Annotated in this window: 49 protein-coding genes (1 of these 49 cut by a window edge); 20 read left to right on the top strand and 29 right to left on the bottom strand. The window is 72.7% G+C overall.

What is annotated here, in order from left to right; genetic code table 11:
* Positions 1–506 precede the first annotated feature (506 nt).
* Positions 507–1,508 (top strand): tryptophan--tRNA ligase, encoded by a 1,002-nt coding sequence (gene trpS / locus ACLJWH_RS34420; RefSeq protein ID WP_411145726.1) that lies wholly within the window; start codon positions 507–509, stop codon positions 1,506–1,508.
* 154 nt (positions 1,509–1,662) lie between these two features.
* Here the strand turns inward: trpS and proC are convergent, their stop codons facing one another.
* A complete protein-coding gene (gene proC / locus ACLJWH_RS34425; RefSeq protein ID WP_411145727.1) occupies positions 1,663–2,472 on the bottom strand; it encodes a pyrroline-5-carboxylate reductase in 810 nt (269 codons plus the stop codon).
* Between the two features lie 517 nt (positions 2,473–2,989).
* Here proC and ACLJWH_RS34430 point away from each other — a divergent pair.
* From ACLJWH_RS34430 to ACLJWH_RS34440, 3 genes are all read left to right on the top strand, one after another.
* Positions 2,990–3,394 (top strand): hypothetical protein, encoded by a 405-nt coding sequence (locus tag ACLJWH_RS34430; protein WP_411145728.1) that lies wholly within the window; start codon positions 2,990–2,992, stop codon positions 3,392–3,394.
* A gap of 353 nt (positions 3,395–3,747) precedes the next feature.
* Positions 3,748–5,424, top strand: coding sequence for a SulP family inorganic anion transporter (locus tag ACLJWH_RS34435; RefSeq protein ID WP_411145729.1), 1,677 nt, complete (start codon positions 3,748–3,750; stop codon positions 5,422–5,424).
* A 621-nt stretch (positions 5,425–6,045) separates the two neighbouring features.
* Positions 6,046–7,452, top strand: a complete 1,407-nt coding sequence (locus ACLJWH_RS34440) for a M1 family metallopeptidase (RefSeq protein WP_411145730.1) — start codon at positions 6,046–6,048, stop codon at positions 7,450–7,452.
* A 399-nt stretch (positions 7,453–7,851) separates the two neighbouring features.
* Here the strand turns inward: ACLJWH_RS34440 and ACLJWH_RS34445 are convergent, their stop codons facing one another.
* Together ACLJWH_RS34445 and ACLJWH_RS34450 are read right to left on the bottom strand one after the other, a co-directional pair.
* Positions 7,852–8,397 (bottom strand): hypothetical protein, encoded by a 546-nt coding sequence (locus ACLJWH_RS34445; protein WP_411145731.1) that lies wholly within the window; start codon positions 8,395–8,397, stop codon positions 7,852–7,854.
* 53 nt (positions 8,398–8,450) lie between these two features.
* Positions 8,451–8,813, bottom strand: coding sequence for a peptidase (locus tag ACLJWH_RS34450; protein ID WP_411145732.1), 363 nt, complete (start codon positions 8,811–8,813; stop codon positions 8,451–8,453).
* Between the two features lie 200 nt (positions 8,814–9,013).
* On the opposite strand from ACLJWH_RS34450, the gene ACLJWH_RS34455 reads away from it, so the two are divergent.
* Positions 9,014–11,635: a serine/threonine-protein kinase gene (locus ACLJWH_RS34455; protein ID WP_411145733.1), complete on the top strand. Its 2,622-nt coding sequence runs from the start codon at positions 9,014–9,016 to the stop codon at positions 11,633–11,635.
* A 142-nt stretch (positions 11,636–11,777) separates the two neighbouring features.
* On the opposite strand, the gene ilvD is transcribed toward ACLJWH_RS34455, so the two are convergent.
* From ilvD to ACLJWH_RS34470, 3 genes are all read right to left on the bottom strand, one after another.
* Complete coding sequence (ilvD, locus tag ACLJWH_RS34460; protein ID WP_411145734.1) at positions 11,778–13,628, bottom strand: dihydroxy-acid dehydratase; 1,851 nt, start codon at positions 13,626–13,628, stop codon at positions 11,778–11,780.
* Positions 13,629–13,922: 294 nt separating this feature from the next.
* Complete coding sequence (locus ACLJWH_RS34465) at positions 13,923–14,747, bottom strand: sugar phosphate isomerase/epimerase family protein (RefSeq protein ID WP_172451020.1); 825 nt, start codon at positions 14,745–14,747, stop codon at positions 13,923–13,925.
* A 131-nt stretch (positions 14,748–14,878) separates the two neighbouring features.
* Complete coding sequence (locus ACLJWH_RS34470) at positions 14,879–15,811, bottom strand: Ppx/GppA family phosphatase (protein ID WP_411145735.1); 933 nt, start codon at positions 15,809–15,811, stop codon at positions 14,879–14,881.
* A gap of 58 nt (positions 15,812–15,869) precedes the next feature.
* On the opposite strand from ACLJWH_RS34470, the gene ACLJWH_RS34475 reads away from it, so the two are divergent.
* Positions 15,870–16,718: a hypothetical protein gene (locus ACLJWH_RS34475; RefSeq protein ID WP_411145736.1), complete on the top strand. Its 849-nt coding sequence runs from the start codon at positions 15,870–15,872 to the stop codon at positions 16,716–16,718.
* 60 nt (positions 16,719–16,778) lie between these two features.
* Here the strand turns inward: ACLJWH_RS34475 and ACLJWH_RS34480 are convergent, their stop codons facing one another.
* Positions 16,779–18,569, bottom strand: a complete 1,791-nt coding sequence (locus ACLJWH_RS34480; RefSeq protein ID WP_411145737.1) for a BACON domain-containing protein — start codon at positions 18,567–18,569, stop codon at positions 16,779–16,781.
* Between the two features lie 247 nt (positions 18,570–18,816).
* Here ACLJWH_RS34480 and radA point away from each other — a divergent pair, with 247 nt between their 5' ends.
* Together radA and disA are read left to right on the top strand one after the other, a co-directional pair.
* The gene (radA, locus tag ACLJWH_RS34485; RefSeq protein ID WP_411145738.1) at positions 18,817–20,229 is read left to right on the top strand and encodes a DNA repair protein RadA; all 1,413 of its coding nucleotides are present in this window, start codon (positions 18,817–18,819) and stop codon (positions 20,227–20,229) included.
* 120 nt (positions 20,230–20,349) lie between these two features.
* The gene (disA, locus tag ACLJWH_RS34490) at positions 20,350–21,474 is read left to right on the top strand and encodes a DNA integrity scanning diadenylate cyclase DisA (RefSeq protein WP_411145739.1); all 1,125 of its coding nucleotides are present in this window, start codon (positions 20,350–20,352) and stop codon (positions 21,472–21,474) included.
* A gap of 183 nt (positions 21,475–21,657) precedes the next feature.
* On the opposite strand, the gene ACLJWH_RS34495 is transcribed toward disA, so the two are convergent.
* Both ACLJWH_RS34495 and ACLJWH_RS34500 read right to left on the bottom strand, forming a co-directional pair.
* Positions 21,658–22,644, bottom strand: a complete 987-nt coding sequence (locus ACLJWH_RS34495) for an NAD-dependent epimerase/dehydratase family protein (protein WP_411145740.1) — start codon at positions 22,642–22,644, stop codon at positions 21,658–21,660.
* Positions 22,645–22,717: 73 nt separating this feature from the next.
* Positions 22,718–23,527 (bottom strand): hypothetical protein, encoded by an 810-nt coding sequence (locus ACLJWH_RS34500; RefSeq protein ID WP_411145741.1) that lies wholly within the window; start codon positions 23,525–23,527, stop codon positions 22,718–22,720.
* A gap of 257 nt (positions 23,528–23,784) precedes the next feature.
* Here ACLJWH_RS34500 and ACLJWH_RS34505 point away from each other — a divergent pair, with 257 nt between their 5' ends.
* Positions 23,785–24,369 (top strand): phosphatase PAP2 family protein, encoded by a 585-nt coding sequence (locus tag ACLJWH_RS34505; protein ID WP_411145742.1) that lies wholly within the window; start codon positions 23,785–23,787, stop codon positions 24,367–24,369.
* 78 nt (positions 24,370–24,447) lie between these two features.
* Here ACLJWH_RS34505 and ACLJWH_RS34510 read toward each other — a convergent pair whose 3' ends face one another.
* The 3 genes from ACLJWH_RS34510 to ACLJWH_RS34520 form a co-directional block, all read right to left on the bottom strand.
* Complete coding sequence (locus ACLJWH_RS34510) at positions 24,448–24,960, bottom strand: pyridoxamine 5'-phosphate oxidase (RefSeq protein ID WP_411145743.1); 513 nt, start codon at positions 24,958–24,960, stop codon at positions 24,448–24,450.
* 93 nt (positions 24,961–25,053) lie between these two features.
* Positions 25,054–25,284 carry a hypothetical protein gene (locus ACLJWH_RS34515; protein ID WP_411145744.1) on the bottom strand — a complete coding sequence of 77 codons (231 nt, stop codon included), beginning with the start codon at positions 25,282–25,284 and terminating at the stop codon, positions 25,054–25,056.
* A gap of 9 nt (positions 25,285–25,293) precedes the next feature.
* Entirely contained in the window at positions 25,294–25,491 is a 198-nt protein-coding gene (locus ACLJWH_RS34520; protein ID WP_411145745.1) for a hypothetical protein, read from the bottom strand.
* 156 nt (positions 25,492–25,647) lie between these two features.
* On the opposite strand from ACLJWH_RS34520, the gene ACLJWH_RS34525 reads away from it, so the two are divergent.
* The 6 genes from ACLJWH_RS34525 (at position 25,648) to cseC (ending at position 31,387) form a co-directional block, all read left to right on the top strand.
* Positions 25,648–26,379 carry a GntR family transcriptional regulator gene (locus ACLJWH_RS34525; protein ID WP_411145746.1) on the top strand — a complete coding sequence of 244 codons (732 nt, stop codon included), beginning with the start codon at positions 25,648–25,650 and terminating at the stop codon, positions 26,377–26,379.
* A 265-nt stretch (positions 26,380–26,644) separates the two neighbouring features.
* Positions 26,645–27,604, top strand: a complete 960-nt coding sequence (locus ACLJWH_RS34530; RefSeq protein ID WP_411145747.1) for an A/G-specific adenine glycosylase — start codon at positions 26,645–26,647, stop codon at positions 27,602–27,604.
* 412 nt (positions 27,605–28,016) lie between these two features.
* Positions 28,017–28,568, top strand: a complete 552-nt coding sequence (locus tag ACLJWH_RS34535) for a SigE family RNA polymerase sigma factor (protein ID WP_052860859.1) — start codon at positions 28,017–28,019, stop codon at positions 28,566–28,568.
* A 151-nt stretch (positions 28,569–28,719) separates the two neighbouring features.
* Positions 28,720–29,358 carry a hypothetical protein gene (locus ACLJWH_RS34540; RefSeq protein ID WP_411145748.1) on the top strand — a complete coding sequence of 213 codons (639 nt, stop codon included), beginning with the start codon at positions 28,720–28,722 and terminating at the stop codon, positions 29,356–29,358.
* A gap of 8 nt (positions 29,359–29,366) precedes the next feature.
* The gene (gene cseB, locus ACLJWH_RS34545) at positions 29,367–30,077 is read left to right on the top strand and encodes a two-component system response regulator CseB (protein ID WP_411145749.1); all 711 of its coding nucleotides are present in this window, start codon (positions 29,367–29,369) and stop codon (positions 30,075–30,077) included.
* Positions 30,078–30,085: 8 nt separating this feature from the next.
* Positions 30,086–31,387, top strand: a complete 1,302-nt coding sequence (cseC, locus tag ACLJWH_RS34550; protein WP_411145750.1) for a two-component system sensor histidine kinase CseC — start codon at positions 30,086–30,088, stop codon at positions 31,385–31,387.
* Between the two features lie 240 nt (positions 31,388–31,627).
* On the opposite strand, the gene ACLJWH_RS34555 is transcribed toward cseC, so the two are convergent.
* Positions 31,628–33,157 carry an MDR family MFS transporter gene (locus ACLJWH_RS34555; RefSeq protein ID WP_411145846.1) on the bottom strand — a complete coding sequence of 510 codons (1,530 nt, stop codon included), beginning with the start codon at positions 33,155–33,157 and terminating at the stop codon, positions 31,628–31,630.
* A 209-nt stretch (positions 33,158–33,366) separates the two neighbouring features.
* On the opposite strand from ACLJWH_RS34555, the gene ACLJWH_RS34560 reads away from it, so the two are divergent.
* Positions 33,367–33,981, top strand: coding sequence for a TetR/AcrR family transcriptional regulator (locus ACLJWH_RS34560; RefSeq protein WP_411145751.1), 615 nt, complete (start codon positions 33,367–33,369; stop codon positions 33,979–33,981).
* On the opposite strand, the gene ACLJWH_RS34565 is transcribed toward ACLJWH_RS34560, so the two are convergent.
* Together ACLJWH_RS34565 and ACLJWH_RS34570 are read right to left on the bottom strand one after the other, a co-directional pair.
* On the bottom strand, positions 33,963–34,610 hold the full coding sequence (locus ACLJWH_RS34565) for a M23 family metallopeptidase (RefSeq protein ID WP_411145752.1): 648 nt from the start codon (positions 34,608–34,610) through the stop codon (positions 33,963–33,965). The two genes, ACLJWH_RS34560 and ACLJWH_RS34565, sit on opposite strands and share 19 nt — an antisense overlap.
* A gap of 941 nt (positions 34,611–35,551) precedes the next feature.
* A complete protein-coding gene (locus ACLJWH_RS34570) occupies positions 35,552–38,077 on the bottom strand; it encodes an ATP-dependent Clp protease ATP-binding subunit (RefSeq protein ID WP_411145753.1) in 2,526 nt (841 codons plus the stop codon).
* Positions 38,078–38,710: 633 nt separating this feature from the next.
* Here ACLJWH_RS34570 and ACLJWH_RS34575 point away from each other — a divergent pair.
* Entirely contained in the window at positions 38,711–39,331 is a 621-nt protein-coding gene (locus tag ACLJWH_RS34575) for an SCO3374 family protein (protein WP_411145847.1), read from the top strand.
* On the opposite strand, the gene ACLJWH_RS34580 is transcribed toward ACLJWH_RS34575, so the two are convergent.
* From ACLJWH_RS34580 to ACLJWH_RS34625, 10 genes are all read right to left on the bottom strand, one after another.
* Entirely contained in the window at positions 39,262–39,597 is a 336-nt protein-coding gene (locus ACLJWH_RS34580) for a histone-like nucleoid-structuring protein Lsr2 (RefSeq protein ID WP_052860867.1), read from the bottom strand. The genes ACLJWH_RS34575 and ACLJWH_RS34580 overlap by 70 nt on opposite strands.
* Before the next feature lie 157 nt (positions 39,598–39,754).
* The gene (locus ACLJWH_RS34585) at positions 39,755–40,273 is read right to left on the bottom strand and encodes an amino-acid N-acetyltransferase (protein WP_411145754.1); all 519 of its coding nucleotides are present in this window, start codon (positions 40,271–40,273) and stop codon (positions 39,755–39,757) included.
* A 9-nt stretch (positions 40,274–40,282) separates the two neighbouring features.
* Positions 40,283–40,789: a BlaI/MecI/CopY family transcriptional regulator gene (locus tag ACLJWH_RS34590; protein ID WP_411145848.1), complete on the bottom strand. Its 507-nt coding sequence runs from the start codon at positions 40,787–40,789 to the stop codon at positions 40,283–40,285.
* Between the two features lie 172 nt (positions 40,790–40,961).
* Positions 40,962–41,141, bottom strand: a complete 180-nt coding sequence (locus ACLJWH_RS34595) for a hypothetical protein (protein WP_411145755.1) — start codon at positions 41,139–41,141, stop codon at positions 40,962–40,964.
* Between the two features lie 47 nt (positions 41,142–41,188).
* Positions 41,189–41,827 (bottom strand): hypothetical protein, encoded by a 639-nt coding sequence (locus ACLJWH_RS34600; protein ID WP_411145756.1) that lies wholly within the window; start codon positions 41,825–41,827, stop codon positions 41,189–41,191.
* A gap of 126 nt (positions 41,828–41,953) precedes the next feature.
* A complete protein-coding gene (locus ACLJWH_RS34605; protein WP_052860872.1) occupies positions 41,954–42,751 on the bottom strand; it encodes a type III pantothenate kinase in 798 nt (265 codons plus the stop codon).
* 5 nt (positions 42,752–42,756) lie between these two features.
* Positions 42,757–43,821 carry a carboxylating nicotinate-nucleotide diphosphorylase gene (gene nadC / locus ACLJWH_RS34610; protein ID WP_411145757.1) on the bottom strand — a complete coding sequence of 355 codons (1,065 nt, stop codon included), beginning with the start codon at positions 43,819–43,821 and terminating at the stop codon, positions 42,757–42,759.
* Positions 43,818–45,854, bottom strand: a complete 2,037-nt coding sequence (locus tag ACLJWH_RS34615; RefSeq protein ID WP_411145758.1) for an L-aspartate oxidase — start codon at positions 45,852–45,854, stop codon at positions 43,818–43,820. Before ACLJWH_RS34615 ends, nadC begins: the two co-directional genes overlap by 4 nt.
* The gene (panC, locus tag ACLJWH_RS34620; protein WP_411145759.1) at positions 45,851–47,155 is read right to left on the bottom strand and encodes a pantoate--beta-alanine ligase; all 1,305 of its coding nucleotides are present in this window, start codon (positions 47,153–47,155) and stop codon (positions 45,851–45,853) included. The genes ACLJWH_RS34615 and panC overlap by 4 nt, the downstream gene beginning before the upstream one ends.
* A complete protein-coding gene (locus ACLJWH_RS34625; RefSeq protein WP_411145760.1) occupies positions 47,152–48,171 on the bottom strand; it encodes a Rossmann-like and DUF2520 domain-containing protein in 1,020 nt (339 codons plus the stop codon). Before ACLJWH_RS34625 ends, panC begins: the two co-directional genes overlap by 4 nt.
* Positions 48,172–48,603: 432 nt before the next feature.
* Here ACLJWH_RS34625 and ACLJWH_RS34630 point away from each other — a divergent pair, with 432 nt between their 5' ends.
* Both ACLJWH_RS34630 and ACLJWH_RS34635 read left to right on the top strand, forming a co-directional pair.
* Positions 48,604–49,791 carry a threonine aldolase family protein gene (locus tag ACLJWH_RS34630; RefSeq protein ID WP_411145761.1) on the top strand — a complete coding sequence of 396 codons (1,188 nt, stop codon included), beginning with the start codon at positions 48,604–48,606 and terminating at the stop codon, positions 49,789–49,791.
* Positions 49,792–50,509: 718 nt separating this feature from the next.
* The gene (locus ACLJWH_RS34635; protein WP_411145762.1) at positions 50,510–51,616 is read left to right on the top strand and encodes a DUF5937 family protein; all 1,107 of its coding nucleotides are present in this window, start codon (positions 50,510–50,512) and stop codon (positions 51,614–51,616) included.
* A 249-nt stretch (positions 51,617–51,865) separates the two neighbouring features.
* Here the strand turns inward: ACLJWH_RS34635 and ACLJWH_RS34640 are convergent, their stop codons facing one another.
* The 3 genes from ACLJWH_RS34640 to ACLJWH_RS34650 all read right to left on the bottom strand — a co-directional run bounded on the left by ACLJWH_RS34640 (position 51,866) and on the right by ACLJWH_RS34650 (position 54,907).
* On the bottom strand, positions 51,866–52,585 hold the full coding sequence (locus ACLJWH_RS34640; protein WP_411145763.1) for a glycoside hydrolase family 75 protein: 720 nt from the start codon (positions 52,583–52,585) through the stop codon (positions 51,866–51,868).
* Positions 52,586–52,777: 192 nt separating this feature from the next.
* Positions 52,778–53,464 (bottom strand): response regulator, encoded by a 687-nt coding sequence (locus tag ACLJWH_RS34645; RefSeq protein ID WP_411145764.1) that lies wholly within the window; start codon positions 53,462–53,464, stop codon positions 52,778–52,780.
* Between the two features lie 240 nt (positions 53,465–53,704).
* Complete coding sequence (locus ACLJWH_RS34650; RefSeq protein ID WP_411145765.1) at positions 53,705–54,907, bottom strand: sensor histidine kinase; 1,203 nt, start codon at positions 54,905–54,907, stop codon at positions 53,705–53,707.
* Between the two features lie 344 nt (positions 54,908–55,251).
* On the opposite strand from ACLJWH_RS34650, the gene ACLJWH_RS34655 reads away from it, so the two are divergent.
* On the top strand, positions 55,252–56,268 hold the full coding sequence (locus ACLJWH_RS34655) for an SAM-dependent methyltransferase (RefSeq protein ID WP_411145766.1): 1,017 nt from the start codon (positions 55,252–55,254) through the stop codon (positions 56,266–56,268).
* Between the two features lie 64 nt (positions 56,269–56,332).
* On the opposite strand, the gene ACLJWH_RS34660 is transcribed toward ACLJWH_RS34655, so the two are convergent.
* Positions 56,333–56,428: the end of a PH domain-containing protein gene (locus ACLJWH_RS34660; protein ID WP_411145767.1), read on the bottom strand. It continues 1,233 nt past the right edge of the window; 96 of the gene's 1,329 nt are visible here — the last part of the coding sequence; the start codon falls outside the window, past its right edge; its stop codon occupies positions 56,333–56,335.

Below are 56,428 nucleotides of genomic sequence, written 5' to 3' on the forward strand. Positions count from 1 at the left end.
TTCGCTTTCCGGCCTTTCCGACTCTATCAGGCCCGGTCCGTTCCGTTTCCGGTTCGAATTCGGTTCCGATTACCCGTCGGACGGGGTTTCGCCTTTCGGCGTGATCACTACTTTAGCGGAATTCCTCGGCGGCTCATAATCGAGTCCCGGTCCGAATTCCGGCATGCCGGAATTCTTCCCGGTGAGGGACCGTGCAGTAGTGGTGTGCCGCTGAAGCGGCGGGATGGCCACCGTGGACCTGTCGGCTCCGCGGCAACTCGGAGAACACTACACGAGGGGGTCAGGCGCATCAAACCCGTGCCGGACGGGGGTTGGCGGGGTACGTTGAGGCCATGACTACGCATGCGCTCGTACAGCAGTGGTGGCCCGCCTGACGGCGGCCGACCACCAGCGCATGCAGACCACGGCCGCCGCTTCGGCGGCCGTTCGCGTATCTCCATCTCGTAGCCGGCCGGCGAGGACGGCGGTCCCGACAGCGGTACGGGAGAGATGGATTCATGAACGGTATGGCGAAAACGCGCATCTTCAGTGGCGTAAAGCCGACGGGACATCTGACGCTCGGGAACTACCTCGGGGCGATGCGGCGCTGGGCCGACGAGGACCAGCACCGTGCGGACGCCTTGTTCTGTGTGGTGGATCTGCACGCGCTGACCGTGGAGCACGATCCGGCGCGGGTGCGGCGGCTGAGCCGGCAGGCCGCGACGCTGTTGCTGGCCGTGGGGCTGGATCCGGAGCGGTGCACGGTGTTCGTGCAGAGCCATGTGGTCGAGCATGCGCGGCTGTCGTATCTGATGGAGTGCACGGCCACGGACGGCGAGATGCGGCGCATGATCCAGTACAAGGAGAAGGCCGCGGGTGAGCGGGCGCGGGGCGGGAGTGTGCGGCTGTCGCTGCTGACGTATCCGGCGCTGATGGCGGCGGACATCCTGGCGTACGGAACGCACGAGGTGCCGGTCGGCGAGGACCAGGCGCAGCATCTGGAGCTGACCCGGGATCTGGCGGTGCGGTTCAACCAGCGGTACGGGCCGACGTTCGTGGTGCCCAGGGCGACGCATCCGCAGGTGGCTGCGCGGGTGATGGATCTGACGGAGCCCACCTCGAAGATGGGGAAGTCGAACGGTACGACCGCGGGGATCGTCTATCTGCTGGACGAGGCGGACGTGCTGCGCAAGAAGGTGATGCGCGCCGTGACGGATGCGGGCCGGGACGTCGTCTACGACCGGGCGGAGCGGCCGGGGGTGGCGAATCTGCTGGATGTGCTGGCGGCCTGTACGGGTGGTGAGCCGGCGGAGCTGGCCGGGGCGTACACCTCGTACGGGGCGTTGAAGAAGGACACGGCGGATGCGGTGGTGGAGCTGCTGCGGCCGGTGCGGGAGCGGCATGCGGAGCTGGCCGCGGACAGCGAGTACGTCGATTCCGTGCTGCGGGCGGGGGCGGACCGGGCGCGGGAGATGGCGCGGCCGCGGGTGGATGCGGCGTACCGGGCGGTGGGACTGCTGCCCGGGTAAGGCGGAAGGAGAAGTGAGGGGACAGGAAGGGGGTGGGGGGCGTGGTGGCGGCCACCGCTGGAGCCGTGTGAGGTGCGGCGGAGACGTCCACGCGGGGCGGCCGCCCGGTGCGCGGTGGGGGCGGCCGTCCAGTGGTGGGTGTGCGGAGTGTGGGTCAGCTGTTGCCGGAGGCGAGTTCGCGGCTGCGGTCGCGGGCCGCCTCCAGGGCGGAGAGCATGGCGGCGCGTACGCCGTGGTTCTCCAGTTCGCGGATGGCGTTGATGGTGGTGCCGGCCGGGGACGTGACGTTCTCGCGGAGCTTGACCGGGTGTTCGCCGCTGTCGCGGAGCATCACGGCGGCGCCGATGGCGGCCTGCACGATCAGCTCGTGGGCCTTGTCGCGGGGCAGTCCGAGGAGGATGCCGGCGTCGGTCATCGCCTCGACGAGGAAGAAGAAGTACGCCGGACCGGAGCCGGAGAGCGCGGTGGCGGCGTCCTGCTGGGACTCCGGGACGCGCAGGGTCTTGCCGACGCCGGAGAAGATCTCCTCGGCACGGGTGAGGTGGGCTCCGGTGGCGTGGGTGCCGGCGGAGATGACGGACATCGCCTCGTCCACCAGGGCGGGGGTGTTCGTCATGACGCGGACGACGGGGGTGCCGGCGGCCAGCCGCTCCTCGACGAAGGCGGTGGGGATACCGGCCGCACCGCTGATGACCAGCCGGTCGGCGGGGACGTGCGGGGCCAGCTCGTCCAGGAGGGTGCCCATGTCCTGGGGTTTGACGGTGAGGATGAGGGTGTCGGCGGCCTTGGCGGCCTCGGCGTTGCTCACCGCTTCGACGCCGTAACGGGTGCGCAGCTGGTCCGCGCGCTCGGGGCGGCGGGCGGTGACCAGCAGGTCAGCGGGCGCCCAGCCGCCTCGGATCATGCCGCTGAGCAGGGCTTCGCCGATTTTTCCGGTGCCGAGTACGGCGACCTTCTGGGTCATGCTGCGGTTCACCTCGCCGGTGGTGCCTGATCGGTTACGCCGTCATCCTCGCACCCGGGGGCGCGCGGTGCGGGGGCGTTCCGCGGGCCGGGACACCGGTGCGCGCACGGCGGGCCGTACGGCCGGACACCGGTTCTCGGCCGTCGGGCCGCACGGCGGCGGAGGGTGGCGGCAGGTGACGGCGCCGAGGGGCAGTACGGGGAGGGTGGGGACGGGGAGAGTGGGGACGCGCAGGGCGGGGACGGCGAGGGGAGCTGCGGGCCGGCTGCCCCGAGGCCCCGAGGCCCCGGGCACGGGGTGCGGGGTGCGGGGTGCGGGGTATCGGATACGGAGTGCGGGCCGGCGTACCGGCGCGTCGTGGTGTGTGGCGTGCTCCGGCGGCCGCCGGCGCGATCGGAATTGATCGTTCGCTTTTGACAACTCCGCGTTTACATGACGGTTACACATCGAATCACCATCGCCCATATCCCCTTGGACACAATGAGCTGACCGTTCACGCGTGCCGGAAGGGGCGACGATGGCGAAGGTCCGGGCCGGCCGCGTCGGCCGGCTCCTGTTGATCATCGCGGCCGTCGTGCTGGCCCTCTCGTCCGTCGGCGGCGGCGGACGAGAGAGGGCCGCGGCGGCGGCCCTGCTGCCGGAGATCGCCGCCGACGGTCGCGTCACCCCGCGCACCGCCCAGTTCGCGCGGGACTCGGCGGAGCATCCGGAACCCGGCGTCGACCGGTGCCGGGCGCGCCGCGGCGGGCGGTTCACGGCCGCGGCCGGTGCACCGTCGCCACCGGCCGCGCAGCCGGCGACGGCCGGCCCGGCGCGGACGGCGGGCGGGCCGACGGTGACCGGCCCGTTGACCGGCCGCCGGGCCGTACCCCTGTCGAGATCCGGCGAACTGCCCGTCCGGCACGGCGTCGTCCGCTGCTGAGGGTTCGCCCCCTCCTCGGCCCGCCCACCGGCCTCTCCCCGGCTGCCCGGGGGAAGCCGGCGGCCCCTGGCCTACGCCACATCCCCCACCTCTCCCTCAGATTCCACTGATCCCACTGATCCCACAGATTCGGCAGATTCGGCAGAGTCGGCAGATTCCACGGGGCGCCGAAGGCGGTGCGCCCCGGGCGGCAGGGCGTACGCACGGGCCACCGGTGGGCGCGCCCCTGTCCGGATTCGTGCCCGCTCCCTCGTCCGTACCCGTCCGCGCGCCGACGTGTCCCGCACCCGCAGGGGCCCCGCGAAGGGACATCCCGCTCAGGGGCCGCCCCTCATGTACTGGAGGCATCCCGTATGCAAAGGCTCCGTCCCGGCCGCGTTCTTCCGGCCTTATCCCCTCTCCCGTTCTTCTCGTCTCTCCGCTCCCTCCCGCCCCGGCCGCCTCTCGCCGTCTGGCGCGCCGACTTCGCCGCGTCCCTGGTCGTCTTTCTCGTCGCCGTCCCGCTGTGCGTCGGGGTGGCGGTCGCGTCCGGGGTGCCGGCCGAGCTGGGGCTCGTCACCGGCATCGTCGGCGGGCTGGTCACCGGGCTGCTCCCCGGCAGCAGCCTCCAGGTCAGCGGGCCGGCCGCCGGGCTGACCGTGCTGGTCTACGAGGCCGTGCAGGAGTACGGGCTCGGTGCACTGGGCGCGCTGGTGCTGGTGACCGGTGTGCTCCAACTGGCCATGGGGGCGCTGCGGCTCGGCCGGTGGTTCCGGGCGATCTCCGTCGCAGTGGTCCAGGGCATGCTCGCGGGCATCGGTCTCCTGCTGATCGCCGGACAGTTGTACGCGCTCGTGGACACCGCGGCGCCCGGCGGCGGACCGGCGAACCTGGGCGGGCTGCCGGGGCTCGCGGCCACCACCGCCGGGTCCGCCACCGCGCTCGCGGCGCTCGCCGTGGGGGCCGGGACGATCGCGGTGCTGGCGTGGTGGCCGCGCCGGCTGCGGGCGGCTCGGGTGCTGCCCGCCCCGCTGCTGGCGGTGGCACTGGCGACCGTGGCGGTGGCGGTGCTGGACCTGCCGGTGGCGCGGGTCGAGGTGCGGGGCCTGGTGGCTGCCGTACAGCCGCCGGACGGTGCGGACTTCGCGCGGCTGACGGCGGACGGGGCCGTCGTGGGCGTGCTGGGGACCGTGCTCGCCTTCACCCTGATCGCGTCGGCGGAGTCGCTGTTCAGCGCGGCGGCGGTGGACCGGCTGCACGACGGGCCGCGTACCGACTACGACAAAGAGCTGATGGCGCAGGGCGTGGGCAACGCGGTGTGCGGGGCGCTCGGCGCGCTGCCGATGACCGCGGTGATCGTACGCAGTGCGGCCAATGTGCAGGCCGGGGCGCGGACGAAAGCCTCGCGGGTGCTGCACGGCGGGTGGCTGCTGCTCTTCGCGGTGGCGTTCCCGGCGGCCCTGGGGGTCGTCCCCGTCGCGGCACTGGCGGGCGTACTGGTGCACGCGGGCTGGAAGTTGCTCCCGCGGAAGGAGTTCGGGGCGCTGTGGCGCGAGCACCGGGGCGAGGCGGTGGTGCTGGCGGCGACGGCGGTGGCGATCGTTGCCACCAACATGTTCGAGGGGGTGCTGCTGGGGCTGTTGATGGCCATCGCCAAGTCGGCGTGGGAGACCTCGCAGGTGCAGTGGGAGATCGTGGAGCCAGCGGAGCCGGGAGGGCCAGGGGGGCGGCAGGAGCCGGAAGGGCAGGAAGGGGCGGAAGGGCAGGAAGGGGCGGAAGGGGCGGAAGGGCAGCAGGGGCCGTTGCGCGTGCGGGCCGTGGGGCATGCGACGTTCCTGCGGCTGCCGAAGCTGCTGGACCAGTTGGAGGCGCTGCCCAAGGACCGGGAGATCGAGCTGGATCTGTCCGGGCTGCGGCACCTCGACCACGCCTGCGCGGCCGCGCTCGCCGGCTGGGCGGAACGACGCCGCCCGGCCCGGACGGCGGCCGGGAGGGGGACGGCGGCCGGCACCGGAACCGGAGCCGATACGGGAGCCGAGGCCGCGGGCTGAGCCCGAGCCGGCACGGACGCGTGCGCCGGGCCCGGAGCCCGCAACCGGCCCGGAGCCCGCGCCGGGCCGGAACCCGCGCCGGGCCGGATCACACGGACGGCACTCGGCACACGGCATCGGCACACGGGCGGCATACGGAAGACCCCGCCCGGCCCCCACTCGTCCCCCCGTGCAGCCCACTCGTAGTCACGGGCCGGGCCACGAGCGGGCCACGCCCCGGGCCAGGAGTCGTTCACGCGTAGTCCAGAACCAGCCCAGAAGCAGCCCAGAAGCAGTCCGGGAAAAGCCCAGGAACAGCCCAGAAGCAGTCCAGAAGCCGTCCAGAAGTAATCCGCACATAGTCAGCGCCCGGTCGAAGGGCGGCATATCGCGAGCCGTCCCACGGGACACATCACGAGACACATAACGAACACGAGAGACACCGCGAGAGACACAGCGAGAGATGCAGCGAGACACATAGCGGAACGCAATGCCAGCTAATGACCGATAACGCCTCACATGACCACAATCCCCCATCCAACCGGAAGTGACCGGCGTTGAGCCGGAAATGACCGTAGGGTCGGGGAAATCGCGAACGACGAACTCGTGAACTGCGAACTTGTGAACGAATTGAGGAGTTCTGTGAACCGCCGGCCTCTCCGCTCCTGCGGTGCGACTGCTGCCCTGTCCGTCGCCCTGCTGCTGTCCTCCTGCACCAACGGGGCCGTGGACGGTGGCGCGGCGGGCGCGGGCGGGGTCGGCGATCCGCTCTTCCCGGCGCTCGGCAACGGCGGCTACCGGGTCAGCCACTACGGGCTCGATCTCGACTACGACGTGCCGACAAAGCAGCTGGCCGCGACCGCCGAGATCACCGCCGACGCCAAGCAGGACCTGCGCTCCTTCCAGCTCGACCTCCAGGGGCTGACGGTGTCCGGCGTCCGGGTCGACGGCAAGGACGCCTCCTTCACCCGCAAAGGGCACAAACTGACGGTCCGGCCGTCCGGCGAGCTCAAGAAGGGCGCGAAGTTCCGCACCACCGTCACGTACGGCGGGATACCGCAGGAGATGACGGACGCGGACGGCGCCACGGAAGGCTGGGTCAAGACCGCCGACGGCGCGTTCGTGGCCGGTGAGCCCGCCGGTTCCATGACGTGGTTTCCCGGCAACAACCACCCCAGCGACAAGGCCGCGTACGACTTCCGGATCACCGTGCCGCAGGGCTACACCGCCGTCGCCAACGGCGAGCTGCGCTCGAAGGAGACCGCCCGGGGCAGGACGACGTACGTATGGCACAACGGCGAGCCGATGGCCAGCTATCTCGCGACGGCCACGATCGGCGAGTTCGAGGTCCACGAGTCGCGCACGCCCGACGGGCTGCCGCTGTACGTCGCGGTGGAACCGTCGCTGGCCGCGGAGAGCGAGAAGCCGCTGGCGCGGCTGCCGGAGATCCTCAAGTGGGCGAGCGGCCAGTTCGGCGCGTACCCCTTCTCCTCCGCCGGGGCGATCGTCGACCGCACGCCGAAACGGGTCGACTGGGGCGCCCTGGAGACCCAGACCAAGCCGATCTACGCCGGCGCACCGTCGACCAAGACCGTGGTGCACGAGACGGCTCACCAGTGGTTCGGGGATTCGGTGACGCCGGAGACCTGGCAGGACACCTGGCTCAACGAGGGCTTCGCCACCTACGCCGAATGGCTGTGGGAGGAGCACGAGGGCGGCGAGAGCCCGCAGGAGCAGTTCGACGCGCTCTACGACACGGACGAGGACGACAAGGTCTGGCACTTCCCGCCGGGCGACCCGGGCAAGCCGGAGAACGTGACGGGAACGCCCGTCTACGAGCGCGGCGCGATGGTGCTCCAGCAGCTGCGGAACGCCGTCGGCGACAAGACGTTCTTCTCGATCCTGAAGGAGTGGCCCGCCAAGTACCGCCACGCCAACGCGGATTCGGAGGACTTCATCGACTTCTGCCAGGAGCGCACCGACGAGGACCTGACCGATCTCTTCGACGACTGGCTGTACGGGGAAGGGAAGCCGGACTGGGAGTACTGACCGCTCCACAGGCTTACGGACTTACGGGCTGCGGGGCTGCGGGGCTTACGGGGCTGCGGGCTTACGGGTTCGCGCCCCTTCGCCTCGGGGCCGGGCGGGGCCGGACGGGGCTGGGCCGGGCCGGGCCGGAGTGTGACGGTCGGTTCGAGCGCGTACGCCTCCGCCACGATGCCGTCGGGGAAGACGTCCAGCAGCGCGGCCCGTCCGGCTGCCAGGACGGGGCGGCGGCCGCGGGGCCGATCGTGGCGAAGTACGAGCGGCTGCCGAGCATCGCGAGGCGGGTGTCGAGGGGGACCCGCCGGGTCCAGTGCAGCTTCCGGTGGACGGGCCGCAGACCGAGGCCGAGGCCGCGGATCAGGGCGGGGGCGGCGGGCGCGGCACCGAAGCGGTGGTCACCGGTCAGCGGTGCTTCTTCCCCTTCGGGCGGGGCTTCCGCGCCGCCGGGTTGCCGGTGCGGGCGCCGCGGCGGCGCTCGAAGCGCTCACGGGCCGCTTCGTACTCGGTGCGGCGCAGTTTCTCGCCAGGGGCCTCGACGAGACTGCGGCAGAAGTAGGCGAGCAGTGACCCGATGAAACCGATGAGCATCAGGCTCTGCCCGGACTTGTCGGCCGCGCTCCGGGCGGCCGGGTCGGGGCGGCGGACGAAGCCCTCCCAGGTGCGCCGGAAGGCGAGCGCGCTACAGATGCCGAAGCCCGCCACGACCAGGACGCCGACGAACGCACCGACGTCGGCGACCTCCAGCCCCTGGAAGGCGAAGCGCAGCACCAGCGCACCGACCGCGGCGAGCACGAGTGAGCCGGCCGCGACACCGGCGCGGCGCAGGCCGTAGCCGCCGTCGTGATGGACCCAGGTGGTGCCGAAGAACCGGATCTCCTCCGGCTCGGGACCGCCCTGCTCGGGACCGTCCCGCTCCGGGCCGCCGGGCGTCGTCTGCGCATCGCTCATGCCATCGATTATCCCTGGGCGGCCGGGGACGGCGTCGTGGCCGGCCGGGCGGATCAGCCGGTGCAGCGCGGCGCCACCATGCCGTCACTGCCCGTGTGGACGTAGGTGTCGGAGACGTACTGGCCGGGCGCGATGTTGTCCCAGATGTCCGAGGTGCCGTACGGGCCGCTGACCCACTGGCCGCGCCGCTGGCAGCGGACCGCGACCCGCGCGTCGTACGCCAGCTGCCGCACGACCGGGGTGTCGGTGCCCGGCCCCTTGCGGACGTTGACGCGGTAGCCGGGTGCGACGGGGAAGGAGAGGGTGGCGGCGGCCGCCAGGACGGTCGGCTCCGCCGTGTCCCCGGCCGGACCGGCCTCCGGTTCGGCGGTCGCTTCCGCAGCGCCCGGGTAGCCCTGATCGTGCGCTGTGCTCATATCGTGTTCCCCCATTGGCTGATGCCCGCCGCGTGGTGCCGTCGGCCGGGCCGCGCCCCGTGGCCGGGCGCTCCGGTCCTGCGACGCGCACGCTAGCAAGCTTCCGTCATTTCGTACGCACTATCGACTAGGCTCCGCGCGTCGCAGCCGCGACCGAAATGCGCGGGAAACAACGCGGGGAACATCACGGGGGTGGAAGGATGCCGTCGCTGCGTGATTCCGGGGCCGGCCCGGAAGCGGAGCGTCCGGAATACGCCGGGCAGTACCGGCTGGAAGCGCGTCTGGGCGCCGGCGGTATGGGCGTGGTCCATCTGGCGCGCTCGTCCTCCGGACTGCTGCTCGCGGTCAAGGTCATTCACGCGGAATTCGCCCAGGACCCGGAATTCCGGGGGCGGTTCCGGCAGGAGGTGGCGGCCGCGCGGCGGGTCAGCGGGGCCTTCACCGCGCCCGTCGTGGACGCCGATCCGGACGCCGGCCGGCCCTGGATGGCGACCCTCCACATCCCCGGTCCGACCCTCTCCGACCATGTGAAGCGGAACGGCCCGCTGCCGCCCGCCGCGGTGCTGCGGCTGGCGTCGGGACTGGCGGAGGCGCTGCGCGACATCCACCGGGCGGGGGTGGTGCACCGCGACCTCACGCCGGGGAATGTGCTGTTGGCCACTGACGGTCCGAAAGTCATCGATTTCGGCATCTCGCGGCCCTCCGACAGCGAAATGCGCACCGAGACCGGCAAGCTGATCGGGACGCCGCCGTTCATGGCGCCCGAGCAGTTCCAGCGGCCGCGCGAGGTGGGTCCGGCGGCGGATGTCTTCGCGCTGGGTTCCGTCCTGGTGCACGCCGCCACCGGGAGCGGGCCGTTCGACTCGCACAGTCCGTATCTGGTGGCGTATCAGGTCGTGCACGACGAGGCGGATCTGACGGGTGTGCCGCGCGAGCTGGTGCCGCTGGTCGAGAGCTGCCTGGCGAAGGACCCGGCGGACCGGCCCACACCGGACGCCCTGATGGAGCTGCTGCGCACCGACGTCCCCACGCAGCCGCATATCGCGCCGCTGCACGAACTGCTCGCCTGGACGCGGGGCGGACCGGCGGAGGACGGACCGGCGGAGGGCACACCGGCTCAGCGCACACCGGCGGAAGGCGGCCCGGTCGGAAACGGCCCGGTCGGGGACGGTCCGACGGACAGCCGGGGTGCCACGGACCGTACGGGTGCCACGGACCGTACGGGTGCCACGGACCGTACGGGTGCCGCGGACGGCGCGGGTGCCGCTCCCGGCCCGGCCGGAAGTCCGGCGGCCGGGCCGGTGCGGCAGCCGCGGGTGCCGGGCCAGCGGCAGCCGGTGCGCGACCGGACCGCCGCCGCGCGGGCCGAGGACACCCACGTCCGCGCCCGTACGCCGGACTTCCGGCCGGGCCGGGTACGGACCCTCGCGCCGCCCGCGGCCGCGCCCGCCGCGGCCCGTACCGCTGGAGCCCGTACCCCCGCGGCGGACGGCCCCGACCCGGCCGGTCCGGCCGCCCCCGGCTCCCCGCTGACCGCCGGTACGGCGGCCGGCCGCCGCGCCCGGCCGCGCCGCCGCTGGCCGGTCTGGGTCGCGGTGGGCCTGGCCGTCGCCGGGGCGGGGACGTTCGCGGGCGTCCGGGCGGTGTCGGGCGGTGTCCTGGACCACGCCCCGGCGCTGGAGACGCATCCGCCGCGCACCGGCCCCGCCGCCTTCCGCCCCTGGCGGACCCCGCTCCTTCAGCGCCCCACGGGCTACGCCGCGGAGATGCCGTTCTGCACCACCGGTACCGGCGGTGACGCCCCCTCGGCCCATCCCGCCCCCGCCGTCTTCTGTGTCCAGTCCGGAGTGCAGGCCGCCCGGCTCGACCCGGACACCGGCCGCGTGGTCTGGCGGCGTACCGGCGGCCCCGCGGGCAAGGCCGACGCCCCGCCGAGTGCACCGGTGCTGTCCGGCGGACTGCTGTACGTCTTCTCGCCCGACGGCACCCGGCTGGCGGCGCTCGACCCCTCGGCGGACGGGCGGGGCGCGACCCGCTGGACCCAGGACCTCACCGGCTACCCGGGCGGCGCCACCGTCATCGGGGACCGCGTACTGCTGGCCGCCGGGGACGGCACGGTCACCGCGCTCGACAGCGCGACGCACCGGCAGCGGTGGCGCAAGCGCTTCCCCGGGCACGCGCCGGCGGTGTTCACCACCTTCGACGCCGGGCGCACCGCGTACGCCGCCACGCCCGCCGCCGACGGCACCGGCACCCAGGTCACCGCCATCGATCCGCGGGACGGCACAGTGCACTGGGCGCGGCGGCTGGCCGGTTCGCTCACCCCGGCGGGCACCGGCGCCGCCGGCGCGCTCTATCTCACCGCCGCCGATCCGAAGCTGGACTTCCGTACCTCCGCCGTCGTCCGCCACGACCCGCGGACCGGGCGCACCGAGCGGCTCCCGCTGACCGCGCCGCTCGACGGGGTGGCCGCCGTGGTGCGCGGCGAGACGGTGTATCTGCTGGCCGAGGGCGGTGCGTTGCAGGCCGTCGGGGAGCGGACCTGGGATCTGGAGACCTCGGTCAGCCGGGGCTCGGCGCCGGTGGCGGCCGCGGACGGCCGGCTGTACTTCACCGCCGCGGACGGCCGGCTGCTGGCCGTCGACGCCGCGAAGGGGGCGCTGCTCGGGCAGACCCGGCCGCGGCTGGCGGCCGACCGCCACCACGGCTTCCTGGAGTCGCTGCCCGCCCCGCTGGTGGACGCGGCGCGCGGCCGGATCTACGCGGCGGCGCCCGACGGCACGGTCTTCGGCACCGCGACCGAGGACCCGGCCCGGTGGTGACGGCCCCGTAGCACCCGGCCGCCGCCCTTGAAGTGCCGCGCGGTACCGGGCCGATACCGCGCCCTACCGGGCCGCACCACGCACGCGGGCCCCGTCCGCTGCTCTCGGCGGACGGGGCCCGTGTCCTGTACGGGGGCGTCGGTCAGCCCAGCTTGCTCACGTCGCGCACCGCGCCCTTGTCCGCGCTGGTCGCCATGGCCGCGTAGGCGCGCAGCGCCGCGGAGACCTTGCGCTCACGCGTCTTCGGCGCGTACACCCCGCCCAGGGCCTCCCGGCGGGCCGCCAGCTCCGCGGCGGGGACGACGAGTTCGATGGTGCGGTTCGGGATGTCGATCCGGATCCGGTCGCCGTCCTCGACGAGCGCGATGGTGCCGCCGGACGCCGCCTCGGGCGAGGCGTGGCCGATGGACAGGCCGGACGTGCCGCCGGAGAAGCGGCCGTCGGTGACCAGTGCGCATGCCTTGCCCAGGCCGCGGCCCTTGAGGAAGGACGTCGGGTAGAGCATCTCCTGCATACCGGGGCCGCCCTTGGGGCCCTCGTAGCGGATGACGACCACGTCGCCTTCCTTGACCTGCTTGCCGAGGATCTTCTCGACGGCCTCTTCCTGCGATTCGCAGACCACGGCCGGGCCCTCGAAGGTCCAGATGGACTCGTCCACGCCCGCCGTCTTCACGACGCAGCCGTCCTCGGCGAGGTTGCCCTTGAGGACCGCCAGGCCGCCGTCGACGGAGTACGCGTGCGCCAGATCGCGGATGCAGCCGCCGGCCGCGTCGACGTCCAGGGTGTCCCAGCGCTCGGACTGCGAGAAGGCGGTGGCGGAGCGCTTGCAGCCGGGGGCCGCGTGCCACAGCTCGACGGCCTCGGCGGACGGCGAGCCCCCGCGCACGTCCCAGGTCTTGAGCCAGTCGGCGAGCGAGGCGCTGTGCACCGTGTGCACGTCCTCGTTCAGCAGCCCGGCGCGGTAGAGCTCACCGAGGATGGCGGGGATGCCGCCGGCCCGGTGCACGTCCTCCATGTAGTACGTACCGCCCGGTGCGACGTTCGGTGCGACCTTGGCCAGGCAGGGCACCCGGCGCGAGACCTCGTTGATGTCGTCCAGGTCGAAGTCGAGACCGGCTTCCTGGGCCGCGGCGAGCAGGTGCAGGATCGTGTTGGTCGAGCCGCCCATCGCGATGTCCAGGGCCATCGCGTTCTCGAAGGCGGCGCGGGTGCCGACGTTGCGCGGCAGGACGGTGTGGTCGTCCTGGTCGTAGTAGCGCTTGGTGATCTCCACGACCGTCCGGCCGGCGTTCTCGTACAGCGCCCGGCGGGCGGTGTGGGTGGCCAGCACCGAGCCGTTGCCGGGCAGGGACAGGCCGATCGCCTCGGTCAGGCAGTTCATCGAGTTGGCGGTGAACATGCCGGAACAGGAGCCGCAGGTCGGGCAGGCGTTCTCCTCGATGCGGAGGATGTCCTCGTCCGAGACGTTCTCGTCGACCGCGTCCGAGATGGCGTTGATCAGGTCCAGCTTGCGGACCGTGCCGTCGACGAGGGTGGCCCGGCCGGCCTCCATCGGGCCGCCGGAGACGAAGACCGCCGGGATGTTGAGGCGCATCGCGGCCATCAGCATGCCGGGCGTGATCTTGTCGCAGTTGGAGATGCAGATGAGCGCGTCCGCGCAGTGCGCCTCGGCCATGTACTCGACGGAGTCGGCGATCAGGTCGCGGGAGGGGAGGCTGTAGAGCATGCCGCCGTGGCCCATGGCGATGCCGTCGTCGACCGCGATGGTGTTGAACTCGCGCGCGATACCGCCCGCCGCGTGGATCGCCTCGGAGACGATCCGGCCGACCGGCTGGAGGTGGGTGTGGCCCGGCACGAACTCGGTGAAGCTGTTGGCCACGGCGATGATCGGCTTGCCGAAGTCCTCGCGCGCTACGCCCGATGCCTGCATAAGGGCGCGGGCGCCGGCCATGTTGCGGCCATGGGTAACGGTGCGGGACCTCAGATCGGGCACGATGGTCACTCCCTCGGGGTTCGTACGAAGCCGTCCACGACACAGGGCGGGCCACGCGGGGAGCCGCTGCTCCGCGGCAGGTGTCCGCGCCATGTACCGGCCAGGTATCAGCTGACGCCGAGGTTACGCCCCCGATCCAGGATCCGGACAGCGGCTCCGGAATATGAGACGGCTGACCGGACTGCGGACACCGGTCGGGACGCGCTCCTGGGCGGGCGGTACGGGGTCCGGTCGCCGCCGCTCCCCCGGCGCGGCGCCGCGGCCCCGTCCCCGCCGCCGTCCCCGTCTCCGTACCTACGAACCCGGCACCCGGGTGGGCGACGCGAGATGCAGCCTGGTGAAGGCCAGCGCCTCGGCGAGGTCCGTCTCGCGTTCCGCGGCGGACATCGCCCGGCGGGTGTTGACCTCGACCACCACATGGCCGTCGAAGCCCGCGACGGCCAGCCGCTCCAGCAGTTCGGCGCACGGCTGGCTGCCGCGCCCCGGCACCAGGTGCTCGTCCTTGGCGGAGCCGTTGCCGTCGGCGAGATGGACGTGGGCCAGCCGGTCGCCCATCCGGTCCACCATCTCCAGCGCGTCACTGCGCGCGGTCGCGGTGTGCGAGAGATCGACGGTGAAGTGCCGGTAGTCGTCGGTGGTCGGGTCCCAGTCCGGGGCGTACGCCAGCATCTCGCGGTCCCGGTAGCGCCACGGGTACATGTTCTCGACGGCGAACCGCACGTCCGTCTCGTGCTCCATCCGCCACACACCGCGCACGAACTCCCGCGCGTAGCTGCGCTGCCAGCGGAACGGCGGGTGGACGACGACGGTCGTGGCGCCCAGCTTCTCCGCGGCGTTGCGGGCGCGCTGCAACTTGACCCACGGGTCGGTGGACCACACCCGCTGGGTGATCAGCAGACACGGCGCGTGCACGGCCAGCACCGGCACCCCGTGGTAGTCCGAGAGCCGGCGCAGCGCCTCGATGTCCTGGCTGACCGGATCGGTCCACACCATGACCTCGACGCCGTCGTAGCCCAGGCGCGCGGCGATCTCGAAGGCCGTCGCCGTCGACTCCGGATAGACCGAGGCCGTGGACAGGGCGACCTTCGCATCGGGGATGCGCACCACTGGCTCTGTCACGAGGGACAGCGTACGGGCCGCGGCCGCCCGCCGGGCAGGAGGTACGGACGGCCGGGCACCGCCGCCGGGGCGGTGGTGACGCGTGCCACACGAGGCCGGGGGCCCGCCACGGAAGCGGCGGGCGGTCCGGTTCACGGGGCCGGCAGATGGTCCAGCCGGCGCAGGATGACGCCCTCGCGCAGCGCCCACGGGCAGACGTCCAGGGTGTCCACCCCGAACAGGTCCATCGCGGCCTCGGCGACCAGCGCCCCGGCGAGCAGCTGGTGGGAGCGGCCCTCGGACACGCCGGGCAGCGCGGCCCGGTCCCGCCCGGACATCCCGGCCAGCCGCGGCACCCACTCCTCCAGCTTCTTGCGGGACAGTTCCCGCTGGACGTACAGGCCCTCGCCCGACCGTGCCGCGCCCGCGATCCTGGCCAGCTGCTTGAGGGTCTTGGAGGTCCCGACGACGTGGTCGGGGCTGCCGTACCGGGTGAAATAGCTCACCTCCCGGGCGATCTCGGCCCGTACCCGGCGGCGCAGCGCCCGTACGTCGTCGGCGTCCGGCGGGTCGCCCGGCAGCGCGGTGGCGGTCAGCCGGCCGGCGCCGAGCGGCAGCGAGGCCGCCGCGTCCGGCTCCTCGTCCAGGCCGTAGGCGATCTCCAGGGAGCCGCCGCCGATGTCCAGCACCAGCAGCCGGCCCGCGGACCAGCCGAGCCACCGGCGGGCAGCGAGGAAGGTGAGCCGCGCCTCGTCCTCGCCGGACAGCACCCGCAGTTCGACGCCGGTCTCCTGGGCGACCCGGCGCAGCACCTCCTCGGCGTTGGCCGCCTCACGGACCGCGGAGGTGGCGAACGGCAGCACGTCCTCGACGCCCTTGTCCTCGGCCACCTGCATCGCCTCCCGGACGGTCGTCTCCAGCCGCGCCACCCCGGCGTCACTTATGGCGCCGTCCGCGTCGAGGAGTTCCGCCAGGCGCAGCTCCGCCTTGTGGGAGTAGGCGGGCAGCGGGCGCGCGCCGGGGTGCGCGTCCACCACCAGGAGGTGGACCGTGTTCGAACCCACATCGAGGACACCGAGTCTCATACGGGAAACCTAACCGGCGGCGGCGGGGAACAGGTGACGGCCGCCTTAGTCTGGAGTGGTGGCAAAGACGAAAAAGGCGAAGCAGGAAAAGGCCCTGAAGAAGGCGGAAAAGCGGCGCGCCCAGGCAGCGGCGGAAACGCGGCGTCCGCAGGGGGCCCCGGCCGACGAGGTCGGCCTCGACTTCGCCCGCGCCTGGGTCACCTTCCCCGACCCGGCGGACGACGAGCAGCTCTTCCGCTGCGATCTGACCTGGCTGACGTCCCGCTGGACGTGCATCTTCGGCAGCGGCTGCCAGGGCATCCAGGCCGGCCGCGCGGACGACGGCTGCTGCACGCTCGGCGCGCACTTCTCGGACGAGGAGGACGAACAGCGGGTGGCCGGGCACGTGGCCCGGCTGACGCCCGAGGTATGGCAGTTCCACGATGTCGGCACGGACAGCGGCTGGGTCCAGGAGGACGAGGACGGCGAGCGGCAGACCCGGCGCTGGCAGGGCTCGTGCATCTTCCAGAACCGCCCCGGCTTCGCGGCCGGCGCCGGCTGCTCGCTGCACATCCTCGCGCTGCGCGAGGGCCGCGAACCGCTGGAGACCAAGCCGGACGTCTGCTGGCAGCTGCCGGTCCGGCGCACCTACGACTGGATCGACCGGCCGGACGACACCCGCGTCCTCCAGGTGACCATCGGTGAGTACGACCGGCGCGGCTGGGGTTCCGGCGGTCATGACCTGCACTGGTGGTGCACCTCCGCGACCTCCGCGCACGGTGCGGGCGATCCGGTGTACGTCTCGTACGCGCCCGAGCTGACCGAGCTGATGGGCGAGGAGGCGTACGCCGCGCTCGTCCAGCTGTGCGAGGAGCGGCTGGCGGCGGCGCTGCCGATGGCGCCGCACCCCGCGGACCCGCGCCCGTAGCGCGGGCGGTACGCACCCTGTCGGGGGCGCCGGGCGACTCGCCCGGCGCCCCCGGTGCGTTCAGCGGACGGGGCCGGCCGGGAACGGCCGCCACCCCGGCCCCGCCGGGGCGAAGGCCGTCGCCGGACCGGTCGCGGTGGGGGCGGGCACCGGGGACGGCGGCGTGTGCGGGCGCACCGGTACGGGAGCCGCGGCCGCCGGAGCCGCGGGGACCGATGGGGCCGGGGCCGCGGGGACCGATGGGGCCGGGGCCGGGCCGCGGCCCTCCATCAGGACGGCGGCGCTGCCGGGGCCGATGGCGATCCGGGACCGCCAGGGCCCCGCGGGCTCCCGGTCGCGGTCGACCTGGACCCGGACGTCCGAGGACTCACCGGGCCGCAGCTTCCCGGCCGTGTGGCTCAGCCGCAGCCAGACCGCGTCGGCCGACGCGGTCCAGCGCACCGGCGCCCCGCCGGAGGCGCTGAGCGTGATGACCGTCGCCGGGCCGCTCGGCTGCGCCGCGACGGTCAGCCGGCCCGGCCCCCGCCGCGCCCGGCCCGCCGCGAGCGGCCGCACCGGGGTCCCGGCCGCGCCGCTCACCCGGGCCGGGGCGGCGGGCGTCCCGGCGGCGTCCGGCGGACCGGGCGCCGGTGGCCGGTCCGGGGTCGGGGTCGGGGTCGGCCGCAGACTGCCCGCGTTCTCGTACGGGCGGCGGCCCGGCCGGTCCCCGCCGTCCGGTCCGCCGGCCGCCGTCGCGGGGGAGCCGCCGGCCTCGTCGGCCGCCGGGGCGCCGCGGTACGCCACCCACAGGACCGGCACCGTCGCCGCCAGCACCGTTGCCACGACGGTCGTGGTCAGCGCCCGGCCGCGCAGCCGGGCGCGGCGGGCGGCCCGGCCGGCGCGCCCGAGCGGGAATCCGCTGCGGTCATAGCGTGGAGAACCGTTTGTCCTACCCATCCGGCCCATCCGGCTCATCCGGCTCCTCCGGACGGCCCGGCCCGAACCCGCCGCGGCGCCCGCGCCCGCCACCCCTTCGGCGCGCCCCGACCGGGACCGCCGGGCCGCCGCCAGCGCCCCGAACACGGCCTCCCGCGGGGCCGGGACCAGCGGCAGCGTGCCGTGCGCGGCCGGTGCGGTGCCCGGCCACGGTCCGGCGGCGGTGGCCCGCTCGGCCGTCCGGCGGCACTCCGCGCAGTCGTCCACATGGCGCACCAGCGCACGGCGGAGCACGGCGCCCAGCAGCATCGGGGCCTCGTCCGCCAGCCGCGCGACATCGGGACAGCGGCCGTACTCGACGACGGCCAGCGCGGCGCGGGTCCGCTCGACCTCGCAGGACGCGGCGGCCAGCAGCGTGCGCAGGGCGGCCGGTTCCGCGCCGAGCACCGCGGCGACCTGACCCGCCGAGAGGCGATGGCGCACCGACAGCTCCAGCGCCTCGCGCTGCTCGGGGGTGGTGCCGACCGCCTCCGGCCAGGCCAGCACCGCCAGTTCGAGCCGGCGCCGACAGGCCCAGCGGGCCAGGGCGTAGAGCCAGGGACGGTAGAGGAGCGGGGCGGCGGGACGCCGGCCGCGGTGCCGCTCGGCGAGCGCGAGCACCTCCCCGAGCACCGCACTCGCCGCGTCGTGGTCGCCCAGGACGGACAGGCAGTACGTGAACAGCCCGTCCAGATAGAGGTGGTAGCGGTCCGGACAGTCCTTACGGTCGGGCCGGCCATGGCGATCGGGGCCGTCGTGCCGGTCGGGGCGGTCCGGCCGGCGGTGCCGCGCGGCCCGGCCGGCGGGCTGCGGCTGCGGCCGGCTCCGGTGCGGGGCGCCGCTGCGCGACCGGTGTGCGCCGGTGCCGTGCGTGGGGTGCTCGGGCCTGCTGCTCATCACCCGGCGACGGTAGGCGGATGGTGCAGCTACTCTCCGCCACCCAGAACAGTTTTAACCCTTACGGGTGACGATCTCCCTCAAAAGGGGACACGAGACGCGTACCCTTCCGCCCCGCACCCGCCCCATCCACCACGCCCGTACCCACCCACCCCGTACTCGCCCACCCCGTGCTCACCGGTGCGTCCGATCGGCGCAACGGGCGGCACCGTCATCCGTTGTCGTACCCCGCCGATACGGTGACCTCATGGCAACCCGTAAAACGTCGGCCAAGGAGCGCCCCTCCTATCGCTGCACCGAGTGCGGCTGGACCACCGCGAAGTGGCTCGGCCGCTGCCCCGAGTGCCAGGCGTGGGGCACGGTCGAGGAGTTCGGCGGCGCCCCCGCGGTGCGGACGACCGCGCCCGGCCGGGTCACCACCGCCGCGGTGCCCATCGGCCAGGTCGACGGCCGGCAGGCCACCGCCCGCTCCACCGGGGTGCCGGAGCTGGACCGGGTGCTGGGCGGCGGGCTGGTCCCCGGCGCGGTCGTGCTGCTCGCGGGCGAGCCGGGCGTCGGCAAGTCCACCCTCCTGCTGGATGTCGCCGCCAAGGCCGCTTCCGGCGACCACCGCACCCTCTACGTCACCGGCGAGGAGTCCGCCAGCCAGGTGCGGCTGCGCGCCGACCGCATCGGCGCCCTCGACGACCACCTCTATCTGGCGGCCGAGACCGACCTCTCCGCCGTGCTGGGCCATCTGGACAGCGTCAAACCGTCCCTCCTGGTCATGGACTCCGTGCAGACCGTCGCCTCACCCGAGATCGACGGCGCGCCGGGCGGTATGGCGCAGGTCCGCGAGGTGGCCGGGGCGCTGATCCGGGCGTCCAAGGAGCGCGCGATGTCCACCCTCCTGGTCGGCCATGTCACCAAGGACGGCGCCATCGCCGGCCCCCGGCTGCTGGAGCACCTCGTCGATGTCGTGCTCAGCTTCGAGGGCGACCGGCACGCCCGGCTGCGCCTGGTGCGCGGCGTCAAGAACCGTTACGGCACCACCGACGAGGTCGGCTGCTTCGAGCTGCACGACGAGGGCATCACCGGCCTCGCCGACCCCTCGGGCCTCTTCCTGACCCGCCGCGCCGAGCCGGTGCCCGGCACCTGTCTGACGGTCACCCTGGAGGGCCGCCGTCCGCTGGTCGCCGAGGTGCAGGCGCTGACCGTCGACTCCCAGATCCCCTCCCCGCGGCGTACGACCTCCGGTCTGGAGACCTCCCGGGTCTCGATGATGCTCGCCGTCCTGGAGCAGCGCGGCCGGATCAGCGCCCTGGGCAAGCGGGACATCTACAGCGCGACGGTCGGCGGTGTGAAGCTGACCGAGCCCGCCGCCGATCTGGCCGTGGCGCTCGCGCTGGCCAGTGCGGCGAGCGACACCCCGCTGCCGAAGAATCTGGTGGCGATCGGCGAGGTGGGGCTGGCGGGCGAGGTCCGGCGGGTCACCGGTGTGCAGCGCCGGCTGTCCGAGGCGGCCCGGCTCGGTTTCACGCACGCGCTCGTGCCGTCCGACCCGGGCAAGATCCCCGACGGGATGCGGGTGCTGGAGGTCGCCGATGTCGGCGCGGCGCTGAGCGTGCTGCCCAAGCGGGTGCGGCGGGAGGCTCCGCAGGAGGAGGAGCGGCGCCGGTAGACTTTGCCCTGGTCTCGCCCGTCACCGCAGTCCTGCCCCGGCACACGCACCTCCGCCGGCGCGTCCCGCGACGAGGGCCGGGCGGCCCGCGGACCGACAGACTTGCGACGGAGGAGTGCAGTGGCAGCCAACGACCGGGCATCGTCCCCCGGCAGGTCCGGCGGGAACCCCGGCACCGAGGGCCTGATGCGCGCCTCGCTGAGCGCCGTCGCGCCCGGTACGGCGCTGCGCGACGGTCTGGAGCGCATCCTCCGCGGCAATACGGGCGGACTGATCGTGCTCGGCTTCGACAAGACCGTCGAGTCGATGTGCACCGGCGGTTTCGTGCTGGACGTGGAGTTCACCGCGACGCGGCTGCGCGAACTGTGCAAGCTGGACGGCGCGCTGGTGCTCGACAAGGACATCACCAAGATCCTGCGGGCCGGTGTGCAGCTGGTCCCGGACGCCTCCATCCCGACGGAGGAGACCGGCACCCGCCACCGCACGGCCCAGCGCGTCTCGATCCAGGCCGGTTTCCCGGTCGTCTCGGTCAGCCAGTCCATGCGGCTGATCGCGCTCTACGTCGACGGCGAGCGCCGCGTCCTGGAGGAGTCGGCCGCGATCCTCTCCCGCGCCAACCAGGCGCTGGCGACGCTGGAGCGCTACAAGCTCCGGCTGGACGAGGTCGCCGGCACCCTCTCCGCCCTGGAGATCGAGGACCTGGTGACGGTCCGCGATGTCACCGCGGTCGCCCAGCGTCTGGAGATGGTCCGCCGGATCGCCACCGAGATCGCCGAGTACGTCGTCGAACTGGGCACGGACGGCCGGCTGCTCACCCTCCAGCTGGACGAGCTGATCGCCGGTGTGGAGCCCGAACGCGAGCTGGTCGTCCGCGACTACGTCCCCGAACCGACCGCCAAGCGCTCCCGTACGGTCCCCGAGGCGCTCTCCGAGCTGGACGCGCTCACCCATACCGAGCTGCTCGAACTCCCCATCGTGGCCCGCGCGTTGGGCTACAGCGGCTCGCCCGAGACGCTGGACTCCGCGGTCTCGCCGCGCGGTTTCCGGCTGCTGGCTAAGGTCCCCCGGCTGCCGGGCGCCGTCATCGACCGCCTGGTCGACCACTTCGGCGGCCTCCAGAAGCTGCTCGCCGCGAGCGTGGACGACTTGCAGGCGGTGGACGGCGTGGGCGAGGCCCGCGCCCGCTCGGTCCGCGAGGGCCTGTCCCGGCTCGCCGAGTCCTCGATCCTCGAACGGTACGTCTGACCGGCGGCCTCCCCCGGCGTTCCCGGCCCGCGCGGCGCACACCGCGCGGGCCGTACGCGTTCCGCCCCCGTACGCGTCCCCCTCAGGCACGGCCCTGCGCCGCACGCCGCCGTGCCGTACGTCTCCCCGGCACGTGCCTCCGTGGCGCACACCGGGTGACGCACACCGCCCCGGGCCGGCGCCTCAGCCGCCCAGCACCGCCGCCTCCTTCTCCGGGGGCAGGCCGACGGCCGGGCGGCCGGGGCGCTGCGGTGCCGCCCCGCCGCGGGAGCGCAGCCAGGACCAGGTGTCGGCCACCGTCTCGCCGACGGGGCGGCAGCGCAGGCCGGTGGCGACGGCCTTGGACACATCGCCGGCGTGCAGCGTGTCGTGCAGCTCCCCCGGCGGCAGCCAGACGGGCAGTTCGGACCAGGGCTCGATACCGGCCGCGAGCACGTCCGCCGGGTCGGTCCAGCGCAGTTCGGCGGCCGAGCCGGTGACCCGTACACAGCTCTCCAGCAGTTCGCCCATGGTGCTGTGTCCCTGCGGGCTCACCACGTTGTACGCGCCGCCGAGCCCGTCGCGCACGGCGTCCAGCGTCCATTCCGCGAGATCGCGGGCGTCGATGTACTGGAGGGCCAGTTCGCGCGGTCCGGGCGCGAGCACCGGGCCGCCGCGGGCGATCCGGGTCAGCCACCACGGCAGCCGTCCGATGTTCTCGTGGGGGCCGATGATCAGCCCCGGGCGCACCAGCAGCGCCCGGTCCCCGAAGGCGCCGGCCGCGGCCAGTTCACCGCCGCGCTTGGCCGCGGCGTAGTCGTCCGCGTCCGTGGCGTCGGCGGAGCCGGTCACCAGCGGGCCCTGTTCGTCGAGGCCGGCCGCCGCCGGGAAGGTGTGGACCGACCGGCTGGAGACGTAGACGTACGTCCCGGTCCGCCCGGCCAGCAGCCGCGCCGTGTCCCGCACCGCCGACGGTGCACCGCTCCAGGTGTCGACGACGGCGTCCCACTCGCCCGTCGCCAGGGCCGCGAGCCCCGCCGTGTCCCCGCGGTCGCCGTGGCGGACCGTCACCCCCGGCGGCGGCGCGTGGTGCCCGCGGTGGAACACCGTCACCTGCCAGCCCCGGGCCAGCGCCGCCTCGGCGACCGCCCGGCCCACGAACTCCGTACCACCCAGTATCAGAAGCCTCATACCGGCGACTGTGCCCCACCCACACCGCGCCGACCAGTACGGCGCGGCACGCTCTCAGCGGAATCCCGCCCGCTCAGTCCTTGGTGAGGACGAAGGACGTCCGGGCCGCGGACAGGCCCGGCACCTTGGCCTCGAGGAGGTACGTACCGGCCGGCACCGCGGCCGCGCTCGGCGTCGCGCAGTGCGGGGCGCTCGCCTTGCGGTCCCACTCGACGGTGCGCTTCATGGCGCCCTTCGCCGGCACCTGGAGCAGCGCGGGGCCGGTGGCCGACGGGCAGTCGTCGGAGGCCCACACCCGGTCGTCGCCCGCGGTGTCGGTGATGGTGAGCACCGCGGACTTCCGGCCGAGGTCCACCTTGCAGGCGGCGTCCGCGGAGTTCTTGACGGTCAGCTCGAACTTGGGCTTCGTGTCCGGGCCGTAGGAGTTCTTGAGGCTGTGCAGCGCCAACTCGGTGGTGTCCGAAGCGCAGTTCGCGACGGCGGCGCCGGCCGCCAGCGCGTCCTTGCCCGAGCCCTCGCCGATCGGGACACCGGCCCCCGTACCGCCGCCGGAGCCCGTACCGCCGCCGGACCCTCCGCCGCCGCCCGGCTCGGAGCCGCCGCCTGCCGAGCCGGAGCCGCCGCCGCTGCCCGACTCATCGCGTCCGCCCGGCTTTTGGCTGATCGCCGGGCCGTCGGAGGGTGGTCCCGGCGTGATGGACGTCGCGGGCCCCGACCCCTTCGATCCCTTGCTCTCGTCGGCGGTCTTTCCGCTGGTGCCGCCCAAGTTGACGGCCCACACCACCAGGAGGGCGAGTACGGCGATGATGGCCAGCGCAACGGCCCTCCGCCGCCAGTAGATGGAGGAGGGGAGCGGCCCGATCGGATTGCGCAGTGATCCCACGCGGAAACTCTACGAGAGAACGGCGCCCGCACCGTCCAGTACCCGCCGTACGAAGCTGCAACTTTTCTCATCATCGGCCCGGAAGCGGCCCGGAGAAGAGCCGCCCGCCCCAATTTCCGCCCATTTCGCATGAATCGGACAGTAACGGATCGTTTCGGACCGCTTACGACCGACTACGCAATCCGACTTTCGTCAGATGTACCTCCGGCCGATCGCCGGATGCGAGAAGGGGTTCACCTTCCGTACCGTCAACGTCCATGAACAGCACCGATCTCTATCGCGACATCACCGACCTTGCGCATGGCGCTCCCGACTGGATACGCACCTTGGCCGACCTGGGCACTTCGGGCGGGCTGCTGCTCTTGATGGCGGTGGCGGTGCTGGGCTGGTGGCGGTCGCGGCGCGGCGAGGCGCGCGCGGTCGCGCTCGCGGTGCTGGTGCCGGTGGCGACCATCGTCGCGTATGCCCTGAGCGAGATCGTCAAGAGCCTGGTGAACGAGGAACGGCCGTGCCGGGCCGTGGCGGGGGCCGCCGCCTCGATCGTGCCGTGCCCGCCCGAGGGCGACTGGTCCTTCCCGAGCAACCACTCCACGCTCGCGGCGGCGCTGGCCGTGGGCATCGTCTTCGCCTGGCGGGCCGCCCTCTGGCTCGCGCTCCCGGTCGCGCTGCTGACCGGCTTCTCCCGGGTGTTCGTCGGCGTCCACTACCCGCACGACGTGCTGGTCGGCCTCGGCCTGGGCACGCTGGTGGCGGCACTCTGCGTGGCACTGCTCACGGGCACCGTGACCGGCCTGGTCCTGCGGATGCGGTCGGGCCGCTGGCGAGTGCTGGTGGCCGCGTAGCCGCCCGACCGGCGCGGGCCGGCCGCCAACGGGGCACGGGCGGCCCGTCCCACTCCCCCGGCCGGCTCCCCGCCGGGGCTACGGGCCCGCCGGGGCCCGCCACTCCTCCTTGTGTCCGAACCCCCGCCCGTTGTCGATCAGCCGCAGCCAGTCGGGGCGCAGCTCCCACAGCGTGGTCCGCTCCAGCGCCGCGCGCAGCCGCTCGCTCTCCCCGACGAACGGGAACCGCCCGGTGTAGACGCGCCAGCCCGCCGCCCGCTCGGCCCCGGCCAGCGGGCGGCACCGCCCCCGGCCCTGGAGCCCGGTCAGCCCGCTCCACTCCTGGCCGTCCCGCTGCGCCGTGAACGCGACCCGCGCACCGGGCTCCCCGAGCGCCCGGCCGTGCCGCGTGGTGACCGCCGTGACGAAGTACAGCGCCGGCCCCCGCCCGCCCTCGCCCACCGCGTACAGCACCGCACACGCCTGCGGCCCGTCCTCGTCCACATACGCCAGCGTCATCGTCGAATGCGCGCCCAGCGCCCGCCGGATTCCCTCCGGACAGCCCGCCCCGGCCGCCGTACCCGCTGCCTCACTCATACCGGCATCACTCATACCGGCATCCTCCTCCCGCCCCGGTCACCCCTCCCCCACCAGGCCCGCCTTCCGTCCCGTGCCGGCCCACCGCCGGCACGGGACGGCGGTCACTCAGTGGCTCACGTCGGCATAGTCCACGAACGCCCGCCGGAACCGCCGGTGCCCGGTGTCTCCGCGGTGCGCCCGCATCCACACCTCGACCGGATGCGGGGTCAGCCACTGCCCGGACTCTTCGCCGCAGTCCTCGCTGTCACCGCACACACATACCGCTTCATACAGCGGCGCAGCGGCCACGTCCTGCTCGAACCGGTACGGCAGGAGCCTCATCACCGGGCGGGTCATCAGCACCCCTCATGAGGGGTGGCGCCGGATCCTGACGTTGAGGTCGGTCACCCGGGACATGTCACGGGCCCCATAGGCGGAGCCCCGCTCTTCCGCCAGCATCCCGCACACACCGCAGCCCGGCGCCGGTACCGGGTCCGCCGTGGGCCACATCAGCAGCGGCTCCGGTGCCCTCGTCCGCTCCGGTTTCCCGTAGTCCAGGTACATGTCCCACGTCCTCACTCTCACGCACAGCCGGATGACGGCCACTCAGAACGAGTAACCTAGTTCACCATAGCCATGAACTAGGTTTCCTTCCTGAGCGTTTGGTGAACTAGTACGCTCAAGAGTGACCTAGATCGCCGATCGCATGGAGTCACGGACATGCCCGACAGCGGCACTCCCAAGACCTTCGCCCGGATCGCCAACCACTACCGCGAGAAGATCCTTTCCGGCGACCTCGAACCGGGCGTCAAGCTGCCGACCAACAAGGAGATGTCCGGCAGTTGGGGCGTCGCCGTCGCGACGGTCGGCCGGGCGCTGCAACAGCTCCAGGTCGAAGGGATCATCAGGACCAGCCCGCGCGGGACGTTCGTCGCCGACGACCCCATGGCCGGGGTGTCGGCGCGGGACCGGCTGGCCCGCGTCCAGCGGGTGCGGTCCATGCTCATGGCGGGCGAGACCAGCGCGGTTTCCTCCGCGTCGCTGGTCGCCCCGCCGCTGTACGTGGCCGAGATCTTCGACCTTGACCACGGGGACCAAGTGGTGCGGCGGGAGTACACGACCGGCCGGGGCGGCACTCGACTCGCCTTCGGCGTGAACTGGTACCCGGCGCACTTCGCGGCCATGGTGCCCGACCTGCTCAGCACCGGCCGGAAGAAGAACGACGACCTGACGGCGCGGGTCCTGGAAGCGACCGGCCGCCGGATCACCTACGCCCGCGACGACATGCACGGGCGCGCGGCGGACGAACGGGAAGCCTCGCATCTCGGCCTGCCGGTCGGCACACCCGTCCTCGCCGGAGCACATCGGTGGGCCGACGACGACGGCGTGATCGAGTACGGGGAATGGTGCCTGCCGCCCCGGATGACGATCGGGTACGAGTACTTGCCCTGACGGGTGCGGGGAGCCCCCGCCGCCCGCCCGTCCCGCCATACGGCAGCGCCGGCGCGGCGAGTGCCGCCCACAGCGGGACAGGCGGCCGCGGCGCGTACCGGTGCCGCGGGCCGGGCCCGGCTCCCGGGCCCGCCGCGCCACGGCCGCGTACCGCCGGTAGCGGCCACCCGTACGCACTCGGCCGTCCGGCATGCGGGTGGGCGTGCGCTGCGGCGGCCCGGTGCGTTTCCCGGGTGACCGTGCTCGTGTCAGGATCTGCGGTGCCATGACTTCGACGCCTGCCACCCCCACTGCCACGACCGCCGCCGCCGAGACCGTCTCCGCCGCCTTCCCGGCCGCGGAGTCCGCCGACGGGACCGGCCTGCACGGCCCCGTCACCGACTGGTTCGACGAGCACGCCCGCGATCTGCCCTGGCGCCGCCCCGAGGCGGGCGCCTGGGGCGTGATGGTCAGCGAGTTCATGCTCCAGCAGACGCCGGTCAGCAGAGTGCTGCCGGTGTACGAGCAGTGGCTGGCCCGCTGGCCGCGCCCCGCCGACCTGGCCGCCGAGGCGCCGGGCGAGGCGGTCCGCGCCTGGGGCCGGCTCGGCTATCCGCGCCGCGCACTGCGCCTGCACGCCGCCGCCTCCGCCATACAGGAGCGGCACGGCGGTGACGTACCGCGCGAGCACGCACAGCTGCTGGCGCTGCCCGGTGTCGGCGAATACACGGCGGCGGCCGTCGCCTCCTTCGCGTACGGACAGCGGCACGCGGTGCTGGACACCAATGTGCGCCGGGTGTTCGCCCGTGCGGTGGCCGGCCGCCAGTACCCGCCGAACGCCACCACCGCCGCGGAGCGCAAGCTCGCCCGCGCCCTGCTGCCCGCGGACGAGCACCTCGCGGCGCGCTGGGCGGCGGCCACGATGGAGCTCGGCGCGCTGGTCTGCACGGCGCGCGGCCCGGAGTGCGTGCGCTGCCCGATCGCCGCGCAGTGCGCCTGGCGGCTGGCCGGTTCCCCGGCGCACGAGGGCCCGGCGCGGCGCACCCAGACGTACGCCGGTACCGACCGGCAGGTGCGCGGCAAGCTGCTGGCCGTGCTGCGCGAGGCCGTCACGCCGGTACCGCAGACCGTGCTGGACGCGGTGTGGCACGAGCCGGTGCAGCGGGCCCGCGCGCTGGACGGGCTGGTGGCGGACGGCCTGGTGGAACCGCTGGCGGGCGGCCGCTACCGACTGCCCCTCACCTGAGGGCTGTCCCGTGACGAGAGGGTGCGCGGCGGCCGCTCCGGCGGCCGCCGCGGGCGTTTGTGGGCCCGTCCCGGTGGCGGCGGCGCCCCTCCGGTGACGATGGGCGTACCCCTGTCACGTTTCGCGCCGGATGACCGGAAATCGTCTCCGATCGGCCTGATTTCGCCTGTACCAGGGGCAGTCGGCCTTCTGGCGGGGCAGTCGTCCCCCAGGAGTATGAGCCGCCGCTACCTCTCGTCCATCCACGGGATGACCCCCGGCCCGCTGTTACACAACCGAGGGTTTTCCGTGCACTCCCTGTGGGGCCGACGCACATTGCGCCGCAACACCCCCTCCGTAGCGTCTTCCTCGTGCTGGAGATGACCACCGGCACGGTCAACGTGGGGAACGCAAGCGGATCGGAGGCGTCGGGATGGCGACCAGCGGCGGCAAGGTACTGGACTTCGAAGAGTACGTACGGACGCGGCAGGAGGCCCTGCTGCGCAGCGCGCGGCGCCTGGTGCCCGATCCGGTCGACGCCCAGGACCTGCTCCAGACGGCCCTGGTCCGCACCTACGGGCGCTGGGACGGCATCGCGGACAAGTCCCTGGCCGACGCCTACCTCCGCCGCGTCATGATCAACACGCGGACCGAGTGGTGGCGGGCGCGCAAGCTGGAGGAGGTGCCCACCGAGCAGCTCCCGGACGCCAGCGTCGACGACGGCACCGAGCAGCGCGCCGACCGCGCCCTGCTGATGGACATCCTCGGGGTACTGGCTCCCAAGCAGCGCAGCGTCGTGGTGCTGCGGCACTGGGAGCAGATGAGCACGGAGGAGACCGCGGCGGCGCTGGGCATGTCCACGGGGACGGTCAAGAGCACCCTGCACCGGGCGCTGGCCCGGCTCCGCCAGGAGCTGGAGAACCGTGACATCGACGCCCGGATCCTGGAGCGCGGTGAGCAGGAGCGGGAGCGGTGCGCGGCCTGACGGGCGGCGCGGGGCCCCGGGCGACCGCCGCGGCACGGCGCACAGCCGGACGCGCGACAATCGCCGCAGGAACAGCAGCAGGAGCGGTGGCTGTGCGAGCAGCGCGGTGAGCGGGAGCGGTTTGACCAGGAACAGGTTGACCAGGAACGGGTTGACCACAGGCGGCGCGGCCACCGCGGGGGTGGCCGCGCTGGGCCTTTTGCTGGCCGGCTGTCACACCGGGGGCGAGGGCGTACGCGCCGAGGGGACGGCGAGCCACACCCCGGCGCCTCCCAAGGGCGCGCTGAGCGCGTCGCCCGCGCCGAAGCCGAGCGCCGCGTACACGAAGGTCGACGCGGTGGCGCTGCTGAAGGGCGACGCGAAGGTCGGCGACGATGTGAAGAAGTCCCTCGCCAAACCGTGCGCCGCCGACGAGTACCCCCTCGACGTGACGTATGCCTCACTGACCGGCAACAAGACCCCCGATGTCATCGTCAATGTCATGACCTGCGCGGACTCCGTCGGCATCGGCTCGTACGTCTACCGGAAGCGGAGCGGTGCGCACACCGGGTATGACAACGTGTTCACAAATGAACAGCCGACCGTCTACGCCGGGGTCAACAAGGGTGAGCTGGAGATTTCCAAGCAGACCTATGCCGCGGGGGACAAGGTGTGCTGTCCTTCCGGTGAGGACGTGCTGACCTACCGTTGGGCGGACGGCCGCTTCACCGAGTACGACCGCTATCACACCGACTACAGCAAGACCGACGCCGACAGCCCCCAGCCGTCGGACACGGGATCGGAGGGTTAGACAGCCGCATGGCCGACACCCATGTGCTCTTCGTCGAGGACGACGACGTCATCCGCGAGGCCACCCAGCTCGCCCTGGAGCGGGACGGTTTCGTGGTCACCGCGATGCCCGACGGGCTCGCGGGCCTGGAGGCGTTCCGCGCCGACCGCCCCGACATCGCACTGCTGGACGTGATGGTGCCGGGGCTCGACGGCGTCAGTCTGTGCCGCCGGATCCGCGATGAGTCCACCGTCCCCGTGATCATGCTGTCGGCCCGCGCCGACTCCATCGATGTGGTGCTCGGCCTGGAGGCCGGCGCCGACGACTACGTCACCAAACCGTTCGACGGCGCGGTGCTGGTCGCCCGGATCCGCGCCGTGCTGCGCCGCTTCGGCCATGCCAGCGGCCCGGACGGGGCGGGCGGCGGCGCGGCGGACGCGGACGGGCCGGCCGAGGCCGTGCTGCGCTTCGGTGATCTGGAGGTGGACACCGAGGGCATGGAGGTCCGCAAGGGCGGCGCGAATGTCGCGCTGACCCCGACCGAGATGCGCCTGCTGCTGGAGTTCTCCAACGCGCCGGGTACGGTCCTCTCGCGCGACCGGCTGCTGGAGCGGGTGTGGGACTACGGCTGGGGCGGGGACACCCGGGTCGTGGACGTCCATGTCCAGCGGCTGCGCGGCAAGATCGGCCAGGACCGGATCGAGACGGTCCGGGGCTTCGGATACAAGCTGAGAGGCTGACACCTGCGGTGGTCAGGCTGGCCCTGCGGACGGGCCTGAGATGGAAGCTCAGTGCCGCGATCGCGCTCGTCGGTGCGCTGGTCGCCGTCGCACTGAGCCTTGTCGTGCACAACGCCGCCCGTGGCTCGATGCTCGACAACAGCCGGGACGTGCAGATCGAGCGACTCAACTTCACGCAGAAGATCTTCGAGTCCACCGGCCGGCTCCAGTTCGGCGCCAAGATCGACGACCCGTCGCTGCCGAAGGCACTGCGCGCGGCGGTCGTCAAGAACAAGCGCGCGACCTTCCTCCAGGACACCGGGCAGACCGCCCCCGAGGTGTGGGCCGCCGCCCCGGCCGGCAACGGCCGGGTGCTCTCCCTCCACGACCGGTTCCCCGACCGGTTCGCCGTCCTGGACGACCTGGACCAGGCGCTGCTGATCGGCTCGACCGCGGTCGTGGTCGGCGGCTGCGCGCTGGGCGTCCTGGTCGGCGGCCGGCTCTCCAAGCGGCTGCGCAAGGCCGCGGCCGCCGCGGGCCGGCTCGCCGACGGCGACACCTCCGTCCGTATCCGTGACGAGGTCGGCGGCCGGGTCAGGGACGAGACCGACGATCTGGCCTGGGCGGTGGACGCCATGTCGGACGCCCTCCAGCAGCGCATCGAGGCGGAGCGCCGGGTCACCGCCGATATCGCGCACGAGCTGCGCACCCCGGTCACCGGTCTGCTGACCGCCGCCGAGCTGCTGCCGCCCGGCCGCCCTTCCGAGCTGGTCCGCGACCGTGCGCAGGCGATGCGCACGCTCGTGGAGGACGTTCTCGAAGTGGCCCGGCTCGACGGCTACGCGGAGCGCGCCGAACTCCAGGACGTCGCGCTCGGCGAATTCGTCACCCGCCGGGTGCGGGCCCTCAACCCGGACATCGGCATCGACGTCGTACGGGACGCGGAGGTCACCACCGACCCGCGGCGGCTGGAGCGCATCCTCGGCAATCTCATCGCCAACGCCGCCCGGCACGGCAGACCGCCCATCGAGGTCACCGTCGAGGGCCGGGTGCTGCGGGTCCGCGACCACGGCACGGGCTTTCCCGAGGCGCTGCTGCGCGAGGGCCCCAGCCGCTTCCGCACCGGCAGCAGCGACCGGGCGGGCCGCGGCCACGGCCTGGGCCTGACCATCGCGGCGGGGCAGGCCCGGGTGCTGGGCGCGCGACTGACGTTCCGCAACGCCGAGGAGCTCACCGACGGTTCGACCGGCGCCGTCTCCGTCCTGTGGCTGCCGGAGAACGCGCCGACGGACACCGGCAGCTTCCCCGTCATCCATCTTCCCGACCGCTGACGGCTGTCGGCTGTCGGCTGTCGGCTGTCGGCTGTCGGCTGTCGGCTGTCGGCTGTCGGCTGCTGATCGTGGCCGTCGGCGCCGGCGCCGGGAGGGGCCGTGCCCCGCGGTCCGGCCCGCGTCGGTGTGCTGCTCGCCGGCCGCCGGCCGGCACCGGCGGTGTCCGTTTGTCCCCCCGAACGCGGAGCGGGCCCCCGGCGTATGTGCCGGGGGCCCGCTCGGACCGGGTGACGGACCAGGTCAGATGGCCTCGGCCACCGCCGGGCGGTCCGCCGGGGCGTTGTCGCCCTCGGCCTTGCCGCTCGACGCGGAGGGGCCGCCGCGCAGCGGGACCTCCTTGAGGAACCAGGCCGCGGCGAAGCCGATGACGCTGATCACCGCGCCCCACAGGAAGACGTGGTGGGTGCCGGTGGCCACCGAGTGCAGATAGGCGTCCTTGATCATCGGCGGGAGCTTGGCCAGGCCCTTGGGGTCCAGCTGGGCGGTGCCGGAGGGCAGCGCCCCGCCGGCCTTGCCGAGCCGCTCGGCCATCGTGCTCTGCACCCGGTTGGTGAAGACCGCGCCGAGGATCGCGACACCGAAGGAGCCGCCGATCGTCCGGAAGAGGGTGGCGGACGACGAGCCGACGCCCATGTCCTTCATCTCGACGCTGTTCTGCGCGATCAGCATCGTGGTCTGCATCAGGAAGCCCATACCGGCGCCGAGCACCGCCATGAAGGCACCCGAGGTGAAACGGGTGGTGTCGGTGCCCATCAGGGACAGCAGCGCCAGCCCGACCGTGATCAGTCCGCCGCCGATCACGACGAAGATCTTGTACTTGCCGGTCGTGGTGGTGACCCGGCCCGCGAACAGCGAGACCACCATCATGCCCAGCAGCATCGGCAGCAGCAGCAGTCCGGAGTTGGTGGCCGAGGCGCCCTGCACGGTCTGCTGGAACAGCGGCAGGAACGTCATCGACCCGAACATCACGAAGCCGACCAGGAAGCCGATGAGCGTGACGAGCGAGAAGTTGCGGTTGCGGAAGATGTGCAGCGGCAGGATCGGCTCCTTGACCTTCCGCTCCACCAGGACGAAGGCGATCAGCGAGACGACGCCGAGGACGCCGAGCCCGATGATCTGGCCCGAGGCCCAGTCGTACTCCGTACCGCCCCAGGTGGTGATCAGTACGAGCGAGACGATGCCGATGGTGAGCAGCGCGGCGCCGACGTAGTCGATCCGGGCCTGTGCGCGCTTCTTCGGCAGATGCAGCACCGCGGTCACCATGATCAGGGCTATCGCGCCGAGCGGCAGGTTGATGTAGAAGCTCCAGCGCCAGCCGAGGTGGTCGGTGATGGCACCGCCGACCAGCGGTCCGCCGATCATCGCGACGGCCATCACACCGGCCATCATGCCCTGGTACTTGCCGCGCTCCCGCGGCGGAATCAGATCGCCGATGATCGCCATGACGCCGACCATCAGACCGCCCGCGCCCAGACCCTGGACCGCGCGGAAGCCGATCAGCTGACCCATGTCCTGGGCCATACCGGACAGCGCGGAGCCGATCAGGAAGAGGACAATGGATGCCAGGAAGACACCCTTTCGTCCATACATGTCGCCGAGCTTGCCCCAGATCGGGGTCGAGGCCGCGGTGGCGAGCGTGTACGCCGTCACGACCCAGGACAGATGCTCCAGCCCGCCCAGCTCACCGACGATGGTCGGCATCGCGGTGCCGACGATCATGTTGTCGAGCATTGCGAGCAGCATCGCGATCATCAGCGCGAAGAGCACCATCCGCACACTGGCCGGCTGCTTGCCGCCGGCCTTCGCCGGTCCTTCTGTTGTTTCCCCCGTTGGGGTCGCTGTCTGCGACATCCCGGTCCTCCACTTACTTGCCGCCCGGCTAGTTCAGTACAGTGTAGAAGGTAAAGCGCTACTTGCCGGTCGTCAAGTAAGTTAATCGGGGCGGTCCGGGGCCTGATCGACAACGCAGGAGAAGCACCATGAGCACACCGCAGGCGCGCAGGGGAAACACGCGGCAGCGCATCCAGGACGTCGCTCTGGAGCTCTTCGCGGAACACGGCTACGAGAAGACCTCGCTCCGCGAGATCGCCGAGCGGCTCGATGTGACCAAGGCCGCGCTCTACTACCACTTCAAGACCAAGGAAGACATCGTCATCAGCCTGTTCCAGGACCTGGTCAGGCCGATCGACGAGCTGATCACCTGGGCCCAGGAACAGCCGCGCACGCTGGAGACCAAGCGCGAGGTGATGCGCCGCTACAGCGAGTCGCTGCACACCTGCGCCCCGCTCTTCCGCTTCATGCAGGAGAACCAGGCCACCGTACGCGAGCTCAGCATCGGCGAGACCTTCAAGCGGCGGATGTACGACCTCTTCGAGCTGCTCAACGAGCCCGAAGCGGAGCTGCGCGATCAGGTGCGCTGCATCACGGCGCTGTTCTCGATGCATGCGGGCATGTTCGTACTACAGAAAATCTGTGGCGACCCCGAGGACAAGCGCAAGGCCGTCCTCGAAGTCGCCACGGAACTGGTCACGGCGGCCAACCCGCCGAGCCGCCGGCCAGTCCGGCCGGACTCAGCTCAGACAGTGGCGCCGTGAGCCCGCAGGAATCCGGTCGGCTCGACGCCCGACCCGTAGTTGGGACCGGTGCGGACCTCGAAGTGCAGGTGCGGGCCGGTGGAGTTACCGGTGCTGCCGGACAGGCCGATCTGCTGGCCGGCGCCGACCTTCTCGCCGACCTTGACCTGTATCGACGACAGGTGCGCGTACTGGGTGTACACGCCGTCGGAGTGCTTGATCACGATGGCGTTGCCGTACGCGGGGCCGTCGCCGCCACCGTTGGGGCCGGCCTTGACGACGGTGCCGGCGTGCACGGCCTTGACCGGGGTGCCGGTCGGCACGACGAAGTCCTGACCACTGTGGTTGTGCGACCAGTGGCTGCCGGCCAGGCCGAAGGTCGAGCCCAGCGTGTAGTTGTCGACCGGCTTGACCCAGGCGTCGGCCTTCTTCGCCGCGTCCTGCTTGGCGGTGGCGGCCTTGGTCTGCGCGTCGGCCTGTGCCGTGAGGGTCGAGCCGACGGCCGACGTGAGGTTCGTCAGGCCCGAGTCGGCCGCCACCGCGATACCGGCGCTCAGTGCGGCGGAGGCGCCGAGACCGGCGACCAGAATGACGGCGCGGGTGCGCAGCGTGGACTTCTTCGAGTGACGGATCTTGGTGAACTTGGACATGCGGGTTTGACCTCCAGAAAGGAATGAGCCCCGGCTGCGGACCGGGATCGCCATTCCTTGGTAACCCGCCTTCGCCGCCCCGCCAAGACCCCTTTCTACTAACCCGCCCCGTATCGGACGCCGAGGGAATTGAAGCCCTTCCGGTACCCCGGCCATACGGAATCAAACGCCCGGCAGGGCTCGCCCCGGAGCCGGAAAGCCACCCCGCACACCCGCTTCGACCTGCACCTTTCCCCTCGCGCACCGCCACCGGCCGACACCCCGCCGCACCCCGTCCGCACGGCCCCCGCCGCAATGGGGCGAGGCCCCCGCATCCCCACCGGACATCCCCCCTATTTCTTCTAGTAGGGTCCGAATCGGCTGTGCGCCATGTCACCGCAGAATAAGATCCAATGCTTTTTCGCGGGCCTTCCGCCCGTCCGTTTCGGGACCAAAGCCCTTTGTGGCGGGGGTCACTCAAAACCCGCCGGGCAATGGAATTGCCCGCCCCCGTTTCCCTTCATCCGCACCGCCCGGCACACCGGCGCACCGCCGCCTTCTGCCGCCGTCTGCCACCGACGTCCGGGGCCGGCCGCAACCACCCACCGGTCCACCCCGCCCCCACCGGCCCCGCCCCGGTCCGCTTGTCCCGCCCCGGGCCGCTCCCCCGGCCTCACACGCCCGCCCGCACCGTCTCGACGGCCCTCCGGCCCTCTGGCCCCCGTACCGCCCACCCGGCCACTCAGCCCCGCACGCATCCGCCCCGCACGCCCGCACGCAACCGCCACGCCGGCCCCGCCGACCCGGCCCGTCGGCCGAGGGCCCCGTACCGCCCCTTCCCGGCCCCGCACGGCGCACAGGCAACGCCCCCGCACACAGAAACCGCCCCGGAACCGTGGGGAACGGTTCCGGGGCGGTACCCGTGTGCGGGGCCCGAGACGCGGTGTCCGGCGCCCTCGCGGTTACGCTTCCTTGCTCAGGTTCGGTCCGGGCCCACCGGCGGTGGACTCGACCGGCGGGGCGTCCGGCAGGGCCGACTTCTCCTCGCCGCGGAAGGTGAACTTGGTGTTCTCCCCCTCGCCCTCGACATCGACGACCACGATGTGGCCCGGCCGCAGCTCGCTGAAGAGGATCTTCTCCGAGAGTGCGTCCTCGATCTCGCGCTGGATCGTGCGGCGCAGCGGACGGGCGCCGAGCACCGGGTCGTACCCGCGCTTGGCCAGCAGCGACTTGGCCTCGCTGCTGAGCTCGATGCCCATGTCGCGGTCCTTGAGCCGCTCGTCCACCTTGGCGATCATCAGGTCGACGATCTGGATGATGTCTTCCTCGGTGAGCTGGTGGAAGACCACGGTGTCATCGACACGGTTGAGGAACTCGGGGCGGAAGTGCTGCTTGAGCTCTTCGTTGACCTTGTTCTTCATCCGCTCGTAGCTGGACTTGACGTCCCCCTGGGCCGCGAAGCCGAGGTTGAAGCCCTTGGAGATGTCCCGGGTACCGAGGTTGGTCGTCATGATGATGACGGTGTTCTTGAAGTCCACGACCCGGCCCTGGGAGTCGGTCAGCCGACCGTCCTCCAGGATTTGCAGCAGCGAGTTGAAGATGTCCGGGTGGGCCTTCTCGACCTCGTCGAAGAGCACGACGGAGAACGGCTTGCGGCGCACCTTCTCGGTGAGCTGGCCGCCCTCTTCGTAGCCGACGTAGCCGGGAGGCGAACCGAACAGCCGGGAGACCGTGTGCTTCTCGCTGAACTCCGACATGTCGAGGGAGATCAGCGCGTCCTCGTCGCCGAAGAGGAACTCCGCCAGCGTCTTGGACAGCTCGGTCTTACCGACACCGGACGGGCCGGCGAAGATGAACGAGCCACCGGGGCGCTTGGGGTCCTTCAGACCGGCACGGGTACGGCGGATGGCCTGGGAGAGCGCCTTGATGGCGTCCTTCTGGCCGATGACGCGCTTGTGCAGCTCGTCTTCCATCCGCAGCAGCCGCGAGGACTCCTCCTCGGTGAGCTTGAAGACCGGGATGCCGGTGGCGGTCGCCAGGACCTCGGCGATCAGGTCCTCGTCCACCTCGGCGACGACATCCATGTCGCCGGCCTTCCACTCCTTCTCCCGCTTCGTCTTCGCGGTCAGGAGCTGCTTCTCCTTGTCGCGCAGACCCGCGGCCATCTCGAAGTCCTGCGAGTCGATCGCGGACTCCTTCTCCCGGCGCACGTCGGCGATCTTCTCGTCGAACTCGCGGAGGTCCGGCGGCGCGGTCATCCGGCGGATGCGCATCCGGGAGCCGGCCTCGTCGATCAGGTCGATCGCCTTGTCCGGCAGGAAGCGGTCGGAGATGTAGCGGTCGGCGAGGGTGGCCGCCGCGACCAGGGCGGAGTCCGTGATGGAGACGCGGTGGTGCGCCTCGTAGCGGTCCCGCAGGCCCTTGAGGATCTCGATGGTGTGCGGCAGCGACGGCTCCGCGACCTGGATCGGCTGGAAGCGGCGCTCCAGGGCCGCGTCCTTCTCCAGGTGCTTGCGGTACTCGTCGAGCGTGGTGGCACCGATGGTCTGGAGCTCGCCTCGCGCCAGCATGGGCTTGAGGATGCTCGCGGCGTCGATCGCGCCCTCGGCGGCGCCCGCACCCACCAGGGTGTGGAGCTCGTCGATGAACAGGATGATGTCGCCGCGGGTGCGGATTTCCTTGAGGACCTTCTTCAGGCGCTCCTCGAAGTCACCGCGGTAGCGGGAGCCGGCGACCAGGGCGCCGAGGTCGAGGGTGTAGAGGTGCTTGTCCTTGAGGGTCTCGGGCACCTCGCCCTTGACGATGGCCTGCGCCAGGCCCTCGACGACCGCCGTCTTGCCGACGCCGGGCTCGCCGATGAGGACCGGGTTGTTCTTGGTGCGGCGGGACAGCACCTGCATGACCCGCTCGATTTCCTTCTCGCGCCCGATGACCGGGTCGAGCTTGGTCTCCCGGGCGGCCTGGGTGAGATTGCGGCCGAACTGGTCCAGGACGAGCGAGGTCGAGGGCGTGCCCTCGGCCGGGCCGCCGGCGGTGGCCGCTTCCTTGCCCTGGTAGCCGGAGAGCAGCTGGATGACCTGCTGCCGCACCCGGTTGAGATCGGCGCCCAGCTTCACGAGGACCTGGGCGGCGACGCCCTCGCCCTCGCGGATCAGGCCGAGCAGGATGTGCTCGGTGCCGATGTAGTTGTGGCCGAGCTGAAGGGCCTCGCGGAGCGACAGCTCCAGCACCTTCTTGGCACGCGGGGTGAAGGGGATGTGCCCGGACGGGGCCTGCTGGCCCTGCCCGATGATCTCCTCCACCTGCTGGCGGACCGCCTCGAGCGAAATCCCGAGGCTCTCCAGGGCCTTAGCGGCGACACCCTCACCCTCGTGGATCAGGCCCAGGAGGATGTGCTCGGTGCCGATGTAGTTGTGGTTGAGCATCCGGGCTTCTTCCTGAGCCAGGACGACAACCCGCCGCGCACGGTCGGTGAACCTCTCGAACATCGTTAATCGCTCCTCAGAGCGGTCGGGCAGTTAGGGGTCGGTCCCCTCCCTGTCCTTCCGCATGCTAGTCCCGCAGGACGGGACAGCTCATTCCGACTGCCGACATCCGTCCGGATCACCCCCCGCGACGGAGGGGAAATCTGCTGCCGAACAGCCGACATCTGCTCCAACCCGATGGTGCGAGACGATGTTCCCGCAGGCCAGGCATATACGCCGACCACCACTACGCCCGTGGCGAACGCGGGCCTCACCGGCCCCGCTCCCCCACCGCCGCGCCGTCGGCGCGGGCCGGGCGCATTGCGCGCCGTCACACCGTCTTTTCCCACTGAGAATGTCTTACCCGCTGCCACTGACACTCCATGCGGGACGGCCCCCTGCCATCCGCTACGGGCGAACAGCCGCCCGCCACCGAATGCGCCCCGCATCCCCTTCCGGAGACACCCCGCGTATCCGTGCGGCAACCCAGCGTAACTTCCCGGGTTCACCGGAGTTTCACCGGGCATGCCCTGCGCGCTTCCGCGACCCCCCTCCCCTCTCGCCACCGTGCGGTGGTACGAGGAGGAGATGGGCTGGCCGACCACCGGCGCGGAGCCGGCGGAGCTGGTCACGGGCGTGTGCTTCGACGTCCTGGAGATGCCGGCGGACGCCGGAGGCGCTGTGCTGCGGCGGCTGCCGCACACCGGGCCGGTGGCGCTCCAAGGGTCCCCGTACGGCGCGCGGGGACCGTACGGCGCGCACAGCCCCCGCGTGGGGGAGCGTGGCGGCGCGTGCGCCGGGGCCGGCCGGAGCGGGGATCGCCCGGTCGGCCGGCCGACCTTGCTGCTGCTGATCGCGGCCGGCGGTGCGGCCGAACTCCCCGGAATCCTGGAATGGCTGGAGTGGGGCGCTCTCGCACCGGATCTCACGACGCGTGGCCCCGGCGGCCGGATGCCCGCGCCGTCGTTCACCGCTGCCGGGCCGTCGCCGGGCGGATTCGGCTCACGGGAGGCCGCCCGTTGGGTGCGGCCTCCCGTGTCTGTGCACGAGGTCCGGAATTCCCTGCCCACCACGGGGTTCGGGGCAGGAATCGGGGACGGTGAAGGCACCCCCGACCTCGTACGGCTGGTGAGCGCGGCGGCGTCCGAATGCCACCGGGCCCGGTTGTTGCGTGCCGGTAATGACCAATCGGATCGCCTGTACGGCGATCAGCCGTTGGCCTTCTCGAATGCCTCGCGAATGTCGGCGGGGACGCGGCCACGGTCATTGACGTTGTAGCCGTTCTCCTTCGCCCAGGCGCGCACCTTCGCGGTGTCCTGGTTGCCGGCGGAAGCGGCACGCACCTTGCCACGGCCCGTGGCGGCGCGACCACCGGTACGGCGGCCCGCCTTCACGAAGTCGGCGAGCGAGTCACGCAGCTTGCCGGCGTTGGCGGTGGTGAGGTCGATCTCGTAGGACTTGCCATCGAGAGAGAACGTCACGGTCTCGTCGGCCTCGCCGCCGTCGAGGTCGTCAACAAGAAGAACCTGAACCTTCTGTGCCACCGGGTTTCCCTTTCATCGAATGTGGATTACGACGGAAAGCAAACCGCTTTTCCGGGGAAAACACAAACCCTTGGGTAGGGTTCAGTTGCCCACCGGCCAGTGAAGACCGGGTTCCACGGCCATGAGATAGGGGAGCGATTCGGACATAGAACACTGATCACAGGTGCAGAAGCATGCGGCTGTTACCCAGGGTGTTGGGCTTCACTCGTTCGAGACCGAGGAACTCGGCAACGCCCTCGTCATAGGAACGCAGCAGCTCGCTGTACACATCACCGTCTACGGGAGTCTCACCGATCTCCACGAAGCCGTGCTTGGCGAAGAAGTCGACTTCGAAGGTGAGACAGAAAATGCGCCGCACTCCGAGCCAGCCCGCGGTGCGCAGCAGCTTGTCGAGAACCTGGTGTCCGACACCCGAGCCCCTCAGCTGCGGATCCACGGCCAGAGTGCGCACCTCCGCGAGGTCTTCCCACATGACGTGCAGCGCTCCGCAGCCGACGACCTCGCCGTCTTCGTCGCGCTCGGCGACCCAGAACTCCTGGATGTCCTCGTAAAGCGTGACGGTGGCTTTGTCGAGCAGGATGCCGTCACGGGAGTAGGAGTCGATGAGGCGGCGAACGGCCGGTACATCACCGGTCCTGGCACGGCGGACGGTGAGCCCTTTTGAATGCGGAGGCATGCGGGGACGCTATCGCCCCTTGTCGGCCGGGCTCGCCCCGGGTTCGCCTCCGGCCCCTTCCGCCGCTTCTTCCCCGCGCTCTTCCGCGGTCTCTTCCGGGATCTCTTCGCGGGTCTCTTCCGGGGCTGCCGGTTCTTCCGCCCGTCCGGTGCCTTCCGCGGGTGCGGCCGGTGCGGCGGGTTCCCGCGGCAGATCGGTCTGCACCATCCGTACGGCGTCCCACAGGGCCTGCCGTTGTTCCGGCGACATCATGCCGAAGAAGGCGACAAGAGCGGCCGCGGGGTTGTCGCTGGCGGACCATGCTTCGTTCATCAGTGCGGCCGAGTAGGCGGCGCGAGTGGAGACCGCCTCATATCGATAGGCGCGGCCTTCTGCTTCGCGGCGCACCCAGCCCTTCTGATGAAGGTTGTCCAATACGGTCATGACCGTCGTGTAGGCGATCGACCGTTCCTTCTGTAGGTCTTCCAGGACTTCTCGAACGGTGACCGGGCGGTTCCACTCCCAGACCCGCGTCATGACCGCGTCTTCCAGATCACCCAAGGCTCTCGGCACACCAGAACAATAGTGGGAGATGTCGCGAATGCCGGTTGATCTCGTTGCGTTTGCACCGGAAAAAGGTGTACGGCCCGGGAGGGACAATCCCGGGCCGTACGGTGCGTGCGGGCCGCCGAATTCGGCGGCGGGCGGATCAGGCGCCGTGCGCCTTGGGCTCCTGGTGGGCGCCGTCGGTCCGGCCGAGTACGGCGTCGACGGCGGCGTCCTCCTTGGACTTGTTCTGGCCGCCCTGGCTCTTCACTATCGTCACGATCAGTGCGATGAAGGCCACGGCCATCACTACCGGCGGGACGAGCGCTGCGACGTAATCCATGGCATGGACCTCCTTGACGGCGTGAGGTTTCCCAGAGTACGCAGCCGTCAGGCGGTGCAGCCCGCGGGGGGCCGTACGGGCTTGCGGCGCGGCGGGAAGACCTCGCCCGGCGTGGGAACGGGGCGGTCCGGCCGGGGGGACGGGGGCCGCGGCTGCTGCGGCGCGGGCCGCGGTGCGGGTTCCGGTTTCTGTTCCGGCTCCGGCTCCGGGCCGGTGGCCGTCCGGCCGCCGGGCAGGGCGCGCAGCCGGACGCGTACGGAGTGCTCGGCCAGCCGCTCGCAGTGGCGCAGCAGGGCGGTGCGGCGGTCCCGCTCGGCCGGGCCGGTGCGGTGCGCGTTCAGCGTCCGCAGGGCGGCGAGATCGTCGGGGCCGGGGACGTAGCCGGCCGCCAGCGCTTCCCGGAGCCGGTCGAGGTAGCCGGCGGCCGAGCCGGGCAGGGCTTCGCGGTAGCGGGCGAGGTCGGCGAGGAGGAAGGCGCGCAGCCGGCCGCCTTCGCGGACCGCCTCGTCCACCGCCGCGGCCAGCCGGAGGTATTCCTGGATGTCCTCCGTCAGCTCCGCGCCGAGGGCGCCGAGCGGGGCGGAGAGGGACGTCGTCTGGAGGGCATGGGCGAGGGCGCGACGGAGCACACGCAACTCATCGGCGCTGAACGCCATGCCGCCGCGGGATCCGTATGGCATAGGCATGCGGCGACTTTACGACCGTTTCGGACAAAAGCCGCTTAACCGCTGTGCTGCGGCGCGGTCGTGACCGGTCCCCCCCGTGGGGCGCCCCGACGGGTGCCCCACGGGCGGCGTTCCGGACCGGGCGGTTCAAGACCGGGCGACGTTCCGCTCGTAGACCAGCCGCAGGCCGATGAGGGTGAGCCAGGGCTCGTGCTCGTCGATCACCGAGGACTCGCCGAGCACCATCGGTGCCAGCCCGCCGGTGGCGATCACGGTCACCTCTTCCGGGTCCTCGGCCAGTTCCCGCGCCATCCGCTTCACCACGCCGTCGACCTGGCCGGCGAAGCCGTAGAGGATGCCGGACTGCATCGCCTCGACGGTGTTCTTGCCGATGACGCTGCGCGGCCGGGCCAGTTCGATCTTGCGGAGCTGGGCGCCCTTGACGCCCAGGGCCTCCACCGAGATCTCGATGCCCGGCGCGATCACGCCGCCGACGTACTCGCCGCGCGCGCTGACCGCGTCGAAGGTGGTGGCCGTACCGAAGTCGACGACGACCGCGGGCCCGCCGTACAGCTCGACGGCCGCCAGGGCGTTGATGATCCGGTCGGCGCCGACCTCCTTCGGGTTGTCCATCAGGATCGGCACGCCCGTCTTGACGCCCGGCTCCACCAGGATGGCGGGGACGTCCCCGTAGTAGCGGCGGGTGACCTCGCGCAGTTCGTGCAGGACGGAGGGGACGGTGGAGCAGATGGAGATGCCCTCGATGCCGTCGCCCAGTTCGTCGCCGAGCAGCGGGTGCGTCCCCATCAGGCCCTGGAGGAGTACGGCGAGTTCGTCGGCGGTGCGGCGGGCGTCGGTGGAGATCCGCCAGTGCTCGACGATCTCCTCGCCGTCGAAGAGGCCGAGGACGGTGTGGGTGTTGCCCACGTCAATGGTCAGCAGCATGGCGGTCAGCGGTCCTCGCGCGGGTCGTCGTCCTCAAGGCTGCCGTCGCTCTCGCGCAGGTCGAGGCCGATGTCGAGGATCGGGGAGGAGTGCGTGAGCGCGCCCACGGCCAGGTAGTCGACGCCGGCCCCGGCGTAGGCGCGGGCGGTGTCCAGGCTCAGCCGGCCGGACGACTCCAGCACCGCGCGCCCGGCGACCAGTTCGACGGCCTCCTTGGTCTGCTCCGGCGTGAAGTTGTCCAGCAGGATCAGGTCGGCGCCCTCGGCGAGGATCGGCGGGATCTGGTCGAGCCGGTCCACCTCCACCTCGATCGGCACGCCGGGGAACTCGGACCGTACGGCCGTGAACGCCTCGGCGACACCGCCCGCCGCGATGACGTGGTTGTCCTTGATCAGCGCCGCGTCCGACAGCGACATGCGGTGGTTGACGCCGCCGCCGCAGCGCACCGCGAACTTCTCCAGGGCGCGCAGGCCCGGGGTGGTCTTCCGGGTGTCGCGGACCTTGGCCTTGGTGCCGTCGAGGACATCGGCCCAGGCGCGGGTGGCGGTGGCGATACCGGACAGCCGGCACAGCAGGTTGAGCGCGCTGCGCTCGGCGGTGAGCAGGTCGCGGGTGCGGGTGGTGACGCTCAGCAGCCGGGTGCCGGCCGCGACCCGGTCGCCGTCCTCGACGTGCCGCTCGACGGCGAACGCGTCGGTGCAGACGAGGGAGAGCACCGCCTCGGCGATCCGCAGCCCGGCGACCGTACCGGCCTCGCGGGCGGTGAAGTCACCGGTGGCCACCGCGTCTTCGGGGACGGTCGCCACGGTGGTGACGTCCACGCCCTGGTCGAGGTCCTCCTCGATGGCGAGGTGCGCGATGTCCTCCACCTGGACGGGATCGAGGCCGGCGGCGGTCAGGAGCGCGGCCAGGTCGGGGTCCAGACCGCAGCTGAGCGGGTCGAGGCCGTACGCGTCGTCCTCGTCCCCACCGCCGCAGCCGCAGGCGTCGCCGCAGCCGCCGCCGGTGGGGGGCCCGGCCGCGAGCCCGCCGATCTGGAGGAGGGGGAGGTCGTCGGAGGTGCTGCTCACGGGGTGCGCTCCGTATCCGGGGAGGGGGTGGGGACGGGGGTGACAGGGGATGTGGGGTGGTGCTCGTGGTGGTGCGTGGGGGCGGTGCGGTCCGGGCCGGCCGCCGCCGGACCGGCGACGGTGGCCGGGAAGGCGGCGGTCCCGGTCGTGCGGACGCGCAGCGCGCGGTCCGCGTCGAGGGTGATGCGGAAGTGGCGGCGCCAGGAGGCGTCGTCCCGGTCGGGGTGGTCCTCGCGCCAGTGGCAGCCACGGGTCTCCTCGCGGCGCCGCGCCGCGGCGACCAGCACCTGGGCGACACACAGGAGGTTGGTCGCCTCCCATGCCTCCACACCGGGCTCCGGGGTCTTGCCTGCGGGGGCGGCCTCGGTGGTGCCGGTGGTGCCGCTGGCGGTCCCGGTGGTGCCGGTGTCGCTCACGGTCCCGGTGTCCGGTTCGGCCGGGGTCCCGGGCCCGGCCGCATCGCGGTGGAGGCGGTCGAGTGCGGCGGCGGCCCGGTCGAGGCTCTCGGCGCTGCGCAGCACGCCGGCGCCGGCGGTCATGATCCGCTGCACGGCGCCGCGGGTCTCGGGCGCGACGAGGCGCAGGGGGGTGGACGCCGGGGCGGGCACCGGGGCGGAGGCCGGCGAGCTGTCGTGGCGCGTACCGGGGCCGTCCGTGGCGGTGGCGTCCGCGCCGCCGTCGTCCACGCCGCCGTCGCCGTACGCCGGGTCCGGGGCGGTCCCCGAGACGATGTCCGCGGCGATCCGTTCCGCGAAGACCAGGCCCTCCAGGAGGGAGTTGGAGGCGAGCCGGTTGGCGCCGTGGACGCCGGTGCAGGCGACCTCGCCGCAGGCGTAGAGGCCCGGCACGGTCGTCCGCCCGTACAGGTCGGTGCGTACGCCGCCGGAGGCGTAGTGCGCGGCGGGGGCGACCGGGATGGGCTCGGTGACCGGGTCGATGTCATGGTCGCGGCAGGCGGCGAGGATGGTCGGGAAGCGGTTCCGCCACATCTCGGCGCCGAAGTGGCGGGCGTCCAAGTACATGTGGTCGACGCCCTGTTCGTGTGCCCGGCGCATGATCGCCTTGGCGACGATGTCGCGCGGGGCGAGCTCGGCGAGTTCGTGCCGGCCGACCATGAAACGGGCGCCGTCGGCGTCGACGAGATGGGCGCCCTCACCGCGTACCGCCTCGGAGATCAGCGGCTGCTGGCCCTCGGCGTCCGGCCCCAGGTAGAGGACGGTGGGGTGGAACTGGACGAATTCGAGGTCGGACACCTCGGCGCCGGCGCGCAGCGCCAGGGCCACCCCGTCGCCGGTGGAGACGGCCGGGTTGGTGGTGGCGGAGAAGACCTGGCCCATCCCGCCGGTGGCCAGGATGACGGCCGGGGCGTGCACGGCCCCGACGCCGTCGTGCTGGCCCTCGCCCATGACGTGCAGGGTGACACCGGCGGTGCGGCCCGCGGCGTCGGTGAGCAGGTCGAGGACGAGCGCGTTCTCGACGGTGCGCAGCGCGGCGGTGCGGACGGCCTCGACGAGGGCGCGGGAGATCTCCGCTCCGGTGGCGTCGCCGCCGGCGTGCGCGATGCGGCGGCGGTGGTGGCCGCCCTCGCGGGTGAGGGCTATCTCGTCGGTGCCGGGCGCGGTGTCGAAGCGCGCGCCGCTGCCGATCAGCCGGTGGACGGCGGCCGGCCCTTCGGTGACCAGGGCCCGTACGGCCGCCTCGTCGCACAGGCCGGCGCCGGCGACGAGGGTGTCGGTCAGATGCTGTCCGGGGGTGTCGTCCGCGCCGAGTGCCGCGGCGATACCGCCCTGGGCCCAGCGGGTGGAGCCGTCGTCGAGGCGGGCCTTGGTGACGACGACGGTCCGGCGGCCCGCGGCGGCGCAGCGCAGCGCGGCGGTCAGCCCGGCCACACCGGATCCCACGACGACGACATCCGCGTCGATGGACCAGCCGGGGGCGGGGGCGGTCAGGCGTATGCCGGGGAGGGCGGCTTCGGTACCCGTGCAGGTGCCGGAGCCGGTGCCGGTGCCGGTGCCGGTGGCGGTGGCGGTCATCGGGTCGCTCCGAGGGGGCCTTGGGGGGTGGTGGGTGTTGTAGGTGCGGACGTTGGGGGTGTTGGGGGTGTCGCGGAGGAAGAGGTTGTGGTTGCGGAGGTGGGGCCGGTGTCCGTACCCGTATGCCGCTCCGTATCCGTACCCGTATGCCGCTCCTTGTCCGTGCCCGTGTGCCGCTCCGTGTCGGTGTCTGCCGGGCTGCCGGGGGGCGTAGCGCCGAAGGTGAGGCGGATGTTGTCGATGAGACGGGTGGTGCCGACCTTGGCGGCTACGGCGAGGATCGCCTCCCCCTCGTACCCGTCCGGGATCTCGGTGAAGTCGGACGGGTCGACCAGGGCCAGGTAGTCGAGGACGAGCGGCGGGTCGAGGTGGGCGGCATCCGTGAGGACCGCGCGGGCCGCGGCGCGGGCGACGGCCGGGCCGTGCGGCGGGCCGGCCGCGTACGCCACGGCGTGCGCGTCGGCGGCGGCCCGGTCCTCGCCGAGGGCGGCGAGTGCCGCGGAACGGTGGTGTGCCCGGTGGCCGGTGGAGGTGGCGCGGGCGCGCAGCGCCTCTTCGGCCGCGAGCCGGTCGCGGGCCGCGAAGAGCGCCGCGGAGAGCGCGAGGGCGGTGTGCCGCTCCGCGCGGGAGAGGTAGCGGTTGCGGCTGGAGAGGGCGAGGCCGTCGTCCTCGCGGACGGTGGGGACACCGACGATCTCGACGGGGAAGTTGAGGTCCGTGGCCATCCGTGTGATGACGGCGAGCTGCTGGGCGTCCTTCTGCCCGTAGAGCGCGGTATCGGGTGCGCAGAGGTGCAGCAGCTTGGCGACGACGGTCAGGACGCCGTCGAAGTGCCCGGGGCGGCTGGCGCCTTCCAGGAGGGTGCCCATGGGGCCCGCGGAGATCCGGATCTGCGGTTCGCCGCCCGGGTAGACCTCGTCGGCGGACGGCGCGAAGACGGCGTCCGCGCCCGCCGCCGCGGCGAGTGCGACGTCCGCGTCCAGGGTGCGCGGGTAGCGGTCGAGGTCCTCGCCCACGCCGAACTGGAGCGGGTTGACGAAGACCGTCACCACGACCTGCCCTCGCGGCCCGACCCGGCCGCGGGCGGCGCGGATCAGCGTGGCGTGGCCCTCGTGCAGGGCGCCCATGGTCATGACGACGGCGCGCGGGCCGCTGCCGCGCGGGAGCGCACGCAACTCGGCGGCGGTGTGTACGAGTTCCGTACGGGAGGTGGGGTTGGGGGTGGGGGTGGCGTTGGCGGTGGGCAGCGGGTCCGCGGGGGAATGCGGGTGGGGGTGGGGGGACGGGTGCGGGGTGGTCATCGGCGGCCTCCCGCGGGGCCGTCGCCGGAGGCGTCCGGGCCGTCCGGGCCGTCCGGTCCGTCCACGTCGGGGCCGGGGCCAGGGGCAGTCGGGCCGCCGGGGGGCCGGCCGTGGGACACGTCGGCGAGCACGCCGAGCAGGTCCTCGGCCAGCTCCGGCTTGAGGAGGCCGTGCGCCAGCGCCCGGTCCGCGGTCATCCGGGCCATCGCGAGATACCCGGCGACGCTCTGCGGCGCGTACTTGCGCAGCTCGGCGACATGGGCGGCGACGGTGCCCGCGTCACCGCGCGCGACCGGGCCGGTCAGCGCGTCGTCCCCGGAGCGCAGCGCGTTGTCCAGGGCCGCGCCGAGCAGCGGGCCGAGCATCCGGCCGGGCGCCTCGACCCCGGCCGTGTGCAGCAGTTCCATCGACTGGGCGACGAGCGTGACCAGGTGGTTCGCCCCGATGGCGAGGGCCGCGTGGTAGAGCGGACGGGCGGATTCCGTGATCCACACGGGCTCGCCGCCCATCTCGATGACCAGCGCCTCGGCGGCCATCCGCAGCGCGTCGGGCGCGGTCACCCCGAACGAGCAGCCGACCAGCCGCTGGACGTCCACGGAGGTGCCGGTGAAGGTCATGGCGGGGTGCAGGGCGAGCGGCAGGGCGCCGGCCCGGGTCGCCGGGTCCAGCACGGACGTTCCGTAGCGCCCGGAGGTGTGCACGAGCAGCTGTCCCGGGCGTACGGCGCCGGTCTCCGCGAGGCCGCCGACCAGGTCGGCGAGGGCGTCGTCGGGGACGGTCAGCAGGACGAGGTCGGCGCGCGCGAGGACCTCGGCGGCAGGCACCAGCGGCACATCGGGCAGCAGCTCCGCGGCGCGTCGTACGGAGGCGTCGGAGACTCCGGACACGGCCACCGGACGGTGTCCGGCGAGGTGCAGTGACGCGGCGAGGGCGGGCCCGACGCGGCCCGCGCCGACGACTCCGACGGTGAGCCGGGCGGGGCGGTCCTGGGCCTCGATGGGTGGGATTGCATTCACGCGGCGATGGCCTTCCGTTCCAGTCCGCGGGGGGTACCGGACGATTCATCGCCATGCTACGCGAGTGTTTCCGGCGGGCTTCAGGGCTGTGCGAGGGGTGGGACGGGGGACTCATCGGCGAGTTGTCCACAGAAGTTTTCCACAGGGGTCGCGGACTTTGCGGGGGTGCGCCATGATCCATGCGACGGCGCGAACGTCGGGTGTACGAAAGGGCAGGTGGGGGCCGTGGACGAGGGCGGGCTGGACCGGGAGCAGGGCCGGAAGGGGCGGCCGGATCTGAACGGGCGGCAGGGGTCGGGTCGGCCGGATGGTCCGGGCGGGGCGGTCGGGACCGGGCCGGGTGGGCCGGACGGAACCGCTCCGGGTGCAGGCGGGCCGGGCCTTCGGAAGGCGGACGCGGAGGACGTCGGCACGAGCGCCCGAGGCGCGGGGGTGGCGTCCGGCCTGCCGGGGGCGGAGGCCGACGGGGCGGGCCCGGCGGGCGGATCTTCGGCGGAGCGGACGCGGATGCTGGCCGCGCGGCACGGAGCGGAGCGGGTGCTGGCGGGCGGTTCGCCCGGCCGGACGCTCCGCGAGCAGCTGGCCCGCCTGGTGGCCGACGCACCGGCCGCGTACGACCTGGCCGACTGGACGGACATCTACGGCAACGACGACGGTGTCGTCGGTGAGCTGGAGCGCAGGACCGCCGACGTCCTGGGCACCGAGGCCGCGGCGTTCTTCCCGACCGGCACGATGGCGCAGCAGGTGGCACTGCGCTGCTGGGCGGGGCGTACGGGCAGCACGACGGTCGCCGGGCATCCGCTGTCACATATGGAAGTGCATGAGCGCGACGCCTATGCGGTGGTGAGCGGGTTGCGCATGGTGCATCCGACGAGCGAGCCGCGGCTGCCGACCGCCGCGGAGATATCCGGCCTCCAGGAGCCGTTCGGCACCCTCGCCCTCGAACTGCCCCTGCGGGACGCCGGGTTCGTACTGCCGGAGTGGGCGGAGCTGACGGCGGCCGTCGAGGCGGCGCGGGAACGTGACGCGGTGGTGCATTTCGATGGTGCGCGGCTGTGGGAGTGCGCTTCGCACTTCGGGCGTCCGCTTCCGGAGATCGCCGCTCTCGCGGACAGCGTGTATGTGTCGTACTACAAGTCTCTGGACGGCATATCGGGCGCGGCGCTGGCGGGCTCGGAGGACTTCGTCGAGGAGGCACGGGCCTGGCGGCACCGTTACGGCGGGCAGCTGTTCCAGCAGTGGCCGGCCGCGCTGGCCGCACTCGCCGGGCTGGAGCGCGAACTGCCCCGGCTGCCGGAGTACGTGGCACGCGCGAAGGCCGTCGCGCGGATTCTGGGGGACGGGCTGGCCGAGGCCGGTGTGCCGTGGTTCAGGGTGCACCCGCAGGTGCCGCACACCCATCAGTTCCAGCTGTGGCTGCCGCACCCGGCCGCGGAGTTGAACGAGGCCGGGATACGGCAGGCGGAGGAGACCCGGACGGCGTTGTTCCGCACGTGGTCCGAGCCGGGCCTGGCCGGCTTGGCGATGACGGAGGTGACGATCGACTCATCGACGACGGAGTGGACGGCTGGAGACCTGCGCACAGCCCTTGCGGACTTCCTGGGGCGCCTCGGGAGGTGAGGACGAGGCCGACGAGGCCGACGAGGCCATGGTGCCGGTCGGGTCGGCTGCGGTGCCGGCGGGGTCGGCCGGGGCGGCTGCGGTGCCCGCTGGGTGGGGTGTCGTGCCTGTGGGGTGAGCCTTGGGGGCGGTCGGACGAGCTGCGGTACCGGCGGCGTCGGTGACGTCGGTCGGACGAGCCGTGGTGCCGGTCGGGTCGGCAGGGCGACCTGTCGTGCGCGTGGGGCGAGCCGTGAGGTCGGCCGGGTGAGCTGTCGTGCCCGTGCGGTGAACCCCGGTGCCGGTCAGGTGAGCCGCGGTGCCCGTGCAGTGAACCCCGGTGCCCGTGCGGTGAGCCGTGGTGGGGGTGGGAGGGGGCGCGGCGGGGGTGGGGGCGGGCGGGGGGAGGGGGCGGCGGGGCCCCAGATACGCGGCCAGAAAAGCGGCAACCGCCCGTGCCGCCCGTCGGGCGCGGACCGGGAGGCGGTCGGCGGGGTCGGTGATCACGGCTTGAAAGCGATGCCACTGATGGATCTCGCGGGCGGTGCGGACGGTGCCGGCGGCGGGCAGTGGCGGGGCGCCGGCACCTGTCTGGGCGGCGCGGTAGGCGTCGAGCATGTGCTGCTGAGTTGCGTCCATGTCCCTCACTGTGGGGTGGCCGCACGGTCCGTGGCGCGTCGATTGACGGGAGCCGTCAATCGACGATCGTGCAGGTCGTGGCCTCCCGCATGATGGGCGTATGGCCAATGTCATCGACATCACCGGACTGCCGCCGGAGCGCGTCGTCTTCGCCCCGTCCCCTTTGGCGGAGCTGGGCGCGGCGCTGCACGCGCTCTCCGAGCCGGGTCACCATCCGGGGCTGCACGGCTGGGTCACCTCGACCGCCGCGGGGCTGAAAACCGACCTTGCCGACCGGCTCAGCGAGGCGGACTTCCTGTGGCGGTCCTCGCGCTCGGACATTCTGCTGCCGGCCCGCCCCGGGGCGACGCTGGCCGAGGAACTGGACGCGATGGACGCGATCGACGACGAGCGGTTCGTGGCCGCCGCGTTCGAGATCACCTGCACGGGGAGGTACGCGCTCTCCACGCCGTCGCCGCTGGTCGATCCGGTCGAGCGGGCGCGGGTGCGGGAGATGGCGGCCGCCCGCGGACCCCGGCAGGCGGCCTTCACGGACCGGATGCTCACCGACCCGGACGGGCTGCGGGTGTGGCTGCGGCGGCTGTTCGAGGACTGCGAGGACGCGTTCTTCGGGGACGTCTGGCGGCGGGTGGGTATCCAGCTGGCCGCGGACGCACGGCACAAGACCGATCTGCTGCGTCACAAGGGCCTGGCCGAGACGCTGGCGGCGACCTCGGCCGCGCTCTCGCTGGAGGAGGCGCAGGACGGCGGCGGGGTCCGCATCCTGGTCGACAAGCTCGCCAGTGGTCGTACGACGGCGTTCGCGAGTGCCGCGGACCCCGGGGTCACGTTCATTCCGACGTCGTTTGGCTGGCCGCATCTGTTGTTCATCCACGCCCCCGGCTGGCGTCCGGTGCTCCAGTACCCGGTGGCGGGCCCGGAGTTGCCGGCGCCGGCCGCGCTGGAGCTCGTACGGCACCGGCTGGAGGCACTGGGTCATCCGATGCGGATGCAGTTGTGCCGGACGCTGGCGCGCGGGCCGCACACGACGGGTGAGCTGGCGACGACGTTCGGCATCACGCCGCCCGAGGTGTCCCGGCATATCGCGACCCTGAAGAAGGCCGGGCTGATACAGACGCGGCGGCGTGGCCGCTATGTGCTGCACCAGCTGGACCTCCAGGTGGTGGCCCGGCTGGGCAGCGACTTCCTTGAGGGCGTGCTGCGCTGAGGACGTGCCGCTCCGCGGGTGCGCGGCGGTTACGGCGTGGGACGGCCGGGACATACGGCTGACGAGCTGCGGGGCGGACGGGACATACGGCAGTCGAGATCCGGGGCGGACGAGTTCCAGGGCGGACGGGACCAGCACAGCCGCGGCCCCATCCGCCCCTCCCCTTCCCGAGCCCTCCCCCCAACTCTCCCCGCTCCTCCCCGGCAGCGCCCCGGAGGAGCCACTTCCTCAGCTCGTCCCGGAGGGGCTTCAGTTGTCCTGGAGGAACTTCTTCGCGAGGGCGTCACCGCGGCTGACCGCGTCGGAGTGGCTTTCGATCGGGGACGCCTGGGAGTTCTTGAACAGGATGTAGGTGACGCCTGAATCGGCGCCGCCGGTCTTCGGGTCCGGGTCGATGCCCAGGCCCTTGGCGGCGGCGTAGGACGCCTCGCCGATGATCTTGTCGGGGCCGGTGTCGCCGACGACCGCGTACTCGACCTTGTTGTTGTAGATGATCGCGACGACGCCGCCGCCCTTGATGCCGGCCTTCGAGTAGTCCCAGATGCCGCTGATGCTGGGCACGACGACGTAGGGCAGTTTCTCGGCGTTCAGCGGCTTGCCGTCGGACTGCTCGAAGGCGGTTCCCTCCTGGAACCAGGGGTCGGTGTTCTTGTTGCACTGTGCGGTGATCTGGCCGTCGCAGTCGACGTCCATATCGGCCTTCCAGAAGACCGCGCCGTTCTTGCCGCAGACCGGGATGGTGGCCGCGGTCTCCTCGTCCGTCCGGTATTTGCCGTTGGATATCTGCTGGCAGTCCTTGACCTTGGCCAGGAGATCGGCGGCGCCGACCGTGCCTTCCTGGACGCCGGCGCTCTTGGCGGCGGGCCGGGCGGTGGCGTGCGCGAGCTGTTGGGCCGAGGCGGGGAGGGCGGCCGCGGCGAGCAGGGCGGCACCGGAGGCGGTGGCGAGGGCCAGAGTTCTACTACGCACAGGGGAACCCTTCTGTTAGGAAAGCTTCCTTACCGAAGCGCGCCCAATCTGGCCCTCTTTACATGCTCGCGTCAACCCTCTGGTATGCACTCATCTGTCGCCGTCTCACCGGTCCCGCACGTGCCCAACTCCCCCACGCGCGGCACACTTGGGCGTGACGAGCCGCCCGCGCCAAGGCCCCGGCGCGCCCCGTTACGCCCCCGCCGTGCCCCCGGCCCGCACCAGCCCGGTCTCGTACGCGAGGACCACGGCCTGGACCCGGTCCCGCAGGCCCAGCTTGGTGAGGATGCGGCCCACATGGGTTTTCACGGTGGCCTCGGACAGCACCAGCCGCGCCGCGATCTCGCCGTTCGACAGGCCCTGCGCGACCAGCAGCAGCACCTCCCGCTCGCGGTCCGTCAGCCGCGCCAGCTCGGGGCGCTCCGACTCGGCGGAGGCCGCGGGCAGCATCGGCGTGAAACGGTCGAGCAGCCGACGGGTGGTGGACGGCGCCACGACCGCGTCACCGCTCCGCACCGCGCGGATCGCGCCGAGCAGTTCGGCGGGCGGCACGTCCTTGAGCATGAAGCCGCTGGCCCCGGCCTTGAGCGCGGAGAAGGCGTACTCGTCCAGGTCGAAGGTGGTCAGGATCAGCACCTTCGGCGCCCCCTCCTTCTGACCGCCCTCGCAGATCCGCCGGGTGGTCTCCACACCGTCCAGATGCGGCATCCGGACGTCCATGAGGATCACGTCGACCTGCGTACCGCGCAGCACCTCCAGCGCCTGCACCCCGTCGCCCGCCTCCGCGACGACCTCCATATCGGGCTGCGCGGCCAGCACCATCCGGAAGCCGGTGCGCAAGAGCGCCTGATCGTCGACGAGCATCACGCGGATGGTCATGGCAGCGGGGGATCCCTTCGGGGGGCGAGGCTCGGGAGCGGGACTCACCGGCGGCCTCAGGAGCGGTTCGGGCGGGGCTGGGGCAAGGGGCTGGGGCAAGGGGAAGTGACTCGGGCGGGGGCGCAGGAGCGGGGCAACAGCGTACGGAGGGAAAACCGGGTCAGGCGGGACAGCTGGGGCGGGCCGAGCGGTAGGGAGCCGAGCGGCGTACACGCGGCACGCGCGGCGGGGCGGCCGGCCTCACCGCCCGGGTTTGAGCGGGAGTACGGCGCTGATCCGGAAGCCGCCGCCCGGCCGCGGCCCCGCGTCCAGGCTGCCGCCGACCATCCCGACCCGTTCACGCATCCCGATCAGGCCGTGGCCGAGGCCGTCCGCCCCGCCGTCCTGGTACAGCTCGTGCTGCGCGCCCCGTCCGTCGTCCTCGACGAGGAGATCCAGGTCGGCGTCCTTGTAGCAGAGGCGGACCGTGGCGCCGACGTCCGGACCGCCGTGCTTACGGGTATTGGTCAGCGCTTCCTGCACGATGCGGTACGCGGTCAGTTCAACGCTGCTGGGCAGTGACCGCGGCTCGCCCACCACCCGGAAGTCGACCGGCAGTCCGGCGCCCCGCACCTGGTCGATGAGGTCGGCGAGCTGTTCGACGCCCGGCTGCGGGACGTATTCGCCGCCCTCCGGTTTCTCGCCGGTGCGCAGCACGCCCAGCAGCCGGCGCATCTCGGCCAGTGCCTGGCGCCCCGTGCCAGAGATCGCCTCCAGTGCCTGGCGGGCCTGGTCGGGCGCGGCGTCGAGGACGTACGCGGCGCCGTCCGCCTGGACGACCATCACCGAGACGTTGTGCGCCACGACGTCGTGCAGTTCGCGGGCGATCCGGGCGCGTTCGGCCGCCACCGCGATCCGGGACTGGGTCTCGCGCTCCTTCTCCAGCCGGGCGGCCTTCTCCTCCAGCTGTGCCCAGTAGGCGCGGCGGGTGCGGACGGAGTCGCCGAGGACCCAGGCCAGTACGAACGGCACGGTGAACAGGACCGTGAAGAACACGAGCCCCCAGACCGGCTGATCGGTGCGGGCTATCTGGAAGCGCCAGACGGCGAGGGCCGGGGCGATGAGCGCGCCGGCGAGGGCCAGGCGTGAGGCCCATCGGGTGGTGCCGGACGCGACCGTGTAGGTGATCACGAGGATCGCGAAATTGCCCAGGTTGGCCTGGAGGTCGAAGACCAGCTGGCCGATGCCGAGGACGATGGTCAGCAGCAGCATCCACTCGGGCCATTTGCGGCGCAGCGCGACGACGGTGGAGAGGCCGATGCCGACGACCGTGCCGATGAGCTGATGCGCGGCGCCGTGGAGACCGGACACGATCCACAGACCACTGAATCCGAACAGGAGGACGGCCCAGAAGGTGTCCACTCCCGTCGGATGTCTGCGGAAGAAGTCGTAGAGGCGCTGCACGTAACCCAGCGTAGGCAAAGCGGGTAGGTGCGCGGGTCAACCGGAGGAGCGATCCTGTGCGGCGGGCGTACTCCCCAAGGTGGAGACCGTATGCGCCATTGCGTCGGCCCCTGGGGTGACCTGCGTGGATCCGTCGCAGGTCCGGGCGGTCGGGGTACGCGGTGCCGGGCCGGGCGCCCGGCCCGTGCGGGTACGGGCGTATGGCTGCCCCGCGCGGGTCCGGACGTGGATCTGGAAATCCGTCGGCCCGCCGGCCGGTGCGCCCACCGGCCCGTGTCTCCGCGCACCCATGGGCCCGGCCGAGCTACGGACACCCGGCCGCCGCCCGTACCGTGGGGCGGGTGATGAACGAGTGGCGCGGCTGGCGGGACGCGGCGGAGGATGCTCTCTACGGACCGGACGGTTTCTACACCCGGCCCGGGGGGCCCGGCCCCGCCGGTCACTTCCGCACCTCCGTACATGTCTCTGCCCACTACGCCACTGCCGTCGCCACCCTCCTGCGCCGCGTCGACACCGCTCTGGGCCACCCTGCCGAGCTGGCGCTGATCGATGTGGGCGCGGGCCGCGGTGAGCTGCTGACCGGTGTGCTCGGCGCGCTGCCCCCCGCGGCCCGCGCCCGGCTGCGCCTGTACGCCGTCGAGCGCGCGGCGCGCCCCGCGGGCCTCGACCCGCTGATCGCGTGGCGGGCCGAGCTGCCCGCTCCCGGCTCGCTCACCGGTCTGCTGTTCGCGAACGAGTGGCTGGACAACGTGCCGGTCGATGTCGTCGAGGCGGACGGGGACGGTGTGCCGCGCCGGGTCCTCGTCCGTGCCGACGGCACGGAACGGCTGGGCGCCCCGGTGGGCGGCGCGGATGCGGCGTGGCTGGCCCGCTGGTGGCCGACGCTGGCCCCGGGCGCCGGTCCCCGCCCCTCCCCCGGGCTGCGCGCCGAGGTCGGCCGGCCACGGGACGCGGCCTGGGCGCGGGCCGTCCGTACGTTGCGCGCCGGGCTGGCCGTCACCGCCGACTACGCGCACGACCACGCGGACCGGCCGCCGTTCGGGACGCTCACCGGGTTCCGCGACGGCCGCGAGGTGCGCCCCGTACCGGACGGCGGCTGCGATCTCACGGCGCATGTCGCGCTGGACGCGTGCGCGGGTCCGGCGGCCGAGCGGCTGACCCAGCGCCAGGCGCTGCACGCCCTCGGCGTCGACGGCCGCCGCCCGCCGCTCGCCCTCGCCACCACCGACCCGATCGGCTACGTACGGGCCCTCGGCGCGGCCGGCGCGGCGGCGGAGCTGACCGATCCGGCGGGCCTGGGCGGCTTCGGCTGGCTCCTGGAACCGGTGGGCGAGGCGTGTACGGGGCTGCTCACGGCGTAGCGGAGGGCGTGCGGGAGGGCACACCCGCACCTGTCCCCCGTACTTGTCACGCCCGCTGTGCTCGTCACGCCCGCATCCACTGTTCCGGGGCCGCCTCCCGGCGTCCCGTGCGGGAGCGTTCGGCCTGGTCGGTGACGAGGGCGCGGGCCTGGTCCGCCGG

The sequence above is a fragment of the Streptomyces sp. x-80 genome (assembly GCF_046549095.1).
GTDB classification, from domain to species: Bacteria; Actinomycetota; Actinomycetes; order Streptomycetales; family Streptomycetaceae; genus Streptomyces; species Streptomyces celluloflavus.

Excerpts from the sequence above, each read along its gene's own strand:
- trpS (WP_411145726.1), top strand. The coding sequence starts at position 507 with ATGGCGAAAACGCGCATCTTCAGTGGCGTAAAGCCGACGGGACATCTG.
- proC (WP_411145727.1), bottom strand. The coding sequence starts at position 2,472 with ATGACCCAGAAGGTCGCCGTACTCGGCACCGGAAAAATCGGCGAAGCC.
- ACLJWH_RS34430 (WP_411145728.1), top strand. The coding sequence starts at position 2,990 with ATGGCGAAGGTCCGGGCCGGCCGCGTCGGCCGGCTCCTGTTGATCATC.
- ACLJWH_RS34435 (WP_411145729.1), top strand. The coding sequence starts at position 3,748 with ATGCAAAGGCTCCGTCCCGGCCGCGTTCTTCCGGCCTTATCCCCTCTC.
- ACLJWH_RS34445 (WP_411145731.1), bottom strand. The coding sequence starts at position 8,397 with ATGAGCGATGCGCAGACGACGCCCGGCGGCCCGGAGCGGGACGGTCCC.
- ACLJWH_RS34450 (WP_411145732.1), bottom strand. The coding sequence starts at position 8,813 with ATGAGCACAGCGCACGATCAGGGCTACCCGGGCGCTGCGGAAGCGACC.
- ACLJWH_RS34455 (WP_411145733.1), top strand. The coding sequence starts at position 9,014 with ATGCCGTCGCTGCGTGATTCCGGGGCCGGCCCGGAAGCGGAGCGTCCG.
- ACLJWH_RS34470 (WP_411145735.1), bottom strand. The coding sequence starts at position 15,811 with ATGAGACTCGGTGTCCTCGATGTGGGTTCGAACACGGTCCACCTCCTG.
- ACLJWH_RS34480 (WP_411145737.1), bottom strand. The coding sequence starts at position 18,569 with ATGAGCAGCAGGCCCGAGCACCCCACGCACGGCACCGGCGCACACCGG.
- radA (WP_411145738.1), top strand. The coding sequence starts at position 18,817 with ATGGCAACCCGTAAAACGTCGGCCAAGGAGCGCCCCTCCTATCGCTGC.
- ACLJWH_RS34495 (WP_411145740.1), bottom strand. The coding sequence starts at position 22,644 with ATGAGGCTTCTGATACTGGGTGGTACGGAGTTCGTGGGCCGGGCGGTC.
- ACLJWH_RS34505 (WP_411145742.1), top strand. The coding sequence starts at position 23,785 with ATGAACAGCACCGATCTCTATCGCGACATCACCGACCTTGCGCATGGC.
- ACLJWH_RS34510 (WP_411145743.1), bottom strand. The coding sequence starts at position 24,960 with ATGAGTGATGCCGGTATGAGTGAGGCAGCGGGTACGGCGGCCGGGGCG.
- ACLJWH_RS34515 (WP_411145744.1), bottom strand. The coding sequence starts at position 25,284 with ATGACCCGCCCGGTGATGAGGCTCCTGCCGTACCGGTTCGAGCAGGAC.
- ACLJWH_RS34520 (WP_411145745.1), bottom strand. The coding sequence starts at position 25,491 with ATGTACCTGGACTACGGGAAACCGGAGCGGACGAGGGCACCGGAGCCG.
- ACLJWH_RS34525 (WP_411145746.1), top strand. The coding sequence starts at position 25,648 with ATGCCCGACAGCGGCACTCCCAAGACCTTCGCCCGGATCGCCAACCAC.
- ACLJWH_RS34530 (WP_411145747.1), top strand. The coding sequence starts at position 26,645 with ATGACTTCGACGCCTGCCACCCCCACTGCCACGACCGCCGCCGCCGAG.
- ACLJWH_RS34535 (WP_052860859.1), top strand. The coding sequence starts at position 28,017 with ATGGCGACCAGCGGCGGCAAGGTACTGGACTTCGAAGAGTACGTACGG.
- cseB (WP_411145749.1), top strand. The coding sequence starts at position 29,367 with ATGGCCGACACCCATGTGCTCTTCGTCGAGGACGACGACGTCATCCGC.
- ACLJWH_RS34555 (WP_411145846.1), bottom strand. The coding sequence starts at position 33,157 with ATGGTGCTCTTCGCGCTGATGATCGCGATGCTGCTCGCAATGCTCGAC.
- ACLJWH_RS34560 (WP_411145751.1), top strand. The coding sequence starts at position 33,367 with ATGAGCACACCGCAGGCGCGCAGGGGAAACACGCGGCAGCGCATCCAG.
- ACLJWH_RS34565 (WP_411145752.1), bottom strand. The coding sequence starts at position 34,610 with ATGTCCAAGTTCACCAAGATCCGTCACTCGAAGAAGTCCACGCTGCGC.
- ACLJWH_RS34570 (WP_411145753.1), bottom strand. The coding sequence starts at position 38,077 with ATGTTCGAGAGGTTCACCGACCGTGCGCGGCGGGTTGTCGTCCTGGCT.
- ACLJWH_RS34575 (WP_411145847.1), top strand. The coding sequence starts at position 38,711 with ATGCCGGCGGACGCCGGAGGCGCTGTGCTGCGGCGGCTGCCGCACACC.
- ACLJWH_RS34585 (WP_411145754.1), bottom strand. The coding sequence starts at position 40,273 with ATGCCTCCGCATTCAAAAGGGCTCACCGTCCGCCGTGCCAGGACCGGT.
- ACLJWH_RS34590 (WP_411145848.1), bottom strand. The coding sequence starts at position 40,789 with ATGACGCGGGTCTGGGAGTGGAACCGCCCGGTCACCGTTCGAGAAGTC.
- ACLJWH_RS34595 (WP_411145755.1), bottom strand. The coding sequence starts at position 41,141 with ATGGATTACGTCGCAGCGCTCGTCCCGCCGGTAGTGATGGCCGTGGCC.
- ACLJWH_RS34600 (WP_411145756.1), bottom strand. The coding sequence starts at position 41,827 with ATGCCTATGCCATACGGATCCCGCGGCGGCATGGCGTTCAGCGCCGAT.
- ACLJWH_RS34605 (WP_052860872.1), bottom strand. The coding sequence starts at position 42,751 with ATGCTGCTGACCATTGACGTGGGCAACACCCACACCGTCCTCGGCCTC.
- ACLJWH_RS34615 (WP_411145758.1), bottom strand. The coding sequence starts at position 45,854 with ATGACCGCCACCGCCACCGGCACCGGCACCGGCACCGGCTCCGGCACC.
- panC (WP_411145759.1), bottom strand. The coding sequence starts at position 47,155 with ATGACCACCCCGCACCCGTCCCCCCACCCCCACCCGCATTCCCCCGCG.
- ACLJWH_RS34635 (WP_411145762.1), top strand. The coding sequence starts at position 50,510 with ATGGCCAATGTCATCGACATCACCGGACTGCCGCCGGAGCGCGTCGTC.
- ACLJWH_RS34645 (WP_411145764.1), bottom strand. The coding sequence starts at position 53,464 with ATGACCATCCGCGTGATGCTCGTCGACGATCAGGCGCTCTTGCGCACC.
- ACLJWH_RS34655 (WP_411145766.1), top strand. The coding sequence starts at position 55,252 with ATGAACGAGTGGCGCGGCTGGCGGGACGCGGCGGAGGATGCTCTCTAC.